The following is a 55,436-nucleotide window of genomic DNA, read 5'->3' as shown; positions in this document are numbered from 1 at the left end:
CAAGGAGACTGTTCCGGTCGGCGCAGTGGTGCCGACCGACGCCAACCATATGCATTTCGGCAAGGCCCAGACGTTCGCAGAAATCAAACTTGCTCCGGGCCAGCACACCCTGCAGCTGGAGCTGGGCGACAAGAACCACATGGCGTTCGACCCGCCGATCGTTTCGGAGAAGATCACCATCACGGTGAAATGACGGTTCTGCGGGCATGAAAAAGGGAGCTCCGAGGAGCTCCCTTTTTTGTTGCTCAGCGACCGGTCAGAACAGCACGCGGCTGCGGATGGTGCCGTTGACGTGCTGCAGCTTCTCTTGCGCCAGCTCCGAGTACTCGGCGTCGACGTCGATCACCACGTAGCCGACCTTCTCGTTGGTCTGCAGGAACTGACCCGAGATGTTGATGCCGTTTTCGGCGAAGACCTTGTTGATCTCGCTCATCACGCCCGGGACGTTCTCGTGGATGTGCAGCAGACGGTGCTTGCCCGGGTGGGCCGGCAGGGCCACTTCCGGGAAGTTCACGGACGATACCGACGTACCGTTGTCGCTGTACTTGACCAGCTTCTCCGCCACTTCCAGGCCGATGTTGGCTTGCGCCTCGGCCGTGGAGCCGCCGATGTGCGGGGTCAGGATCACGTTGTCCAGGCCGCGCAGCGGGCTTTCGAACTCTTCGTCGTTGGAGCGCGGCTCCACCGGGAACACGTCGATGGCGGCGCCGATCAGGTGCTTGTCCTTGATCGCGGCGGCCAGGTGGTCCAGCTCGACCACGGTGCCGCGGGCGGCGTTGATCAGGATGCCGCCCTTCTTGATGGCGCGGATTTCCTTCTCGCCGATCATCCACTGGGTGGCGGCGGTTTCAGGCACGTGCAGGGTGACGATGTCGGACATGCCCAGCAGCTCGTGCAGGTTGCCGACCTGGACGGCGTTGCCCAGCGGCAGCTTGGTCACGGTGTCGTAGAAGTACACCTGCATGCCCAGGCCTTCGGCCAGGACCGACAGCTGGGTGCCGATGGAGCCGTAGCCGACGATGCCCAGCTTCTTGCCGCGGATCTCGAAGGAGTTGGCCGCGGACTTGATCCAGCCGCCACGGTGGCAGGAAGCGTTTTTCTCGGGGATGCCGCGCAGCAGCAGGATCGCCTCGGCCAGCACCAGTTCCGCCACGGAGCGGGTGTTGGAGTACGGCGCGTTGAACACGGCGATGCCGCGCTCGCGGGCCGCTTCCAGGTCGACCTGGTTGGTGCCGATGCAGAAACAGCCCACCGCTACCAGCTTCTTCGCGTGATCGAAGATCTCTTCGGTCAGTTGGGTGCGCGAGCGGATGCCGATGAAGTGAGCGTCAGCGATCTTTTCCTTGAGCTGGTCTTCCGGCAGGGAGCCTGTGAGGTACTCGATGCTGGTGTAGCCCGCCGCCTTGAGGACGTCGACAGCCGATTGGTGGACGCCTTCGAGGAGAAGGAACTTGATCTTGCTCTTGTCGAGAGAAGTCTTGCTCATCTGCGTAAACCTGTATCCCGGAGAAAAATGGCAGGAAATGGTCAACAGATGCTGACCCGGACGGCAGGAAAGCCGTCGCCGCAGAACCGCCGTTGGGCACTGGCCTGCGGGGTCGGTATGCTAGCATAGCCACCCCGCTAATCACTCATTCCTGCGACGTGAAGCGTCTTCAGGATGACCATGAATTGTTCGAGAGTTCTGTCGATGACCAATCCTGCCCTGATTGATGAACTGAAGACCCTGGTCGAGCCCGGCAAAGTCCTCACCGACGCCGACTCCCTGAACGCATACGGCAAGGATTGGACCAAGCATTTCGCCCCGGCGCCGAGCGCCGTCGTGTTCCCCAAGACCATCGAACAGGTGCAGGCCGTCGTGCGCTGGGCCAATGCGCACAAGGTGGCGCTGGTGCCGTCGGGCGGGCGCACCGGGCTGTCCGCCGCCGCGGTGGCGGCCAACGGCGAGGTGGTCGTGTCGTTCGACTACATGAACCGCATCCTCGACATCAACCTCACCGACCGCACCGCCGTCTGCCAGCCGGGGGTGGTCACCGAGCAGCTGCAGAACGCCGCCGAAGAGCATGACCTGTACTACCCGGTGGACTTCGCCTCCGCCGGTTCCAGCCAGATCGGCGGCAACATCGGCACCAATGCCGGCGGGATCAAGGTCATTCGCTACGGCATGACCCGCAACTGGGTGGCGGGCATGAAAGTCGTCACCGGCAAGGGCGACGTGCTGGAACTGAATAAGGACCTGATCAAGAACGCCACCGGCTACGACCTGCGGCAGCTGTTCATCGGCGCCGAAGGCACCCTGGGCTTTGTGGTCGAGGCCACCATGCGCCTGGACCGGGCGCCGAAAAACCTGACCGCGATGGTGCTCGGCACCCCGGACTTCGACTCGATCATGCCGGTGCTGCACGCCTTCCAGGGCAAGCTCGACCTGACCGCGTTCGAGTTCTTCTCCGACAAGGCGCTGGCCAAGGTGCTGGGCCGCGGCGACGTGCCGGCGCCGTTCGAGACCGACTGCCCGTTCTACGCGCTGCTGGAGTTCGAGGCGACCACCGAAGAGGTGGCCAACCTGGCCCTGGAGACCTTCGAACACTGCGTGGAGCAGGGCTGGGTGCTCGACGGCGTGATGAGCCAGAGCGAAACCCAGCTGCAGAACCTGTGGAAGCTGCGCGAGTACATCTCCGAAACCATCTCCCACTGGACGCCGTACAAGAACGACATTTCGGTCACCGTGGCGAAAGTCCCGGCGTTCCTCCAGGAAATCGACGCGATCGTCGGCAAGCACTACCCGGATTTCGAGATCGTCTGGTTCGGCCACATCGGCGACGGCAACCTGCACCTGAACATCCTCAAGCCGGACAACCTGAGCAAGGACGAGTTTTTCGCCAAGTGCGCCACCGTCAACAAGTGGGTGTTCGAGACCGTCGAGAAGTACAACGGCTCGATCTCCGCCGAACACGGCGTGGGCATGACCAAACGCGATTACTTGACCTACAGCCGCTCGCCGGCGGAAATCGAGTACATGAAAGCGGTCAAGGCGGTGTTCGACCCGAACGGCATCATGAACCCGGGCAAGATCTTCGCGGTTTGAGCGCAACCCTTGTGAATCAATGAAGGCAGGAGTCGGTAAATGAGCTATCAGCACCAATACGTCGACGGTACGCGGATTCACTTCCCGTTGGGGAAAGTGGTGTGCATCGGCCGCAACTACGCCGAACACGCCAAGGAACTGGACAACCCGGTGCCCACCGAGCCGTTGCTGTTCATCAAGCCCGGCAGTTGCGTGGTGCCGCTGGAGGGCGGGTTCAAGATTCCGACCGAGCGCGGTTCGGTGCACTACGAGGCCGAGATCGCCGTGCTGATCGGCAAGCCGCTGTCCACCCGGCCGAGCCGCGAGGAAGTGCTGGACGCCATCTCCGGCTTCGCCCCGGCGCTGGACCTGACCCTGCGCGACAAGCAGGCCGAGCTCAAGTCCAAGGGCCTGCCGTGGGAAATCGCCAAGTCCTTCGACGGTGCGGCGGTGATCGCCCCGTTCGTGGCCGCCGGCACCTTCGCCGACCTGACCGACATCGGCATCCGCCTGACCATCAACGGTGAAGTTCGCCAGGACGGCAACAGCAGCGCGATGCTCAACCCGATCGTGCCGATGATCCAGCACATGGCAGGCTGCTTCTCGCTGCAGGCCGGCGACGTGATCCTCACCGGCACGCCGGTGGGCGTCGGGCCGCTGAACGTCGGCGACGACATCGTGCTGGAGTTGCCGGGCGCCAGCCGCTTCACCAGCAGCGTGCGCTGATCCGTCATTGCCGCTGACGCCATCGCCGGCAGGCAGGCTCCCACAGGGTCTTGGAGCCTGTCAGGTATCTTGCGGATATCGGGGGGGGGGCCTCTGTGGGAGCCAGCCTGCTGGCGATTCGCTGGATCAGCCACCGCAAGGGATGGATCGGTGCAGCGGCCCCCACAGGCAAGGCGATCCCGCCATTTGCCGTTTTTTTCACATCCTGTACGGATAATTCCGGTCATTCTGGCGTCTGAGCCGGCCCCTTTGTGCTATTACCCATAGCCTGAATTTTCGGAACGCGTCCTCTGATGTCATCTCAATCGCTGCCCAAGCTCAAATCCGCCCGCCGCCCGCGGTTCGTCATGCGTGGGTATTCCTGGCTGCTGCTGGTGGGCGCCGTCGCTTATGGCCTGGCGTACGCCATGCACTGGGACGACCGGGGCCTGCTGTGGGTGCAGGAGCGTTTCGAGAGCGCCGCCGAGCAGAAGGAAAGCATCTGGCTGCCCGACTACCGCGCGGTGATCGACGCCAAGCTGTTGCCGGGGATGGAAAAGGACGAGGCGTCGGATCTCTCCTACGACCCGCAGACCAAAACCCTGTTTTCGGTGATGGGCAAGAACCCTTTCCTGGTCGAGCTGACCCTGCAGGGCGATGTGCTGCGCAAGATGCCGCTGGTGGGCTGGAGCAATCCGGAAGGCGTCACCGTGATGGAGAACGGCCTGCTGGCCATCGTCGACGAACGCGACCACCTGCTGTCGATCGTCAAGGTCGACGCCGCCACCCGCGAACTCAAGCGCGACGACTATCCGAAGTACGACCTGGGCCCGTCCAAGGATCAGAACAAGGCGTTCGAGGCCATCACCTGGGACAAGCGCAACCAACGCCTGCTGCTGGGCGAGGAGCGTCCGCCGGCGTTGTTCACCTGGAGCAGCGACGGCAGCCAGGCCCTCAAGGGTGACAAGCAGAAGCTGCCGAGCGACGAGCTGGACCTGCGCAACCTCTCGGCCCTGGCCGTCGACCCGCGCACCGGCCACACCCTGGTGCTGTCCGCCGATTCGCACCTGCTGCTGGAGCTGGACGAAAAGGGCGAGCAGGTCAGCTTCATGACCCTGCTCGGCGGCTTCAACGGCCTGAAGAAAACCATCCCCCGCGCCGAAGGCGTGACCATGGACGAGGCGGGTACGCTGTACATCGTCAGCGAGCCGAACCTGTTCTATCGCTTCGAAAAGCAGAAGTGACCCCGGCGCCCCAGGCGCGCGGTTGTCCTCACGGGCCGGCGGCCATTAAGCTTCAGTTCAGACGGGCGTGATATTCCATCCGCCCGTTTTGATTCCGAGCCCGTCCGCATGCGCCGATTCGCCCGTCCCAAACCCCTGTTCATTCTGCTGTCCGCGGTGGCCTTGATCGCGTTGATCGCCGTCGGCCAGTACCTGCGCCTGTTCGAACGGGCCTGGTTCAACCTGCATGCGCTGTGGCAGCCACACAGCGCCGAGGCCATCGGCCTTGACCGCTACCGGGTGGACGTCGAGGCGAAAACCATCGACGGGCTGGACGACGATGTGTCGGCCCTGACCTACGATCCGGTGCGCAACAGCCTGTTCACCGTCACCAACAAGAACGCCGAGCTGATCGAACTGTCGCTGGACGGCCGGATCCTGCGCCGGGTGGCGCTGATCGGCTTCGGCGATCCGGAGGCGGTGGAGTTCATCAGCGCCGACACCTACGTCATCACCGACGAGCGCCAGCAGCGGCTGATCAAGATCCACCTCGAGCAGGACACCACGTTCCTCGATGCGGCCGATGCGGAGCAGATGACCCTCGGCGTGCACATGAGCGGCAACAAGGGGTTCGAAGGCCTGGCCTACGATTCGGTGGGCAAGCGCCTGTTCGTGGCCAAGGAGCGGGACCCGATGCTGATCTATGAAGTGCACGGCTTTCCCCACTTCAATCCGGAGAAGTCCTACGCCGTGCACGTGATCAACAACCCCAAGCGCGACGCCGGGATGTTCGTGCGGGACCTGTCGAGCCTGCAGTACGACGAGCGCAGCGGCCATCTGCTGGCGCTGTCCGACGAGTCGCGGCTGATTCTGGAACTGGATGTGGACGGGCGCCCGTTGAGCACGATGTCGCTGAGCGGGGGCCGGCAGGGCCTGAAGAAGACCGTGCCGCAGGCCGAAGGCATTGCGATGGACGATGACGGGACGCTGTACCTGGTGAGCGAGCCGAACCTGTTCTACGTCTTCAAGAAGCCTGCGCAAAACTGATTCGCACCCAAAAACACTGTGGGAGCGAGCCTGCTCGCGATGAGGGAGTTTCAGTCACTGAACAGGTCGACTGACACACCGCTATCGCTGGCAAGCCAGCTCCCACAGGTTTTTCATCTGCCCAGAAGAATGTGGGCAGTTTCGGGTTACTCAGCCTTCAGGGTTTTCACGCCTTCGCTGGTGCCCAACAGCAGCAGGTCCGCCGGACGCGCCGCGAACAGGCCGTTGGTGACCACGCCGACGATGGCGTTGATCTGCGCTTCCAGTTCCACCGGGTTGGTGATCTGCAGGTTGTGCACATCGAGGATGATGTTGCCGTTGTCGGTCAGCACGCCTTCGCGGTAGACCGGGTCGCCGCCGAGCTTCACCAGTTGGCGGGCGACGTGGCTGCGGGCCATCGGGATGACTTCCACCGGCAGCGGGAACGCGCCGAGCACCGGCACCAGCTTGCTGGCGTCGGCGATGCAGATGAAGGTTTGCGCCACGGCGGCGACGATCTTCTCGCGGGTCAGGGCCGCGCCGCCGCCCTTGATCAGGTTCAGGTGGGCATCGCTTTCGTCGGCGCCGTCGACGTAGAACTCCAGGTTGCTCACGGTGTTGAGCTCGTACACCGGGATCCCGTGGCCCTTCAGGCGCGCGGCGGTGGCTTCGGAGCTGGCGACCGCGCCGTCGAACGCGCCCTTGTGCAGGGCCAGGGCGTCGATGAAGCAGTTGGCGGTGGAGCCGGTGCCGACCCCGACGATGCTCTTGTCGTCGAGTTTAGGAAGGATGAAGTCGACGGCGGCCTGGGCCACGGCCTGTTTGAGTTGATCCTGGGTCATGCGGGCTCCGGAAGCGGGCAAGGTAAGAACGGAAAGGCCGGCATTATAGCCCCAAGCCGGGGTAAAACCTCGGGATTCGTGTGGTCGTGCGGCCAAAAGCCGGGTTAGACTCCTTGGCCCTGCCCAACCCGCCCAGTGATGCCTTCCGATGCTCGAACAGTACGTCAAAAAGATCCTCACCTCGCGCGTTTACGACGTTGCCGTAGAAACCCCGCTGCAGAACGCCCGCCAGCTCTCCGAGCGGCTGGGCAACGACATCTGGCTCAAGCGCGAAGACTTGCAGCCGGTGTTCTCGTTCAAGATCCGCGGGGCCTACAACAAGCTGACCCAGCTGACCGACGAAGAGCGCGCCCGCGGCGTGGTCACCGCCTCGGCGGGCAACCATGCCCAGGGCCTGGCCCTGGCGGCCAAGGTGCTGGGGGTGAAGGCCACCATCGTGATGCCCAAGACCACCCCGGAGATCAAGGTCGAAGGCGTGCGCTCACGGGGCGGCAAGGTGGTGCTGCACGGCGACTCGTTCCCGGAGGCGCTGGCCTATTCGCTGAAGCTGGTCGATGAGAAGGGCTACGTCTACATCCACCCTTACGATGATCCGCACACCATCGCCGGGCAGGGCACCGTGGCGATGGAGATCCTGCGCCAGCACCCGCAGCCGCTGGACGCGATCTTCGTGCCGGTCGGCGGCGGCGGGCTGATCGCCGGCATCGCGGCGTACGTGAAGTACCTGCGCCCGGACATCAAGGTCATCGGCGTCGAGCCCGACGACTCCAACTGCCTGCAGGCGGCGATGGCGGCGGGCGAGCGCGTGGTGCTGCCGACGGTGGGCATCTTCGCCGACGGCGTGGCGGTGGCCCAGATCGGCCAGCACACCTTCGACATCTGCAAGGACTACGTCGATGAGGTGATCACCGTCAGCACCGACGAAATCTGCGCGGCGATCAAGGACATCTACGACGATACCCGCTCGATCACCGAACCTGCCGGCGCCCTGGGCGTGGCCGGGATCAAGAAGTACGTCGAGCAGCGCGGCGTGGCCGGCAAGACCTTCGTCGCCATCGACTCCGGCGCCAACGTCAACTTCGACCGCTTGCGCCACGTGGCCGAGCGCGCCGAACTGGGCGAGGGCCGCGAAGCGATCATCGCCGTGACCATCCCGGAGAAGGCCGGCAGCTTCAAGGCGTTCTGCGAGGCCATCGGCAAGCGCCAGATCACCGAATTCAACTACCGCTACAGCACCGGCAGCGAAGCGCACATCTTCGTCGGCGTGCAGACCCACCCGGACAGCGACCCGCGCAGCGCGCTGCTGGCGAGCCTGACCGAACAGGGCTTCCCGGTGATCGACCTGACCGACAACGAACTGGCCAAGCTGCACATCCGCCACATGGTCGGCGGGCGCGCGGCGCAGGTGGTCGACGAGGTGGTGCTGCGCTTCGAGTTCCCGGAGCGTCCGGGGGCGCTGTTCAACTTCCTCAACAAACTGGGCGGGCGCTGGAACATCTCGATGTTCCACTACCGCAACCACGGCGCGGCGGACGGCCGGGTGGTGGCGGGCCTGCAGGTGCCGCACGAGGAGCGCCACCTGGTGCCGGCGGCGCTGGAGGCGATCGGCTACCCGTACTGGGACGAGAGCGACAACCCGGCCTATCAGCTGTTTCTCGGCTGAGCGGCTACGCTGATGGGCAGGCCATAAGGAAACCGGATCATGGAAACGTTGACTGCACTCAAGGTGGCGCACACGGCGGCGACGGCCGTGTTGTTGCTCGGCGCGCTGGGCCTGGGCGCCTGGGTGTTCCTGGCGCGGCGCAAGGGTGACGCTACCGCGGGCAGCCGCACGCTGCAGCGGCCGCGGGTGTTCGTCTGGCTGCTGATGGCGCTGGCGCTGCTGAGCATGCCGTTCACCGGCTGGTGGATGGTGCATCTGGTGGGCTGGCCGCTGGGGCAGACCTGGCTGCTGGCCTCCAGCGTGCTCTACACCGTGGCGGCGCTGGCGTGGTTCTGGCTGCTGGTGCGGCTGAACCGGCTGCGCAAGGCGCCGGGCGGGGTGGGGCGGTTCAGCCTGGCCTTGGCGCTGTTCGGCCTGGTCTGCTTCGTGGCGATTGCCGGGTTGATGGGGGCCAAGCCTGTTTAGGGCCTTCAACCGAGTCGTCCCCATCGCCAGCAGGCTGGCTCCCACAGTTTTCAGATGCCACATTCGGGTTCACTGAAGGTTCCTGTGGGCGCTGGCTCGCCAGCGATGGCGGCATCAGCCGCGCAGGCTGAGCACAGGCCAGCCCCGCTTCTGGGCCTCGGCCAACAGGTTCGGATCCGGATCCACCGCCACCGGGTTCGCCACCTGCTCCAGCAGCGGCAGGTCATTCATCGAGTCGCTGTAGAAGTAACTGCCTTCCAACGAATGCCCGGTCTCTTCCAGCCAGCGGTTCAGCCGCGTCACCTTGCCTTCACGGAAGCACGGCACGTCGGTGCTGCGCCCGGTGTAGCGGCCGTCCTGCATCTCGCACTCGGTGGCGATCAGGGTCTCGACGCCCAGGCGCACGGCAATCGGCGCGGTCACGAAACGGTTGGTGGCGGTGATGATCACCAGTTTGTCGCCGGCGTCGCGGTGCCGCTTCAGCAGTTCCAGCGCCTTGGGCAGCATGATCGGCTCGATGCAGTCGCGCATGTAGTCGCTGTGCCATTGGTCGAGCACGGCCATTTCGGTGCGGCCGAGGATCTCCAGGCAGAAGTTCAGGTACGCGGCGTTGTCCAGCTGGCCGGCCAGGTAATCCTGGTAGAACTCGTCGTTGCGCGCCTTGTAGGCGACCGGGTCGAGGAAGCCGCGTTCGCACAGGTAGTCGCCCCAGGCGTGATCGCTGTCGCCGCCCAGAAGGGTGTTGTCCAAATCGAAGAGTGCCAGGCGCATTGCAGTTACCCGCTGAAAAGTCAGTGAAAAGGGGACAAGAATACGGTCTTTTCACAAGAGTGCACATAAGCTGGGAACCTTCGTTGCCGCCTTCACGACCTTTGTGGAACAATGCGGCGACATGCGTTTGCGAGGTTGTTGCCGTGATCGACCCCGATGGTTTCCGCCCCAATGTCGGGATCATTCTGACGAATGACGCCGGCCAGGTGCTATGGGCCCGCCGTATCAATCAGGACGCCTGGCAGTTTCCGCAAGGGGGGATCAACCCCGACGAGACGCCGGAAGACGCCTTGTACCGCGAGCTGAACGAAGAAGTGGGCCTGGAGCGCGAAGATGTTGAAATTCTCGCCTGTACCCGGGGCTGGTTGCGCTATCGTTTGCCGCAACGCCTGGTGCGGACCCACAGCCAGCCGCTGTGCATCGGCCAGAAGCAGAAGTGGTTTCTCCTGCGCCTGATCTCCAACGAGCAGCGGGTGCGGATGGATTTGACCGGTAAACCGGAGTTCGATGGCTGGCGCTGGGTCAGCTATTGGTATCCGTTGGGCCAGGTGGTGACATTCAAGCGCGAGGTGTACCGGCGCGCCCTCAAAGAGCTTGCCCCGCGCCTGCTGGCGCGCGACTGACGACGGAGTTCGACCCCGAGCCATGCTCAATACGCTGCGCAAGATCGTCCAGGAAGTTAACTCCGCCAAGGATCTCAAGGCGGCGTTGGGGATTATTGTGTTGCGCGTCAAAGAGGCCATGGGCAGCCAGGTCTGCTCGGTCTACCTGCTCGACCCCGAGACCAACCGCTTCGTGCTGATGGCCACCGAGGGCTTGAACAAGCGCTCGATCGGCAAGGTCAGCATGGCGCCCAACGAAGGTCTGGTCGGCCTGGTCGGCACGCGTGAAGAACCCCTGAACCTCGAAAACGCCGCGGACCACCCGCGCTACCGCTACTTCGCCGAGACCGGCGAGGAGCGCTACGCCTCGTTCCTCGGGGCGCCGATCATCCACCACCGCCGCGTCGTCGGCGTGTTGGTCATCCAGCAGAAAGAACGCCGCCAGTTCGACGAAGGCGAAGAAGCCTTCCTCGTGACCATGAGCGCCCAGCTCGCGGGCGTGATCGCCCACGCCGAGGCCACCGGCTCGATCCGCGGCCTGGGCCGTCAGGGCAAGGGCATCCAGGAAGCCAAGTTCGTCGGCGTGCCGGGGTCGCCGGGTGCGGCGGTCGGCACCGCGGTGGTCATGCTGCCGCCGGCGGACCTGGACGTGGTGCCGGACAAGGCCGTCGCCGACATCGATGCCGAGCTTGCGCTGTTCAAGAACGCCCTCGAAGGCGTGCGCGCCGACATGCGCGCCCTGTCGGCCAAGCTGGCGACCCAGCTGCGCCCCGAAGAGCGGGCGCTGTTCGACGTCTACCTGATGATGCTCGACGATGCCTCGCTGGGCAGCGAAGTCACCACCGTGATCAAGACCGGCCAATGGGCCCAGGGCGCCCTGCGCCAGGTGGTCACCGATCACGTCAACCGTTTCGAACTGATGGACGACGCCTACCTGCGGGAGCGGGCCTCGGACGTCAAGGACCTGGGCCGCCGCCTGCTCGCCTACCTGCAGGAAGAGCGCCAGCAGAACCTGGTCTACCCGGAAAAGACCATCCTGGTCAGCGAAGAACTGACGCCGGCCATGCTCGGCGAGGTGCCGGAAGGCACGCTGGTCGGCCTGGTCTCGGTGCTCGGTTCGGGCAACTCCCACGTCGCGATCCTGGCCCGGGCCATGGGCATCCCGACGGTGATGGGCCTGGTCGACCTGCCGTACGCCAAGGTCGACGGCATCGAAATGATCGTCGACGGCCACCGCGGCGAGGTCTACACCAACCCCGGCGAAGTGCTGCGCAAGCAGTTCGCCGAAGTGGTGGAAGAAGAGAAGCAGTTGGCCCTGGGCCTGGACGCGCTGCGCGACCTGCCGTGCGTGACCCTCGACGGGCACCGCATGCCGCTTTGGGTCAACACCGGCCTGCTGGCGGACGTGGCCCGCGCCCAGAAGCGTGGCGCCGAAGGCGTCGGCCTGTACCGCACCGAAGTGCCGTTCATGATCAACCAGCGCTTCCCGAGCGAAAAGGAACAGCTGGCGATCTACCGCGAGCAGCTCGCCGCGTTCCATCCGCAGCCGGTGACCATGCGTACCCTGGACATCGGCGGCGACAAGGCGCTGTCGTACTTCCCGATCAAGGAGGACAACCCGTTCCTGGGCTGGCGCGGCATCCGCGTCACCCTCGACCACCCGGAGATCTTCCTGGTGCAGACCCGCGCGATGCTCAAGGCCAGCGAAGGCCTGAACAACCTGCGGATCCTGCTGCCGATGATCTCCGGCATCCACGAGCTGGAAGAGGCGCTGCACCTGATCCACCGGGCCTGGGGCGAGGTGCGCGACGAGGGTACCGACGTGCCGATGCCGCCGGTGGGGGTGATGATCGAGATTCCGGCGGCGGTGTACCAGACCAAGGAACTGGCGCGGATGGTGGACTTCCTGTCCGTCGGCTCCAACGACCTGACCCAGTACCTGCTGGCCGTGGACCGCAACAACCCACGGGTGGCCGACCTCTACGACTACCTGCACCCGGCGGTGCTGCAGGCCTTGCAGATCGTGGTGCGCGACGCCCACGCCGAAGGCAAGCCGGTGAGCATCTGCGGCGAAATGGCCGGCGACCCGGCGGCCGCGGTGCTGCTGATGGCGATGGGCTTCGACAGCCTGTCGATGAACGCCACCAACCTGCCGAAGGTGAAGTGGATGCTGCGTCAGATCAACCTGAGCAAGTCCAAGGACCTGCTGGCGGAGCTGATGACCATCGACAACCCGCAGGTCATCCACAGCTCGCTGCAGCTGGCCCTGAAGAACCTGGGGCTGTCGCGGATGATCAACCCGGCGCCGGTCAAGACCGCCTGAGGGCATGTGGCGAGGGAGCGAGCGCCTTCGCCACGTCAGAGGCTCAGGTCCACCTCCCCGAGATGCCCGCCGAACGGGCCGAAGCTGCGCTCCACGATCCGGCGCGTGCCGTCCGCCTGCACGATCAGCGCCGTGCTCGCCCGCGTCCCGTAGCTCTGGCTGGCGATGAACACGCTCGACAGCAGCGACTCGGTCGTCCGTCCCACGCCGGTGTCCGGCAACTCCGCCTCCGGCGCCGGCTGCGCGTCGGCCAGCAGCGCCAGCAACCGTTCGGGCTGCGGATCGTCCAGCGCCGCGCTCAGGGCCGCCTTGGCCTTGAGCAGTTTCGGCCAGGGCGTGTCCAGCCCGGCGTTGGACAGTCCGTAGACCCCTGGCGGCAGCATCACCGGCTCCGTGTCGCGGGCGTTGAAGTGCCACAGTTCGTGGGCGTTGCCCAGCAGCAGGTTGAACCCGGCGTACTGCGCCGAGCGTTCGACGACATCGGCCAGATAGTCGTCGATCGACAGCTCCCCGGTCAGGAACCCGGCCACCAGCCCGCCCCGTGAGCGCTGCGCCGGCGGCTGGCCGGGGTCGCGGATGTTGGTCAGCGCCGCGAACCGGCCGTGGGCGCCCAGGCCCAGCCAGGTGCCGCCGGCCTCAAGGTCTCGCCCGGCGTGGACATGAGGCGCCTCCGGCCAGGGGGCCAGCGGCAGGCTGGGCCGGGCGTAGAACTCGTCGCGGTTGGCCGCGACGATCAGCGGCTGGGCATGATCCGGCCGCCAGGCGAAAACGATCAGGCACATAAGGTTGTCCTTGTGCGTTTTTTGCTCACTTTACGCAGTCATCGTCCGCGCATCCATCGCAAGTGGAGCCCGAGGCCATGCATCCGTTACCATGCCGCTCCGGTTTTAGGGACGCGTCGGGGGAGGCGGTCATGGAATTTCTGCTCTATCTGGCGTTGGGCGCCTGCGCAGGCGTGCTGGCTGGGCTGTTCGGGGTCGGCGGCGGGATCATCATCGTCCCGGTGCTGGTGTTCAGTTTCACCTTGCAAGGCTTCGATCCGTCGATCCTGACGCACCTGGCGGTGGGCACGTCGCTGGCGACGATCATCTTCACCTCGGTCAACGCCGTGCGCGAGCACCACCGCCGGGGCGCGGTGCGCTGGCCGATCTTCGTCTGGATGACGGTCGGCATCCTGGTCGGCGCCGGCCTGGGCGCGCTGACTGCCGAAGCGATCTCGGGGCCTCACCTGCAAAAGATCATCGGCGTGTTCGCCCTGGTGATCGCCGCGCAACTGGCCCTGGAGGCCAAGCCCAAGGCCAGCCGCACGGTGCCGGGCAAGCTCGGCCTGACCGTGGCCGGCAGCGTGATCGGCTGGGCCTCGGCGATCTTCGGCATCGGCGGCGGCTCGCTGACCGTGCCGTTCCTGACCTGGCGCAGCGTGCCGATGCAGCAGGCGGTGGCGACATCGTCGGCCTGCGGTTTGCCGATCGCGGTGGCCAGTGCGATAAGTTTCATGATTCTGGGCTGGCACGATCCGCTGCTGCCGGCCCATAGTCTCGGTTTCGTGTACCTGCCGGCGCTGTTGGGGATCGCCCTGACCAGCATGGTCTTCGCCCGCCTCGGCGCGCGCCTGGCCCACAAACTGTCGCCGAAGTTGCTCAAACGCCTGTTCGCCGCTTTGCTGTTCTGCGTGGGCCTGAACTTTCTGTTGTGAGCCGGCGCAATCCTGACTTAATCCTGAGGTGGCAGCGTCCCCCGGGAATGTTGAAGACCTGAACTCTAACGAGGAGTCGCAATGCTGCCTTACCCGCAGATCGACCCGGTGGCGGTTGCCATCGGTCCGTTGAAAATCCACTGGTACGGGCTGATGTACCTGATCGGCATCGGCGGCGCGTGGCTGCTGGCGTCGCGCCGGCTCAACCGTTTCGACCCGACCTGGACGAAGGAGAAGCTCTCCGACCTGGTGTTCTGGCTGTCCATGGGCGTGATCGTCGGCGGGCGCCTGGGCTACGTGCTGTTCTATGACCTGAGCGCCTACCTCGCCAACCCGACGCTGATCTTCGAGGTGTGGAAGGGCGGCATGTCGTTCCACGGCGGCTTCATCGGCGTGATGCTGGCGGCGCTGTGGTTCGGCAAGCGCAACAACAAGTCGTTCTTCCAGCTGATGGACTTCGTCGCGCCGATGGTGCCGATCGGCCTGGGCGCCGGGCGCATCGGCAACTTCATCAACGCCGAGCTGTGGGGCAAGCCGACCGACGTGCCGTGGGCGATGATCTTCCCGCCGTTCAGCGATCCGGCGCAGTTGCCGCGTCACCCGTCGCAGCTTTACCAGTTCGCCCTCGAAGGCGTGGCGCTGTTCCTGATCCTCTGGCTGTTCTCGCGCAAGCCGCGTCCGACCATGGCCGTCTCCGGCATGTTCGCGCTGTTCTACGGGATCTTCCGGTTCATCGTCGAGTTCGTCCGCGTGCCGGACGCGCAACTGGGCTACTTGGCCTGGAACTGGCTGACCATGGGCCAGGTGCTGTGCGTGCCGATGATCGTCGGCGGGCTGTTCCTGATCTGGCTGGCCTACCGTCGCGCGCCGGCGGCGCCGGTCGCTCCGACGGCTTAACATACGGACCCCGGCGCCGGACGCCGGGGCTCAAAGGAAACAGGTAACCCATGAAGCAATATCTTGATCTGGTGTCCCACGTCATCAACAACGGCACCAAACAGGCCAACCGTACCGGCGTGAACACCATCAGCTTTCCGGGCGCCATGCTGCGCTTCGACCTGCAGGAAGGCTTTCCGGCGATCACCACCCGCAAGATGGCCTTCAAGTCGGCCATCGGCGAGATGTGCGGTTTTCTGCGCGGGGTGAACAACGCCGCCGAGTTCCGGGCGCTGGGCTGCAAGGTCTGGGACCAGAACGCCAACGAGAACGCCCAGTGGCTGGCCAACCCGTTCCGTCAGGGCGAGGACGACCTGGGCGAGATCTACGGCGTGCAGTGGCGCAAATGGCCGGCGTACAAGCAGATCCCGCTGAGCAACGCCGCCGCCATCGAGCAGACCCTGAGCCAGGGCTACCGGCAGATCGCCGAGGGCGAAGAGGACGGCCAGGCCTACGTGGTGCTGTACAAGGCCATCGACCAGGTGCGCCAGTGCGTCGACACGATCATCAAGGATCCGGGCAGCCGGCGCATCCTGTTCCACGGCTGGAACTGCGCCCAGCTCGACGAGATGGCCCTGCCGCCGTGCCACCTGCTGTACCAGTTCCACCCGAACGTCGAGACCAAGGAAATTTCCCTGACCCTCTACATCCGTTCCAACGACCTGGGCCTGGGCACACCGTTCAACCTCACCGAAGGCGCCGCGCTGCTGAGCCTGATCGGCCGCCTGACCGGCTACACGCCGCGCTGGTTCACCTATTTCATCGGCGATGCGCACGTCTACGAGAACCACCTGGACATGCTCAACGAACAGCTCAAGCGCGAGCCGTTCGCCATGCCGAAACTGAAGATCTCCGACCGCGTGCCGGAATTCGCCAAGACCGGCGTGTACCAGCCGGAGTGGCTGGAACTGGTCGAGCCAAGCGACTTTTCCCTGGAAGGCTACGAGCACCACGCGCCGATGACCGCGCCGATGGCGGTCTGAGGCCCGGCTCCGCAGAGCCTGGGCTGACGCCATCGCCAGCAGGCTGGCTCCCACAAGGAGTTCGGTTGGATGCTGGGGTGGCGTTCACTGCAAGACAATGTGGGAGCGAGCCTGCTCGCGATGACGGTGTGTCAGCCAAGGATGGATCGGCTGACAGACCGCTATCGCTGGCAAGCCAGCTCCCACAGGGATATTCGGTGATCTTAATGGCCGTGGCTGCGGCCCACATGGGAGTGTTCCACTTCCGTCGCCGTAACCCCGCCGCTCACTTCCAGCCGTTGCAGGATCCCGCACTGATCCGCCTCCGGCCCTTCGCCGCAGCGTTGGCGCAGGTCGAGCAGTTGCGCCTGCAAGGCCAGCAGGCCGTCGATCCGCGCCTTCACGTGCTGGATGTGCTCGTCGATCAAGGCGTTCACGCTTTCGCACTGGTCCTGCGGGCTGTCGCGCAGGGTGAGCAAGGCGCGGATCTCTTCGAGGGTCATGTCGAGGGTGCGGCAGTTGCGGATGAAGGTCAGCCGCTCGGCGTGGGCCTGGGTGTAGACCCGGTAGTTGCCGTCGCTGCGGGCCGGTTCCGGCAGCAGGTTTTCGCGTTCGTAGTAGCGGATGGTCTCCACGGCGCAGTCGGTGAGTTTCGCCAGTTCTCCGATCTTCATGACGGCAATCTCCAAAAGGGTGCTTGACCCTATAGTGGCTACAGGGTCTTTACTTGGCAACAGGCACCTTCATGGACGCGACCGATGAGCGATTCCCTGCACACCCACAGCCACAAACCTGGCGACGAACACGATCACAAGCATGATCACGATCATGGCCACAGCCCGAAACTGCAGCCTGTGCATAAACACGATCACGGCGGCGACGCCTGCTGCGGATCGAAGGTTTTCACGCCTGCGCCTGTTCATTCGAATGAAGATTCCTGCTGCGGATCGAAAGCCGCCATGCCTTCGCTGATTCAATTGAGCGAGGCGCCGAGCGCCGGCGCCCGGCTGAGCAGTTTCCGCATCGAGGCGATGGACTGCCCGACCGAGCAGACCCTGATCCAGAACAAGCTCGGCAAGCTGGCCGGCATTCAGCAACTGGAGTTCAACCTGATCAACCGCGTCCTCGGCGTGACCCACACGCTGGCGGACACCGCGCCGATCACCGAGGCGATCAAGTCCCTGGGCATGCAGGCCGAACCGCTGGAGGCCGGCGTCGAGACGCCCGCCCCGGCGCCGGTGAAAAAGCACTGGTGGCCGCTGGCGCTGTCCGGCGTCGGTGCGCTGGCGGCGGAGGTCATCCATTTCACCAACGCCGCGCCGACCTGGGTGGTGGCGATCGTCGCGCTGGTGTCGATCCTCAGCGGGGGCCTTGGCACCTACAAAAAGGGCTGGATCGCCCTGAAGAACCGCAACCTCAACATCAACGCCCTGATGAGCATCGCCGTGACCGGCGCCGTGCTGATCGGCCAGTGGCCGGAAGCGGCGATGGTGATGTTCCTGTTCACCGTGGCCGAGCTGATCGAGGCCCGTTCGCTGGATCGGGCGCGCAACGCCATCAGCGGCCTGATGCAGATGACGCCGGAGCAAGCCACTGTCTTGCAGGCTGACGGCAACTGGGCCGAACGTGAGGTCAAAGGCATCGAACTCGGGGCCCGGGTGCGGGTCAAGCCCGGTGAGCGCATCGCCCTCGACGGTGAAGTCGTGAGCGGCAGCTCGACCATCGACCAGGCGCCGATCACCGGGGAAAGCCTGCCGGTGGAGAAGACCGTCGGCGACAAGGTGTTCGCCGGCACCATCAACCAGGCCGGTTCCCTTGAGTACACCGTGACTGCGGCGGCCAACAACTCGACCCTGGCGCGGATCATCAACGCCGTCGAACAGGCCCAGGGCGCGCGGGCGCCGACCCAGCGCTTCGTCGACCAGTTCTCGAAGATCTACACCCCGGCGGTGTTCATCCTCGCGCTGGCCGTGGCGGTGATCCCGCCGCTGTTCATGGGCGCGGCGTGGTTCGACTGGATCTACCGCGCACTGGTGCTGCTGGTGGTGGCGTGCCCGTGCGCCCTGGTGATCTCCACCCCGGTGACCATCGTCAGCGGCCTGGCGGCCGCGGCGCGCAAGGGCATCCTGGTCAAGGGCGGCGTGTACCTGGAGGGCGGCTTCAAGCTCGACTACCTGGCCCTGGACAAGACCGGCACCATCACCCATGGCAAACCGGTGCAGACCGATTACCTGTCGCTCGACCCGACCGCCGAAGCGCTGGCCCCGGCCATCGCCGCGGCACTGGCAGGGCGTTCCGACCACCCGGTGTCGCTGGCCATCGCGAACGCCGCTGTGGATAAGAACCTGATCCTGCCGCTTGTGGATAACTTCACCGCCCTGGCCGGTCGCGGGGTGAAGGGCGAGGTGGACGGCCAGACCTACCACCTGGGCAACCACCGCCTGGTGGAAGAGTTGGGCCTGTGCTCGCCGCAGCTGGAAGAAAAGCTGTTCGCGCTGGAGAAGCAGGGCAAGTCCGTGGTGCTGCTGCTCGACCGCTCGGGCCCGCTGGCGCTGTTCGCCGTGGCCGATACGGTCAAGGACACCAGCCGCGAAGCCATTCGCCAATTGCACGATTTGGGCGTGAAAACCCTGATGCTCACCGGCGACAACGTCCACACCGCCCAGGCGATCGCGGCGCAGGTCGGCATCGACCAGGCCAAGGGCGACCTGCTGCCCACCGACAAGCTGCAAGCCATCGAAGACCTGTATGCCCAGGGCCACCGGGTCGGTATGGTCGGCGACGGCATCAACGACGCCCCGGCGCTGGCCCGGGCCGAAATCGGCTTCGCCATGGCGGCGGCCGGCACCGACACCGCCATCGAAACCGCCGATGTCGCCCTGATGGACGACGATCTTCGCAAGATCCCGGCATTCATCAGCCTGTCGCGCAACACAGCGACAATCCTCAAGCAGAACATCGCGTTGGCGCTGGTGATCAAAGCGATCTTTCTTGGGGTAACCTTCGCCGGGGTCGCCACCATGTGGATGGCGGTGTTCGCCGACATGGGCGTCAGCCTGCTGGTGGTGTTCAACGGTTTGCGCCTGCTGCGCAAGTAAGAGAGAGGGGCGGTTGTGCTGAGTGCCGAGCTGAAGGCGTTTTACATGGTGGCCCGGTTGGGCAGCATCACGCTGGCGGCAAAGAAGCTGGGCCTGAGCCAACCGACCGTGACCACCCAGATCCGCCATCTGGAGAGCCAATACTCGGTGGAGCTGTTTTACCGCGGCGGCCGGCGCCTGAGCGTCAGCGACGAGGGCGCGCGGCTGCTGCCGATGGTCAAGGCGCTGCTGCAGCAGGAAGCCGACATCGAGTTCTTCCTGCGCAACAGTGGTCAGGTGCAGGGCACGCTGCGCATCGCCGCCACCGCGCCGTATTACATCCTCGACCTGGTGAAGGCGTTCCGCGAGCGTCTGCCTCAGGTGGAGGTGTCGGTGGAGATCGGCAACTCCCAGCAGGTGCTCGAAGCGCTGGAGGATTACCGGGTGGACGTCGCGGCCTCGTCGCAGTTGCTGGAGGACGCGCGGCTGATCCGCCGGGTGCTCGGCAGCGACCCGCTGGTGCTGGCGGTGCATCGCGACCATCCGCTGGCGGCGCATGACCATGTGACGCTGAGCGCGCTGGCCGGGCATACCCTGCTGATGCGCGAGTCCGGCTCGACCACCCGGCGCCTGACCGAAGAGCTGCTGGCCGGCGCCGGCGTGAGCTTCGGCCCGCTGCTGGAGATCGGCAGCCGCGAATCGATCCGCGAGGCGGTGCTGCGCAACATCGGCATCAGCATCATCGCCCGCCAGGAAGTGCCCCACGATCCGCAGCTGCGGGTGCTGACCCTGGAGAACGCGCCGCAGATCCCCGAGTATCTCTACTGCCTGAAGGAACGCAAGAATGCGCGCTTGCCGGCGGCGTTTCTGGGTTTGGCACAAGAGATGTCCCCAGCCTGAGGCTTTTCGGTGCCTGTGCCGGCCTCATCGCCAGCAGGCTGGCTCCTACATTGAAATGCGTTCCCCTGTAGGAGCCAGCCTGCTGGCGATGGCGCCGGGCCGGACAACCCAAATCCATGAATACCACTATCGGCCGTTTTTGCCCGGCTGCCATATGACGGACGCATTACAACCCTAGGATGGCCCCCATCTGCTCGATGAGGCCTGTCCATGAACCCTGCAACCGTCCTGACCACTCCCGGCGCACCGATGAAAGTGCGCAACGTGCAAAAGCGCTTCGGCGCGTTCACGGCGCTGGACAACGTCTCCCTCGACGTGGCCGCCGGCGAGCTGGTGTGCCTGCTCGGCCCGTCGGGCTGCGGCAAGACCACCTTGCTGCGCTGCATCGCCGGCCTGGAGAAGCAGGACAGCGGAGAGCTGTACCTCGGCGAGCGCGACGTGTCCCACCTCGCGCCCCAGGCCCGGGACTACGGCATCCTGTTCCAGTCCTACGCACTGTTCCCCAACCTGACCGTCGAAGCGAACATTGCCTACGGCCTGGCCGGCAGCGGCCGCGACGAAGTGCGCCGCCGGGTCGGTCAGATGCTGGAGCTGGTGGGCCTGGTCGGCAGCGAGAAAAAGTACCCCGGCCAACTGTCCGGCGGTCAGCAGCAACGGGTCGCCCTGGCCCGGGCATTGGCGCCGTCGCCGTCGCTGCTGCTGCTCGACGAGCCGATGTCGGCCCTCGACGCCCGGGTGCGCGAGCACCTGTGCACCGAACTGCGCCAACTGCAGCGGAGCCTCGGCATCACCACCCTGATGGTCACCCACAACCAGGACGAAGCCATGCTGATGGCCGACCGCATCGCCGTGATGCACAACGGCAAGGTCGAGCAGTACGCCACGCCCCAGGAGATCTACGACCGCCCGGCCACGCCGTTCGTCGCCGAATTCGTCGGCCAGGGCAACTGGCTGCCGTTCCAGCGCAGCAGCGACAGCCACGCGCGGGTCGGCGGGATGAACCTGCGCCTGGCCGACGGCAGCGTCCACAGTCCTTCCGGCCGCCTGTTCTGCCGTCCGGAAGCGATCAGCGTCAATCCGCTGGTGCACGAGGAAAACCTGTTCCCGGCCAAGGTGCGTGAGATCACCTTCCTCGGCAACCGCTGCCGCATGAGCTTCGAACTCGACCAGTTGCCGGGCCATGCGCTGCTCGCCGAACTGGCCCCGGAAGCCATGCCGCGCCTGGGCGCACAGCAGATCATGGTGGCCCTGCCGCCGCGCAGCCTGCAGGTGTTCGCCTGATGAGCGCGAACATGGCGCTGCCGCTACCGCACAAGCAGGCGCGGCAGGTGTCCGGGGCCGAGGTCGGCGACCGGATCTTCGTGCTCGGCGGCAAGCTCCTGTTGCTGGTGCTGCTCGGGGTGGCGGTGCTGCTGCCGCTGTTGGCGATCTTCTGGCGCGGCTTCAGCAGCGAAGCCGGGCAGGGCGGCGGCTGGCTCGCCGCGAAAGAACTGGTGAGCAGCGACAATTTCCACTGGCTGCTCGGCAACAGCCTGAAGGTTTCCCTCAGCGTCGCGGCCATCGTCGTACCGCTGGCCTACCTATTTGCCTACGCCTTGCAGCGCACGTTGATTCCCGGCAAAGGCCTCTGGCGCGGGATTTCGTTGCTGCCGCTGATGGCGCCATCGATGCTGCCGGGGATTGCGCTGGTCTATCTGTTCGGCAATCAGGGCCTGCTGCGCGGCCTGCTGTCGGACAACATTTACGGTTTCTGGGGGATTGTTCTGGGTGAGGTGATCTACACCTTCCCACACGCTTTGATGATCTTGCTGTCAGCCCTGTCGCTGGCGGATGCGCGACTGTTCGACGCTGCGTCGAGCATGGGCGCCAGTCCTGCAAAAGCCTTCCGCAGCATCACTTGGCCCGCGACCCGTCAGGCCGTGTTCGCCGCGTTCTGTCTGGTGTTCACCCTGACCATCACCGATTTCGGTGTGCCGGTGGTGGTCGGTGGCGACTATCAGGTGCTGGCGCTGGAAGCCTACAAAGCGGTGGTCGGCCAGCAGCAATTCGGCCGCGGCGCGTTGATCGGCATGGTGCTGCTGCTGCCGGCGCTGTTCAGTTTCGGCGTCGATGCCTGGTTGCGTCGCCGTCATGGCGACGCCATGAGCGGTCGCGCCCAGGTGTTCAAACCGGCACCGTCTAAGAAGCGCGATGTCTTTTATCTCAGCGTTGTCCTGCTGATCAGCGCAGCGTTGCTGCTGGTGTTCGGCATGGCCGTGTTCTCGTCGCTGGTGAAGTTCTGGCCGTACAACCTGTCGCTGTCGCTCAACCATTACCGGTTCGACGAGACCGCCGGCGGCGGCTGGCTGGCCTACGGCAACAGCCTGAAGATGGCGCTGGGCTCGGCGCTGATCGGCAGCGCGCTGATCTTCACCGGCGCCTACCTGATGGAAAAGACCCGCAGCCAGCGCGGGCTGAATCTGACGCTGAGGATGCTCAGTTTCGTACCGATGGCGGTGCCGGGGCTGGTGCTCGGTCTGGGTTACGTTTTCTTCTTCAACCTGACCGGCAACCCGCTGCACGTGCTGTACGGAACCATGACCCTGCTGATCGTCTGCACCATTGCTCACTATTTGACCACTGCGCAGATGACTGCCACCACCGCGCTGCGCCAGCTCGACGCCGAGTTCGAAGCCGCCGCGCTGTCGCTGAAAGCGCCGCTGTACCGCCATTACCTGCGGGTGACCGTGCCGATCTGCCTGCCGGCGCTGCTGGACATCGTGCGCTACCTGTTCGTGTCGGCGATGACCACCGTGTCCGCCGCGATCTTCCTTTACAGCCCCGACACCATCCTTGCGGCGGTGGCGGTGCTGAACATGGACGACGCCGGCAACGTCGGCGGCGCAGCGGCGATGTCGACCCTGATTCTGTTCACCTCGGCAGGCGTGTCCTTGCTGCTGGCGTGGGCTTCGCGCGGCTTGCTGCGCCGTTCCCAGGCCTGGCGGCAGACCCCGCCCGGCCATTGATTTTCGTCCCATCCCCTCAACTCAAGACAGGAAAAGATCATGTTCAAGCCTATGGCCCTGGCCGCCGCGCTCGCCACTTTCAGCCTGAATGCCTTCGCGGCGAAAACCGAGTTGACGGTGTACACCGCCCTCGAAGCCGAACAGCTCAAGACCTACAAGGAAGCCTTCGAGAAGGCCAACCCGGATGTCGAGATCAAGTGGGTGCGCGACTCCACCGGGATCATCACCGCCAAGCTGCTGGCCGAGAAGGAGCGCCCGCAGGCCGACGCGGTCTGGGGCCTGGCGGCGTCGAGCCTGGCGATCCTCGACCAGCAGGGCATGCTGCAAAGCTATGCGCCGAAGGACCTGGGCAAGATCGGCGGCAACTACCGCGATGCCGCCAATCCGCCAGCCTGGGTGGGCATGGACGTGTGGGCGGCGACCATTTGCTTCAACACCGTCGAGGCCCAAAAGCAGGGCCTGAGCAAGCCGGTGAGCTGGCAGGACCTGACCAAGCCTGAGTACAAGGGCAAGATCGTGATGCCGAACCCGGCCTCGTCCGGCACCGGTTTCCTCGATGTCAGCGCCTGGCTGCAGACCTTCGGCGAGAAGCAGGGCTGGGCCTACATGGACGGCCTGCACCAGAACATCGGCCAGTACGTCCATTCCGGCTCCAAGCCGTGCAAGCTGGCGGCGGCGGGGGAATTCCCGATCGGCATTTCCTTCGAATACCCGGCCGTTCAGCTCAAGCGTCAGGGCGCGCCGCTGGACATCATCCTGCCGAAGGAAGGCCTGGGCTGGGAGATCGAGGCCACCGCCGTGATCAAGGGCACCGCCCATGAAGAGGCGGCCAAGAAGCTCGCCGACTTCTCCGCAAGCCCGGCGGCCATGGAGCTGTACAAGGAAAACTTCGCCGTGCTCGCCCAGCCGGGCATCGCCAAGCCGCAGACCGAACTGCCGGCGGACTACGAGCAGCGCCTGATCAAGAACGACTTCGCCTGGGCCTCGAAGAACCGCGACGAGATCCTGACCGAGTGGCGCAAGCGCTATGACGGCAAGTCCGAGAAAGTCGCCGCCAAGTAAGATTTTCATCGACTGACAGGGCCCCATCGCTGGCTTGCCAGCGATGGCGGTCTCTCATTCAGAGCACCTCTCAATGACACAACACAAAGACTTGCTGATCATCGGCGCCGGCATCCTGGGCCTGTCCCACGCCTATGCCGCCGCCCGGCGCGGCCTCAAGGTCAGCGTCTTCGAGCGTACCGCCACGCCCCTCGGGGCGTCGGTGCGCAATTTCGGCCAGGCGCTGGTCACCGGCCAGCCGCCGGGGCCGATGCTGGAGCTGGCCAAGGCCAGCCGCGAGATCTGGGGCCGGTGGGCGCAGCTCGCCGGCCTGCAACTCAAGCGCAACGGCTCGTACCTGTTCGCCCGCACCGAGGCGGAAGAACAGTTGCTGGAAGCCTTTTGCGCCGGCCGCGCCGTCGAGCACGGCTACCGCGTGGAGCTGCTGCGCGGTGCCGCCCTGCATGACCTGTACGGCGGCCGGTTCAGCCATCACCGCGCCGCGCTGTACGGCCTGGACGACCAGCAGCTGTACTCGCGCGAAGCGATCCCGGCGCTGATCGACTGGCTGCGCCGCGAGCTGGGCGTCGAGTTCCACTTCTCGACCCTGGTGCGCGACGTCGAACCGGGGCGCCTGCACAGCACCGCCGGCACGTTCACGGCCGGGCAGATCATCGTCTGCTCCGGCCACGATTATCAGACCCTGCTGGCCGAGCCCATCGCCGCCCTCGACCCGCAGGTCTGCCGCCTGCAGATGCTGCGCGCCCGGCCCCAGGCCAGCCTCGACCTGCAGCACGCGCTGCTCACCGGCCTCAGTTGCGTGCACTACGGCGCCTTCGCCGACCTGCCGGAAGCGGCGGCGGTGCAGGCGCAGATCCTGCGCGAGACGCCGCACCTGCACGACAACGGCATTCACCTGCTGATCAGCCCCACGCCCCAAGGCGAACTGATCATCGGCGATTCGCACCATTACGGCAGGGATCCGTCGCCGTTCAACGCCGAACAGGTGGACGACTGGATGATCGGCCTGGCCGAGCACACCCTCGGCTGCAAGGTACAGGTGGTCGAGCGCTGGCAGGGCGTCTACGGCGCCCGCGGGCCGGGGCCGTTTTCGTTCCTGCGGCCGGCGCCGGGGCTCGGCGTGGCGCTGATGCACACCGGCGTGGGCATGAGCGTCGGCCCGGCCATGGCCGAGCGCAATGTCGCGCAACTGCTGGAGGAGGTCTGATGGGCCGCCACGAACAGGTGATCGCCGAGGTGTTCGGGCTGTACGAACGCTTCGGTGCCAGCGACTACATCGGCGAGCCGGTGTCGCAGATCGAGCACATGTCCCAGGCGGCGCAGCTGGCCATGGCCGAAGGCTTTGACGACGAAGTGGTGCTGGCGGCGTTCTTCCACGACATCGGCCACCTGTGCGCCGAGGGCGCGCAGAGCATGGGCGGCTACGGCGCGGTCAGCCACGAACGCCTCGGCGCCGATTACCTGCGCGAGGCGGGGTTCAGTGAGCGTGTCGCGCGGCTGGTGGAGTATCACGTGCAGGCCAAGCGCTATCTGACGCTCAGGGAGACGGGCTATCACCAACGCCTGAGCGAAGCCAGCCGACGCACCTTGGCGTATCAGGGCGGGGTGATGACGGAGGCCGAAGCTGAGGCGTTCGAGCGCGATCCGTTGTGCGCCGTCAGCCTGCGGATGCGCCAGTGGGATGAGCTGGCGAAGGAGACGGCGGTGCCGGTGGTGGATCTGCAGGTGCTGAAGGAGAAGGCGGTGCGGGTGTTGGCGGGCTGAACCGCTGAACCGCTGAACCGCTGAACCGCAGGGCCGCAGGGCCGCAGGGCCGCCATCGCCAGCAGGTTTTCCTGCACACCAGAACCCATGTGGGAGCGAGCCTGCTCGCGATGACGGCAGTCCATCCCCCTTCGGTGCGCCGGACGAACCGCCATCGCCAGCAGGCTGGCTCCTACAGATCGGTGGCCAGTGAGTCGATCTGCCCCTGTCGTTCGGCCTGATTGAGCTTGGGGTGCGGATTGAGCGATGACCACTGCGGATGCGCCCGCGCCTTGATCAGGGCCTCGGGCAGTTTGCCTTGGCGCCAGGTCTCGTCCTGGGAGGCGGCGACCTGAACGGCATCCATCGCCGCATGGCCCCGGGCGTTCAGGGCCAGCAGCAACTGGCGCTGACGCAACGCCAGCAGGCGCAGCACGTTGTCGTCGACCGTCAGCTCGCGCTGCCCTTTGAGCTTGCCCAGCAAGCGGTTGCCGTAGCTGCGGGCGGTCTGCAGGGCGCCGCCGGCAATCGCGCCGGCCAGGGCGGCGGCGCCGAGGGTGATGCCACCGACCGCCAGATCCACGCCGGCACCGACGGCGGCGCCGGCCGCCATCCCGCCGCCGACCCGCACGCCCAACTGCTTGAGGGTTTCCGGGTTGAACAGGTCATCGCCCCAGCGCCCGTCCAGCAGCGGCAGGTCGCTGGCGGCGGCATCCTGCACGCGGAAGGCATAGAGCTTGAGCAGCGCCTCGACGCAGCGCTGTTCGCGCTGGCGCACGGCCTGGCGCAGTTCGCTGATGGCTTGCTGTTCCTGTGCGGCTTCGCTGGCCACGCTGCGCCGGCAGGCGGCGCAGTCGATCAACAGCTCGGCGATCAGGCGCGCGGCACTCTGTTGGCGGGCGAGGCGTTGGGCCTGCTGGTCGGCGATCAGGCGCTCCAGTTGCGGCCGGGCATTCTCCAGCAGCAGCGCCAGGCTTTCGTACAGCCGCCGTTCGCCGTCCTCCGGCGGGGCGACGCTGTCGAAGCGCACCAGCGCATGCAGGCCAAGACGCGCCAACGCTTCGCGCCATTGCGGCTCGCGGTGGTCGGCGCTGCTGACGAAATTCAGCACCGGCAGCAGCGGTTTGCCGCAGCCGGCCAGCACCTCCAGCTCGTCCCGGTATTTGGCCAGCACCGGTTCGCGGGCATCGATCACGTACAGCCCGGCGTCGGAGGCGAGCAGTTGCCGCAACACCTTGGCCTCTTGCTCGAAACGTTGGCGCGCCTCGCTGCCGTCTAGGAACCGCGCCAGCCGCGCCGGGCCGTCGAGGCGTTCGCCGGGGCGTTCCAGCCGTTCGAGAAAATCCAACAGGGCGATGGCGTCTTCCAGGCCCGGGGTGTCGTAGAGGTCGAGCAACGGTTCGCCCTCCACCGACAGCCGTGCGCCCTCGACGTGCCGGGTGGTGCTGGGGCGGTGCGAGACTTCGCCGAAGCCGACGTCGCGGGTCAGGGTGCGCAGCAGCGACGTCTTGCCGACGTTGGTGTGGCCGACCACGGCCAGTTTCAGCGGGGCCTTCCAGGCTTCAGTCATGACCGTGCTCCAGCCAGCCCATCGGGGCGCAATCGGCGAACGGCAGCTCCAGCTGCTCCAGCGCCACGTGCCAGTCGCCGAGGCGTTCGGCGTCCAGCGCCTGGCCTTGAGGTGCCTGCAACAGCCAGACGCGGGTGGCGGCGGCATTGCGCGCCAGTTCGGCGATCAGCGCCAGGCTGCCGCGGTCCGGCGAGCGCCGGGGATCGCAGGCAATGGCCAGACGTGCGGGCGGGAAGCGGGTCAGCTGTTCAAGCAGGCGGTGCCTGGATTCGCGGCTGTCGAGGATGCCGGCGTCGCTGACGCCTTTGGGCAATGCCGGCGGCCACGGGCGCTGGTCGTCCAGCTCGATCGCCACCAGCAGCGCCCCTTCGCTGACCTCTGCGCCGACGGCGCTTTCGACCCGGTGCAGGTGCTCCGGCGCCGCGTCGTTGATGCCTAAGCGTTCGCTGCTGGGCATCAGGCGTTCACGCAGCTGGGCGTAGCCGGGCAGGTTCAGGTCCAGGTGCAGGCGGGCGCGTCCGCGGTTCCAGCGCCAGCGGCACAGCAGCATCAGGATCAGCCGCGGCAGCACGCCGTAGATCAGCACCGCGCCGACCAGCCAGATGGCCCAGGCCTGGCGCACCAGCGCCCGGTTGTAGTCGCTGTCCAGGCCGACGCGGATCATGTCCACCCGTGGCGCGCTCCAGCCCAGGGCATGGGGGACGGCGGTCAGGGCATCGGTCAGCGCCGCGAAGAAGTCGGCGCCCAGCAGGGTGCTTTCCCAGATGAAGTCGTATTGCCGGGTCGCCATCAGCAGCACCAGCATTGTCAGGGCGCTGAGCATGATCAGCAGCCAGAGCCCGTTGACCAGCGTGCCGATGGCCCAGCGGTTGAGCCGGTGCCGTTGCAGGAGCAGCATCAGCGCCGGCGGCAGTTGGGCGGCCTTGGCGTCCCGGGCGAGTTTCTCGCTGAGCCACATCCACAGGCGGCCCAGCGCCGCGCTGTGCTCCCCGGCAAACACCAGGCCGACCGCCCAGCTCAGCAGCAGAATCAGGTTCAGCCCGAGCAACGTGCCCAAGGCCCAGAAAATGTTGACCGGCCCGAGGCCGTTGCCCAGCGCGGAAAACGCCATGCCCGCCCCGGTGATGCAGGCCAGCGCCGCCATCAGCAGCACCGCCAGGCGTGCGCCTTGCAGCCAGTGCTTGAGCGCGGCGGTCAGCCCGTCGCGCTCGGCCAACCACAGCGCCCGGCGCTGGATGCGTCCCGGCAGGTCGCCGCCGGCCGCGCGGGCCAGGCGATTGGCTTCCAGATCGTCCAGGGAACCTGCGTGTTCTTCGCGCAGGCGCATGGTTTCGGTGAGCCAGAGGTTTTGCAGTGGAGTCAGTTCAGTCACGCGGCATCCCGTTGCTTGATTGAGCCGTGAGCATAACCGCTGCGGCGCTTATCGGGGCAAGCGCGGCTCTGCTATCCTCGCCGGCATGACTAAATCACTCCCCCTCAGCCTGATCGCAGCCCTCGGCGAAAACCGTGTGATCGGCATCGACAACAGCATGCCCTGGCACCTGCCGGGGGACTTCAAATACTTCAAGGCCACGACGCTCGGCAAGCCAATCATCATGGGCCGCAAGACCTGGGATTCGTTGGGTCGTCCGTTGCCGGGCCGTCTGAACATCGTGGTCAGCCGTCAGGCCGGTCTGGCGCTGGAAGGCGCGGAAGTCTATCCGTCGCTGGAGGCCGCCGTGGCGCGTGCCGAAGCGTGGGCGAAAGAGCAGGGCGTCGACGAGTTGATGCTGATCGGCGGTGCGCAGTTGTATGCGCAGGGGCTGGCGCAGGCGGATCGTTTGTACCTGACCCGCGTGGCACTGAGCCCGGAAGGGGATGCGTGGTTTCCGGAGTTCGATCTGAACCAGTGGAAACTGGTGTCGAACGTGCCGAATCCGGCTGAAGGCGACAAGCCGGCCTACCACTTCGAAGTCTGGGAAAAAGCCTGAATCTGTGGCGAGGGAGCACGCTCCCTCGCCACAACGTCAATCAAGCCTGAGCAAGCTCCGCATGCTCATCGGCCTCCAGCAGCGCCTTGTCGGTCTGCTGCATCACTTGGCTGGTGATCGCCCCGGCGGTGATCGAACCGCTCACGTTCAATGCCGTGCGGCCCATGTCGATCAGCGGCTCGACCGAAATCAGCAACGCCACCAATGACACCGGCAAGCCCATGGCCGGCAGCACGATCAGCGCCGCGAACGTCGCGCCGCCGCCCACACCCGCCACACCGGCCGAGCTCAGGGTCACGATGGCCACCAGCGTGGCGATCCACAGCGGATCCAGCGGGTTGATGCCCACGGTCGGCGCCACCATTACCGCCAGCATGGCCGGATAGAGGCCGGCGCAGCCGTTCTGGCCGATGGTCGCGCCGAACGAGGCGGCGAAGCTGGCCACCGACTGCGGGATGCCCAGACGGCTGGTCTGCGCCTCGATGCTCAGCGGGATGGTCGCCGCGCTGGAGCGGCTGGTGAAGGCGAACGTCAGCACCGGCCAGATCTTGCGGAAGAAGCGCAGCGGGTTGATCCCGGCCGCCGACACCAGCACGCCGTGCACGACGAACATCAGGCCCAGGCCCAGGTACGACACGACCACGAAGCTGCCCAGCTTGATGATGTCCTGCAGGTTGGAGCCGGCCACCACCTTGGTCATCAGCGCCAGCACGCCGTACGGGGTCAGCTTCATCACCAGGCGCACCAGGCGCGTCACCCAGGCTTGCAGGGTGTCGATGGCGTTGATCACTTTCTGGCCTTTGTCGGCGTCATCCTTGAGCAGCTGCAGCGCAGCCATGCCCAGGAACGCGGCGAAGATCACCACGCTGATGATCGAGGTCGGCTTGGCCCGCGCCAGGTCGGCGAACGGGTTCTGCGGGACGAACGACAGCAGCAGCTGCGGCACGTTGAGGTCGGCGACCTTGCCGGCGTAGTCGGTCTGGATGGTTTGCAGGCGGGCCATTTCCTGGGTGCCGGCCACCAGGCCTTCGGCGGTGAGGCCGAACAGGTTGGTCAGGCCGATGCCGATCAGCGCGGCGATCGCGGTGGTGAACAGCAGCGTGCCGAGGGTCAGGAAGCTGATCTTGCCCAGCGACGAGGCGTTGTGCAGACGGGCCACGGCGCTGAGGATCGAGGCGAACACCAGCGGGATCACGATCATTTGCAGCAGTTGCACGTAACCGTTGCCCACCAGGTCGAACCAGCCGATCGAGGCTTTGAGCACCGGGTCGCCGGCACCGTAGACGGTGTGCAGCGCCACGCCGAAGCCCACGCCGAGCGCCAGCGCGAGCAGGACTTTTTTCGCCAGGCTCCAGGAGCTATGGCGGGTTTGCGCCAGGCCGAAGAGCAGGGCGAGGAACACCAGCAGATTGAGGATCAGCGGCAGATTCATGAGGACTCCCGAAAAGACGTTGCCAGCAGCCTTCCGGGGCCGCTGCGAACCGGAAAGCCTAACAGCTTGATTTGCAATGAATTAATACCGAAATCGCAGGGTGTCCGTCGTTTTTGGAATAAGCGCATGTCGCATCCACGATGCAACTGGCGCAAAAAAGACGCACGCGGTCGCTGACAGACGGGAACTGTCACACTGATTTGTTAGCGTCGATTCCTTTCAACCGGGGAGAAACGCTGATGAAATTCGCACCGACATTTCTGGCTGCCGCACTCTGCCTTGGCCTCGCTGGCCAGGCGCTCGCCACCGACTTGAAGCACTGGCCCGCGGATCAGGCCAAGGCACTGGACGCGATGATCGCGGCCAACGCCAACAAGGGTAACTACGCGGTGTTCGACATGGACAACACCAGTTACCGCTACGACCTTGAAGAATCGCTGCTGCCGTTCATGGAAAACAAGGGCCTGATCACCCGGGACAAGCTCGACCCCTCCCTGAAGCTGATGCCGTTCAAGGACACCGCCGACCATAAGGAAAGCCTGTTCAGCTACTACTACCGCCTCTGCGAAGTCGACGACATGGTCTGCTACCCGTGGGTGGCGCAAGTGTTCTCCGGCTTCACCCTCAAGGAGCTCAAGGGCTACGTCGACGAAATGATGGCCTCGGGCAAGCCGGTGCCGGCCACCTATTACGAAGGCGACGTGGTCAAGAAGCTGGACGTCAACCCGCCGAAGCTCTTCACCGGCCAGCAAGAGCTGTACAACAAGCTGATGGAGAACGGCATCGAGGTCTATGTGATGACCGCCGCTTCGGAGGAACTGGTGCGCATGGTCGCGGCGGATCCGAAGTACGGCTACAACGTCAAGCCGCAGAACGTCATCGGCGTGTCGCTGCTGCTCAAGGACCCCAAGACCGGCGAGCTGACCACCGCCCGCAAGCAGATCACCGCCGGCAAGTATGACGAGAAGGCCAACCTCGGCCTGGAACTGACCCCGTACCTGTGGACCCCGGCCACCTGGATGGCCGGCAAGCACGCGGCGATCCTGACCTACATCGACGAGTGGAAGAAGCCGGTGCTGGTGGGCGGCGACACCCCGACCAGCGACGGCTACATGCTGTTCCACGATGTCGACGTGGCCAAGGGCGGCATCCACCTGTGGGTCAACCGCAAGGACAAGTACATGACCCAGCTCAACGGCATGATGGCCAAGCACGCCGCGGCCCAGGCCAAGGAAGGCTTGCCGGTGACGGCGGACAAGAACTGGGTGATCGTCAAGCCGGAAGAGATCCAGTAAGCCGCGGTCCTGGGCGGTTCCTGGGGGCGCTACGGTCTTGAGCCTGTGGCGCCTCGACGGGCGCCATCGCCAGCAGGCTGGCTCCCACAGGGATCCCGGCTGAATGCGGAATCTGCGGCCACCGCCATCCAATGTGGGAGCCAGCCTGCTGGCGATGGCGTCAGCCCAGGCAAAAAAATGCCCCGCACATGGCGGGGCATTTTTATGCGCGACGGTTAAGCATTACAGCCCGTCGAGCATCGCCTTGTTGCGCACCGCACCCTTGTCGGCGCTGGTGGCGAGCAGGGCGTAGGCCTTCAGGGCGGTGGTCACCTTGCGCGGACGCTGTTCGGCCGGCTTCCAGCCTTTCTTGTCCTGCTCGACCCGGCGCGCGGCCAGTTCTTCATCGCTGATCAACAGGTTGATCGAACGGTTCGGGATGTCGATCAGCACCTTGTCGCCGTCCTGCACCAGGCCGATGGCGCCGCCCGCCGCCGCTTCCGGCGAAGCGTGGCCGATGGACAGGCCCGAGGTGCCGCCGGAGAAGCGGCCGTCGGTGAGCAGGGCGCAGGCTTTGCCCAGGCCCTTGGACTTCAGGTAGGAGGTCGGGTAGAGCATTTCCTGCATGCCCGGGCCGCCTTTCGGGCCTTCGTAGCGGATGATGACGATGTCGCCTTCCTTCACTTCGTCGGCGAGGATGCCGCGCACGGCGCTGTCCTGGCTTTCGAAGATCTTCGCGTTGCCTTCGAAGACCAGGATCGACTCGTCGACGCCGGCGGTCTTCACCACGCAGCCGTCCAGCGCGATGTTGCCGTACAGCACGGCCAGGCCGCCTTCTTTGGAGTAGGCGTGCTCGACGCTGCGGATGCAGCCGTTCTCGCGGTCGTCGTCCAGGGACGGCCAGCGGGTGGACTGGCTGAACGCGGTCTGGGTCGGAATGCCGGCAGGGCCTGCCTTGAAGAAATGGTGCACGGCCTCGTCGTTCGTCTGGGTGATGTCCCACTTGGCGATGGCTTCTTCCATGCTGCGGCTGTGCACGGTCGGCAGGTCGGTGTGCAGCAGGCCGCCGCGGGCCAGCGAACCGAGGATGCTGAAGATGCCGCCGGCGCGGTGCACGTCTTCCATGTGGTACTTCTGGATGTTCGGCGCGACCTTGCACAGCTGCGGCACCTTGCGCGACAGGCGATCGATGTCGCGCAGGTCGAAGGCGATCTCGGCTTCCTGGGCGGCGGCCAGCAGGTGCAGGATGGTGTTGGTCGAACCGCCCATGGCGATGTCGAGCATCATGGCGTTCTCGAACGCCTTGAAGTTGGCGATGTTGCGCGGCAGCACCGACTCGTCGTTCTCGCCGTAGTAGCGCTTGCACAGCTCGACGATGGTGCGGCCGGCCTCGAGGAACAGCTGTTCGCGGTCGCTGTGGGTGGCCAGGGTCGAACCGTTGCCCGGCAACGCCAGGCCCAGGGCCTCGGTCAGGCAGTTCATCGAGTTGGCGGTGAACATGCCGGAGCACGAGCCGCAGGTCGGGCAGGCGCTGCGCTCGTACTCGGCGACCTTCTCGTCAGAGGCGCTGGAGTCGGCGGCGATCACCATGGCGTCGACGAGGTCGAGGCCGTGGCTGGCCAGTTTGGTCTTGCCGGCTTCCATCGGGCCGCCGGAGACGAAGATCACCGGGATGTTCAGGCGCAGGGCGGCCATCAGCATGCCGGGGGTGATCTTGTCGCAGTTGGAGATGCAGACGATGGCGTCGGCGCAGTGGGCGTTGACCATGTATTCGACGGAGTCGGCGATGATCTCGCGGCTCGGCAGCGAATAGAGCATGCCGTCGTGGCCCATGGCGATGCCGTCGTCCACGGCGATGGTGTTGAATTCCTTGGCGACGCCACCGGCCCGTTCGATTTCGCGGGCGACCAGTTGGCCCAGGTCCTTGAGGTGGACGTGGCCCGGCACGAACTGGGTGAAGGAGTTGGCGACGGCGATGATCGGCTTCTTGAAGTCGTCATCCTTCATCCCGGTGGCGCGCCACAGTGCGCGGGCGCCGGCCATGTTGCGGCCGTGGGTGGAAGTCTTTGAACGGTAATCAGGCATTGGAGCACTCCGGGCGGCTAATCAGGTACTAAAGGGGAGTGAGCTTCTGTTGACGTCCGGAACACCCGAAAATGGCCGTGTGTCCTGATGCTGCCGATGACTTTGCGGGATCGCCGCTTGCCTCAGCCTGAGCTCATAAACCCGCCGGGGATGAATGGCGATGAATCCCGCGATTCTACACCGCTGGCGTCTGGAGGGAATGGCGCAAAACGCTGTTCGGCCGCCGAGGGCGCCTGCGGGATGACGGCCGGCGGTTTCAGTCGCGGCCCGGCTGCACGACGGCGCCGTGACGAAGGCCTTCGGCCCGGCGGTTGATGCGGGCGTTCAGCCCCAGCGCCACGCCGCCGAGGATCAGGAAGCAGCCGCCGAGGGTGGGTTGCAGGTCGGCCGGGCTCAGGCTGATCAAGGCGCTGATCGCCCCGCCGCAGATGAAGACCAGGGTGCTGCCGGCCGAGGCCGAGGTGCCCGCGTGCTCGGGATAAAGGTCCATGGCCCGGGAGGTAGCCGCTGGCCGGACGATGGTGGTGCCGGCGGTGCAGATCAGCATCGGCACCAGCACCGTCGCCGGGGTCAGCGCAAAGCCCGAAGGCAGGCACAGCAGGGCCAGGCCGGCCAGCAGGATCAGGCCCAGCCCTGCGGTGATCTGCCGGGCGGGCGTGATCCGTCGGCTCAGCACGGTGGCGACGATGCCCCCCAGCACATAGGCGGCGCCGTAGACCAGCAGGACAAGGGAGAACTCATAGGCGGACAGTTGCAGGCGGTCCATGAAGATCAGCGGCGAAATCACGATGAACGAGAAGTGGCAAGCGAAGGCGAAGGCCGATATCAGCCAGTAACCGACGAAGTCGAAATCGCCCAGCACCCGGCGGTAGGTCAGCAGGAAGTGCGCCGGGGCACCTGCGGCCGTCGGACGGCCCCCTGGCAGGAACAGCCCCGCCTTGAGCAGCACCACCGAGGCCAGCGCCGCGAATGCCCAGAAGCTGGCGCGCCAGCCGAAGGCGGATTGCAGCAGGGTGCCGGCCAACGGTGACACCGAGATGAAAAGACCACCTGCGGTGACCATCAGGATCCGCAACCGGTCACGTTCCTCCCCGTCGAACAGGTCCTGCACCAGGGCCTGGGACAGCACGAAGCAACCGCAGCCCGCCGCCTGCACCACCCGGAACGCCAGGAACAGCGCGTAGTCGCGGGACAGCAGGCAACCGACGGCGCCGAGGATCGAGACCGCGATGCCGGCCAGCAGCAGGCACTTGCGCCCGATCACGTCCGACAGCGGGCCGATCAGCAACTGGGAAAAGGCGATGCCCACGGCGAACACGCTGATCGACAGCGCGATGTCCGTGGGCGTGCGCCGGAAATGCTCGGCCAGGGCCGGAAACGACGGCAGCAGGACATCCAGCGGAAACACGCCGAGCAGCACCATCGCCAGCAACAGGCCCACGGCCCCGCGACGTTGGCGGGCGGTCGCCGCCGGAGTTCCTTCATTCATCGATCAGTCCTGCCTTGGCGAAGAGTCTGCGGTTTTGGGGCAACGCGAAGAATCCGGCCTTTGTCAGCGCCGCGAGGGTGGCGACGGCGCCTGCGCGGGCGCGGCGCCGGTTGGCCTGGGCGGTGGCCGCCTCGGCGACGATGTCCGTGGCGGTTTCTTCCTCGATCCCGGCGCTGCGCAGGCTCTGGAGCAGCCAGGCCTCGTCGACCTCGAAGAAGATCCCGATGACCTCCAGCAGCGTTCTTGCCGTGAACGTCCTTTTGCGGGTGTTCATGGTCAGCCAGAGGTAATGGAACACCTCGGCGAAGTAGCGGCTGTGACGGGCCTCGTCGCCCAGATGGTCGCGCAGCATGTCGTCGACGCAGGACACCAGGCTGTCACGGCAGACGTCGAGCAGCTCGCGGGCGATGAGGGTCTCCGAGACGAAGCCGAGCAGGAACCACGCCAGCGGCCGGCTGTGCTGCGGTGTGCGTTCGATCAGGGCGTTGAGCCGGGTGATCCGCCGGGGCATGGCCGGACGCTGGGTGAAGCCATAGTGCGCGGCGATCTGTTCGGCCAAGCGGTTGGAGAACAGCGCGTGATACCCCTCGTCCGTGTAGAGCTGGAGCGCGGCGGTCTTCATGCGCGGGGGCACGTAGGCGGGGATCTCGCCATGGACGATGGTTTCCACCGCTCGGTTGACGATGCGGTGTTCGAGCAGGGTGGTGTAGTCGAGAAAGTGCACCAGGTGGTTGGCGGTCAGGCGGTGGATGACCTCGCGCCCGGCTGCTTCGATGGCCGGATGGGCCAGGTACGGCAGGAAGCCTGGGGGAAACCAGTGGCGGGACTCCAGTTGCCGCGCAAGGTCCGCTGGCAACGGGTAGTCATGGCGGCTGACCCGCACCGACGCGCGGGTGTCCCATTCTCCCAGCGTGAAGCGCAGCGCCCAGGACACCGGCGGTTCGGCCGGGACATCGAGCAGTCGAGTCATGGATTCACCGCCCGTGGGTCCAGCAGGTCCCTCAGTTCCCGGCACATGGCCTGGCCATCGCTGTTGCCGCAGCCGACGAAGAACAAGGGCTGTTCAGGGCTGCCTTCGAGGTTGAGCAGGGTTTCGACCGGGCCGTCGGCGAACGCACCGGTCAGCCAGGTGTTGAGGCCCAATGCCGTGGCCACCAGTTGAAAGGTCTGGGACAGATGGCCGGCCTCGACGAATGCCATCCGGTAAGCCCGTGAGTGGGGGTATTTCCACCAGAGCCGGTCGAACCGGGCGGTGATGAACAGGCCCAGCGGCAGATCGTTGATGAAGTGCTGGCCGCACAGCAGGTTGCCCAGTGCCGAGTCGGGCAGCGGGTTCGTCAGGCTCAAGGTGTGCTGCGCCGGATGGTAGGCATAGACGCCGGGCGCCAGGCCGCTGACGTTCTGAACCAGCAAGAGGCCTTCGCAGGCGTTGAGCCCGCCGCCGGACGGGCTGCTGCGCCGTGCCGTCATGCCCGGGGCGGCGCTGTCGTCGCAGATGCGTTCGCGCAGGTGGCCGAGCGTCAGGTACAGCAGGGTGCTCAGGTCGGTGAGCGCCACGGGGGCCTGGGTGAAGGAGCGGCAGGTCTTCCGGTCAAGCAGCGTGGTGTGCAGATCGGCGCCCGCCAACCGGGACGGTTCGGGCAGGGCGATGTGCGCCAGGGTGTCCGGCGGTGTCCGGGTGTCGCCGGGCGCTGGCGTGGCCAGCACGTCGTTGCAATGTTCCAGGTATTGCCTGGACCATTCTTGAATGTTCTGTGGGGGGTGTTCGAAAGGGATGTTTTGGGTGCCGATGTGGTAGATCCTGGAAAGTTCGTCCCATCCCCATTCCGGTGTGTCGGTTTTTGAAGCAGTTAATATTCCGGCTGCCAGAAGTTGTGTGTCTATGATGTTGCTGTCGTCGAAGTTGTTCGGGTTTTCTATAAGTTGCGCGAGGCGAGTCGAATAACGGATATCGAGTTCGTGTTGCGTGTGGTCTTTATAGTTCCAGACAATTTGTGCGGGCGGCTTCGGCAATATGAAAACATGAGGGTTGATGTGCATGAGGCGATTCACTCTGTGCTGTGAGCCTTTGAAGACGCCGGAGTGCCGGCACCCTCCGGCGTCTTCATTTACTTAGCGGGCTTTAGGGGCGACCAGAAAAGCCAGGTTTGCGATTTTGTTGGTTTCCAGAGTGATTGCTTTCATTTGATGAACTCCTTGTTCATTGGTAATTGAAGTCACCTCGTGGTGACAGCTCAATCATAGTTTGTAATGGATTGTTGGCAAGCGGATATTCAGTAGGAATGTTCCAGTAATTTTGTCGGAGCGCTTACCGGTCGAGTTTGGACTTGTAAGTTGTTTCTTGTTGGGTGTTTCTTTTAATGAAATATCCTGCACGTCTGTAGGAAAGAACATGTAGGAAGGAACATGTGGGAAGTTCGATGAGGCAGGGCGGGACGCAGGCCAAAAGCAAAACGGGGAGCCCATGGGCTCCCCGTTTTGCTGTCCGGCCGCGTATCAGCTGTTGGGCAGCAGGCGGCAGGTGATGCTCTTGATGTAGCGGGTTTCCGGGATGGCCGGGTGCACCGGATGATCCGGGCCCTGGGCGCCGCGCTCCAGCAGTTGGATGTTGCGGTCCAGGTGGCGGGCGCTGGTCAGCAGGATGTTCTGCAGGTCGTCTTCCGGCAGGTGCATCGAGCACGACGCGCTGACGAGGATGCCGTCCTTGGTCAGCAGGCGCATGGCCTGCTCGTTCAGGCGGCGGTAGGCGCCTTCGCCGTTCTTCAGGTCTTTCTTGCGTTTGATGAACGCCGGCGGGTCGGCGACGATGACGTCGAAACGCTCTTCGCTGGCCTTGAGTTCCTTCAGGGCTTCGAAGACGTCGCCTTCGATGCAGGTCATCTTGTCGGCGAAGCCGTTCAGCGCGGCGTTGCGCTCCACGCCGTCGAGGGCGAAGCCCGAGGCGTCGACGCAGAACACTTCGCTGGCGCCGAACGCGCCGGCCTGCACGCCCCAGCCGCCGATGTAGCTGTACAGGTCCAGCACGCGCTTGCCTTTGACGTACGGCGCCAGGCGCGCGCGGTTCATGCGGTGGTCGTAGAACCAGCCGGTCTTCTGGCCGCCGATGACCGGGGCTTCGAACTTCACGCCGTTCTCTTCCAGCGGCACCCACTCCGGCACCACGCCGAACACGGTTTCGACGTAGCGCTCCAGGCCCTCGGCATCGCGGGCGGCCGAGTCGTTCTTGAACAGGATGCCGCTCGGCTTGAGCACCTGGGTCAGCGCGGCGATCACGTCGGCCTTGTGGGCTTCCATGGTGGCCGAGGCGAGCTGCACCACGAGGATGTCGCCGAAACGGTCGACCACCAGGCCCGGCAGCAGGTCGGAGTCGCCGTAGACCAGGCGGTAGAACGGCTTGTCGAATAGGCGCTCGCGCAGGGACAGGGCCACGTTCAGGCGGTGCACCAGCAGCGACTTGTCCAGCGCCAGCTTGGCGTCCCGGGACAGCAGGCGGGCGCAGATCAGGTTGTTCGGGCTCATCGCCACGATGCCCAGCGCCTTGCCGCCGGCGGCTTCGAGCAGGGCCTGGTCGCCGGCCTTGAAGCCGTGCAGCGGGGTGGCGGCCACGTCGATTTCGTTGCTGTAGACCCACAGGTGGCCGGCGCGCAGGCGACGGTCGGCGTTGGCTTTGAGGCGCAAGCTAGGCAGGGACATGACGTCGCTCCGGAAAAAAAGAGCGGGAGTATACCGTGTTGCGCGCGGCGCGGGCCGCAGGAGCGATGAATCACCCGCCGCAGGCGAACCGGCCACACATTTTGCGTACGCCGCCAGGCGCAATCGACGGGGTGGTCTTCAATGAAAGATTTGGCCGATCTGCCCTGCGATGTGTCGTTCGTCGGTTTTTAGGGGTTAGAATCGCCGCCTGTCCCAGAGTGTGTACTTATGTCCCAAGAGCTGACCACCGAACAGATTCAACAGTCCCTGCAGGGCATCAGCGTGCCCGCGCAACCGCAGATCATGGTGGATCTGCAAATGGAGCAGTACATGCCCGACCCGGACCTGGAGACCATCGCCAAGCTGATCTCCCAGGATCCCGGCATGTCCGGCTCGCTGCTGAAGATCGTCAATTCGCCGTACTACGGCCTGAGCAACAAGATCACCTCGATCAAGCGCGCGGTGAACCTGTTGGGCAGCCGTTCGATCATCAACCTGATCAACGCGCAGTCGATCAAGGGCGAGATGAACGACGACACCATCGTCACCCTCAACCGTTTCTGGGACACGGCCCAGGACGTGGCGATGACCTGCCTGACCCTGGCCAAGCGCGTCGGCACCGAAGCGTGCGACGAGGCCTATGCGCTGGGCCTGTTCCATGACTGCGGCGTGCCGCTGATGCTGCAGCGCTTCCCCGACTACATGTCGACGCTCGAAGAGGCCTACGCCAGCGCCAGCGCCGAATGCCGGGTGGTGGACACCGAAAACCGCGTGTACAACACCAACCATTCGGTGGTCGGCTACTACACCGCCAAGTCCTGGCGCCTGCCGGAGCACGTCAGCAACGCCATCGCCAACCACCACAACGCGCTGGCGATCTTCAGCGACGAGTCTTCGCGCAACAACCAGATGAAAAACCTGCTGGCGATCCTCAAGATGGCCGAGCACATCTGCGCCTCCTACCGGGTGCTGGGCAACCAGGCCGAAGACCATGAGTGGAACTGCGTAGGTCCTTTGGTGCTCGACTACGTCGGCCTGTCCGAGTATGACTTCGAGACCCTCAAGCAGACGATCCGCGAACTCGGCGCCCATTGATTCGAGAACGACATGCCTGAATTGCCGGAAGTCGAGACCACCCGCCGGGGCATCGCCCCGCACCTGGAGGGCCAGCGGGTCAGCCGGGTGATCGTGCGCGAGCGCCGTCTGCGCTGGCCGATCCCCGAAGAGCTCGATGTGCGGCTGTCCGGCCAGCGCATCGTGCAGGTCGACCGGCGGGCCAAGTACCTGCTGATCAACGCCGAGGTCGGCACGCTGATCAGCCATCTGGGCATGTCGGGCAACCTGCGGCTGGTGGAGGCGGGGTTGCCGGCGGGCCGGCATGAGCATGTCGACATCGAACTCGAATCGGGCCTGGCCCTGCGCTACACCGATCCGCGCCGGTTCGGCGCCATGCTCTGGAGCACCGATCCGCTGCATCACGAGCTGCTGATCCGCCTGGGGCCTGAGCCGTTGACCGACCTGTTCGACGGCGAGCGGCTGTTCCAGCTGTCGCGGGGGCGGTCGATGGCGGTCAAGCCGTTCATCATGGACAACGCGGTGGTGGTGGGCGTGGGCAACATTTACGCGACCGAAGCGCTGTTCGCCGCCGGCATCGATCCGCGCCGCGAAGCCGGGGGCATTTCCCGGGCGCGCTACCTGAAGCTGGCCATCGAGATCAAACGCATCCTCGCCGCCGCCATCGAGCGCGGCGGCACCACGCTGCGCGACTTCATCGGCGGCGATGGCCAGCCGGGGTATTTCCAGCAGGAGCTGTTCGTCTACGGCCGCGGCGGCGAGCACTGCAAGGTGTGCGGCACCGGGCTGCGGGAAATCAAGCTCGGCCAGCGCGCAAGCGTCTGGTGCCCGCGCTGCCAGACCTGAGGCAAAACGGCTGAAAAGCTCCTACGGTCTATAGTGAGGTGTCTCACTGTTCAGCCCGAAGGATCGTGCCATGAAATCCCTTCCTGCCCTGCTCATCGCACTGTCGCTGTGTGCCAGCCTGCCCGCCCGGGCGACGGAGGGCGGTAGCGGCGATCCGCGCTACGCCCTCCAGAACCCGCCGGCCTACGCCATGATCGGCGACCTGCTGATCGCCCGGCCGTTGCTGACGGTGGCGACGGTGATCGGGGCGGGGGTGTTTGTCGTGTCGTTGCCGTTCACGGCCTTGGGCGGCGGGATCGGCGATGCCGGAGAGGCACTGGTGGTGGCGCCGGCGAAAGCGGCGTTCGCGCGGTGCCTGGGGTGCACGGGGGAGGGGTTCGAACAGCGCGAGTGAACTGTTCCGGGTGGTCGGTGACGCTATCGCCAGCAGGCTGGCTCTCACATGGGATCTGCGCCCTGTGGGAGCCAGCCTGCTGGCGATGAGGCCCGAGGGAATCCGGATCAGGCCTTGCCGGTGATCCGGCGGTACTTGGCCATCAGCTGCTCTTCGGTTTCCGGATGGGCTTCGTCCAGCGGGATGCAGTCCACCGGGCAGACCTGCTGGCACTGCGGCTCGTCGTAGTGGCCCACGCACTGGGTGCACAGGTTCGGGTCGATCACGTAGATCTCTTCGCCTTGGGAAATGGCCTCGTTCGGGCACTCGGGTTCGCAGACGTCGCAGTTGATGCAATCGTCGGTGATGATCAGGGACATGCTAACTCCAGCCGGGGCGGCAGGCCCGGGCGCTATCTATCAGTGCGCGCAATTGTGCCGCATTGGCGCCTGCAGTGCACGCAGGCGCCGTTTGAACGGTCGTCACTTCTTGAAGCGCAGGGTCAGGGCCTCGGCCACGGCCGGGTGGACGAACTTGCTGATGTCGCCGCCCAGGGCCGCGATCTCGCGCACCAGGGTCGAGGAAATGAACGAATAGCGCTCGGACGGGGTGAGGAACAGGCTTTCCACGTCCGGGGCCAGTTGGCGGTTCATGTTGGCCAGCTGGAATTCGTACTCGAAGTCCGAGACCGCCCGCAGGCCGCGCAGGAATACGTTGGCGTTCTGCTCTTTGGCGAAGTGCGCCAGCAGCGTCGAGAAACCGACCACTTCCACGTTCGGCAGGTGCTTGGTGACCTCGCGGGCCAGCTCGACCCGTTGCTCCAGCGGGAACAGCGGGTTTTTCTTCGGGCTGGCGGCCACGGCGATGACCACATGGTCGAACAGGCGCGAGGCGCGTTCGACCAGGTCGCCATGGCCCTTGGTGATAGGGTCGAAGGTTCCTGGGTACAACACTCGGTTCATCGCGTCGTCCTGGCGGGAATCCGTTGGGGAGTCGGATGGTATCGCAGCCGTCCCGGTCGGCCAAGTCGCCTGTTGGGTAAGAAAGCACTATAGACGTCGGGGAAACGGCGCCCTTTCATGGGTTCTTCAGCCGTTCGGCCAGGGCCGTCGCCAGTTGCGCGGTCAGGCCGTACACCGACAGCTGCGGGTTGGCGCCGATGCTGGTGGGGAACAGCGAACCGTCGTGGATCGACAGGTTGCCCAGCTGGTGATGCCGGCCGAGGCTGTCGGCGACGGCGGTCTTCGGGTCTTCGCCCATCGCGCAGCCGCCCATGACATGGGCGCTGCCCAGGCGCGTGCGGTACAGCGCAAGGTCCAGGCCGTCGATCATTGCGCGGGCCTCGGCCAGGCTGTCCACGTAGCGCGCATCGGCGTGCATCGGCATCACGGCCTTGGCGCCGCCGGCGAACTGGATCTCGGCCATGCTGTGGAACGCCCGGCGCAGGCCTTCCCAGGTGTGGGGCGAAACCGGGTAGTCGAGCACCGGCGAGCCGTCGCCGCGCAGCTCGACCGTGCCGCCGGGGCTGTCCGGGTGGAAGCCGTCGCGCAGCAGGGCGAGCATCGCGTGGGTCTTCGGCAGGTCGGCCATGTGCTGCGCGTTGTCCCGGCCGAAGCCGCCGAGCAGGGTCGCGGCCAGCGCCGGGTGCAGCGGCGGCACTTCGAGCTTGTAGCCCATGGGGCCGGTGGTGCCGTCCTTCCACTGGAAATGGTCGGAGTAGATCGACTGCGGCGCGCCGTAGAACGGGTTGATCACCTCGTCGAAGCGCCCGGCGGACATGTTCACCAGGTGCAGGAACGTGCGCTGGCCCAGGCGCCCGTGCGGATCCGGCGCCTGCGAGCGCATCAGCAGCGCCGGGCTGTTGATGCCGCCGCCGGCCAGCACGTAGTGCCGCGCCTTGACCGTGACCGTGCGCCCGGTCGGCGCCACGCAGCGTTCGTCCATCGCCACGCATTGCAGGCCGGTGACCTTGTCGCCGCTCATCAGCAGTTTTTCCGCCCGGGCCAGGTACAGCAGTTCTGCCCCCTTTTCCAGGGACGCGGGAATGGTCGTGACCATCATCGACTGCTTGGCGTTGGTCGGGCAGCCCATGCCGCAGTAGCCCAGGTTCCAGCAGCCGCGCACGTTGCGCGGGATCACGTGCCAGCTGTAGCCGAGCGCCTCGCAGCCCTTGCGGATCACGTCATTGTTGGCGTTGGGCGGCACCAGCCACGGGGCGATGCCGAGGCGCTGCTCCATTTTCTCGAACCACGGCGCCATCTCGGCGGGGCTGTGGCCCTTGACGTTGTGCTCCTTGGCCCAGTGCTCCAGGGTCGGCTCCGGGGTGCGGAAGCTCGACGTCCAGTTGACCAGCGTGGTGCCGCCCACCGCCCGGCCCTGAAGGATGGTGATCGCGCCGTCCTTGCTCAGGCGGCCGATGCCTTCCTGGTAGAGGCTGCTGTAGGCCTGGTCCTCCAGCAGCTTGAAGTCGCTGCTGGTCTTGAGCGGCCCCTCTTCGATCAGCAGTACCTTGAGGCCGGCGGCGCTGAGGATTTCCGCAGTGGTGCCGCCGCCGGCGCCGCTGCCGATGATCGCCACGTCGGCTTCCAGCGTCAGGTCGTCGGTCAGCTGCGCGCCGTTGTGGGTCTTCCAGCCGCGGGCGAGGCCTTCGCGGAACGGGTCGGGTACGGGCATGTTCAGGCTCTCTTATTGTTGACTGCCGGACGGCAGGGTTCGACGATGGCGACGCGGTTCAGACAGAGGGCGGGCCGGGATAGCCGCAATGGGCCCAGGACTCGGCGCGCTTGTACCAGGCCATCATCACCATCTGCAGCAAGGAGCTGTGGCCCATGCGCAGCAGGCTCAGCGAGCTGTTCCGCCAGCGTTCGAGGAAGTGCTGGACGGCATCCGGTTCGGCGTTTTCCCAACTGCCCCAGATCCCGGTCAGCGGGCCCCGGGTCACGGCCATGCCCAGCACGTCGAACAGTTGCCGGCTGAGCTTGAGCATTTCCGGCGAGAGATGGTCGAGGCCGTGGTCGAGTGACTGTAGGGTGCCCTCGACGGCGGCGGCCATTTTGTCGGCGGCTACGGCGCCGTCGAGCATCACCGGGATCAGGGCGCGCAAGAACGGCAGGTCGTTGCTGCGCAGCGCGGCATAGCCGCTGGCCGGCACGCTGGACGAACAGCCGCTGAGGCTGGCGCCCAGGCCGGCGGTGGCGAGGAACGCCGTGGCGCCGAGGCTGAACTTCAGCAGGCCGCGGCGCGACAGCGCAGGTGTTTCGGTCAGGCTTGGGTGCATTGTTGTTATTACCCGGCGGTGACGGTGGTCAGCGAATGAACAGTTTCTGGATCAGTTTCTGGATCGCTGTGCCGTAGGGCGGGTAGATCAGCTTCGCGGCGTTGAAGCGCTGCTTGACCAGCACGCCCTTGGCCTTGCTGAACGTCAGGAACCCCTCGTGCCCATGGTAGTGGCCCATGCCGGACGGGCCGATGCCGCCGAACGGCATGTCGTCCTGGGCCACATGCAGCAGCGTGTCGTTGAGGCAGACGCCGCCGGAGTGGGTCTCGTGCAGCACGCGTTCCTGTTCGCGCTTGTCGTAGCCGAAGTAGTAAAGGGCCAGAGGACGGGGTCGCCGGTTGATGTAGGAGAATGCCTGTTCCACATCCCGGTACGGCACGATCGGCAGCAGCGGGCCGAAGATCTCGTCCTGCATCACGGTCATGTCGTCGCTGACGTTCAGCAGCAGGCTGTGGGGCATGCGCCGGCCCTGGCCCTGCTCGAACAGCGGAATCAGCAGCGCGCCCTTGCCGGTGGCGTCGCTGAGGTAGCCGTTGAGCCGAGCCAACTGGCGCTCGTTGATGATCGCGGTGTAGTCCGGGTTGTCGGCCAGGGTCGGGTAGAACCGGTGCGCGACCTGGCGGTAGGCTTCGACGAAGGCGCCGACCCGGTCTTCCGGCACCAGCACGTAGTCCGGAGCGACGCAGGTCTGGCCGGCGTTGATCATCTTGCCGAAGGCGATGCGTTCGGCGGCGTCCTTGAGCGGCACGTCACGGGACACGATGGCCGGGGACTTGCCGCCCAGCTCCAGGGTCACCGGCGTGAGGTTTTCCGCCGCCGCGCGCATCACGTGCTTGCCGATGCTGGTGGCGCCGGTGAACAGCAGGTGGTCGAAACGCAGTTTCGAGAACGCGACGCCGACGTCCGACTCGCCGAGCACCACGCACACCAGGTCTTCGGGGAAGATCCGCGCCAGCAGGGCCTTGAGCAGCAGGCCGGTGGCCGGGGTCGATTCGCTGAGCTTGAGCATCACCCGGTTGCCCGCCGCGAGCGCGCCGGTCAGCGGGCCGATGGCCAGGAACAGCGGGTAGTTCCACGGCACGATCACGCCGACCACGCCCAGCGGCTGGTACACGACCTTGGCCGAGGCCGGCTGGAAGGCGAGGCCGACCTTGCGCCGCGACGGTTTCATCCAGCCCTTGAGGTGACGGCTGGCGTAGTGGATGCCGTGCAGGCTGGGCATCAGCTCGGCGATCAGGGTTTCGTCGGCGCTGCGGTGGCTGAAGTCGGAGCTGATCGCGTCGACCAACGCCTGCCGTTCATCGCTGAGCAGGTCGCGCAGGGCCTTGAGCCATTGCTGGCGCTGGGCGGCGGGTGGCATCGGGTTGGCGGCGTAGGCGGCCCGTTGCGCGTCGAACAGCCGGTTGAGCTCTTCCAGCGGCTGTTGCAGCGATTGCAGGTAGGCGATATCGGCAGTCATTGTCGGCTCCGGTTTTGTTGTCGTGAGGAACTTTTTAGAGTCTATGCTCTAGAAAGTCAATTCACTTCCTGGCGCGGCAAGGTTTTATCCCGTTCCGGATAGGTCGTAAGATGCCCCTCAACGCACTCTGAATTAAAGCTCAAGCCATGGCCCCACGGATCAAAACCAGCGAGCGCATCGTGCAGAACAGCCTTGAGCTGTTCAATCAGCAGGGCGAGCGCAGCATCAGCACCAACCACATCGCCGCCCACATGGAGATCTCTCCGGGCAACCTGTACTACCACTTCCCCAACAAGCAGGCGATCATCGCCGTGCTGTTCAGTGAGTACGAAACCCTGGTGGACAGCTTCCTGCGCCCGCCCCAGGGGCGCCCGGCCACGGTCGAGGACAAGCGCTACTACCTCAAGGAGCTGCTGTCGGCGATGTGGCGCTACCGGTTCCTGCACCGCGACCTGGAACACTTGCTCGACAGCGATCCCGACCTGGCGGCGCGCTACCGGCGCTTTTCCCAGCGCTGCGTGATCCAGGGCACGGCCATCTACGAGGGGTTCGTCGCCGCCGGGATCCTGAAGATGGACCGGGTGCAGATCGAATCCCTGACCCTCAATGCCTGGATCATCCTCACCTCTTGGGTGCGGTTCCTGTGCACCACCCGCGAGAACGCCAAGCACCTGAGCGAACAGGCCGTCAAACGCGGCGTGTACCAGGTGCTGGTGCTGGAGGCTGGGTTCGTCACCGAGCAGGCGCGCGACGAAGTCAACGCCCTGTTCGACGAGTTCTACGTGCCGCTGGCCCAGGCCCTCGAAGAAACGCCGTAACCCCTTCTTTTGAACAAGGAGTCGTCCGCTATGCCGATTGCGCAACTGATCAGCCCTCAAGCGCTGGATGCCCGCAAGGATCAGCCGGGACTGGTGATCCTCGATTGCCGCTTTGCCCTGGAGGATCCGGACTACGGCCAGCGCAGCTACGCCGAGGGGCACATCGCCGGGGCGCATTTCGCCGACCTTGAGCGCGACCTCAGCGGCCCGGTGGTCAAGGGCGTGACCGGTCGCCATCCGCTGCCGGAGCCGGCGGCGCTGGTGGAGCGCCTGCAAGCGTTCGGCATCGATGCCGGCAGTGACGTCGTGCTCTACGACGACGGCCCCGGCGCCTACGCGGCGCGGGCCTGGTGGCTGCTGGCGTGGCTGGGCAAGCGCGACGGCGTGTTCATCCTCGACGGCGGGCTCAAGGCCTGGCACGCCGCCGGGTTGCCGCTGAGCCTGGATCCGCCGTCGACGTTCCGCGGCAGCTTCAGCGGCCAGCCGGACCTGCGCTTGCTGCTAAGCGCCGCGCAACTGCAGCAGCGCCTGGGCCAGAGCGGCCTGACCCTGCTCGACGCCCGGGCCCTGCCGCGCTTCAAGGGCGAGGTGGAGCCGATCGATCCGGTCGCCGGCCACATCCCCGGCGCGCAATGCGCGGCGTTCACCGACAATCTGGGCAGCGACGGCAGGTTCCTGCCGGCCGACCGGCTCAAGCAGCGCTTCGCGGCGCTGCTCGGCGACCGCTCACCGGGCGAACTGGTGGCCTACTGCGGCTCCGGGGTGACGGCGTGCCATAACCTGTTCGCCTTGTGCCTGGCCGGCTATCCGTTGGCCGAGCTGTATGCCGGTTCCTGGAGCGAATGGATCAACGACCCGGCCCGGGGCATCGCCACCGGCGAGTGACCGGCGGCGCCTTGACTGGCGCCATCGCCAGCAGGCTGGCTCCAACAGAGGATTGCGGTTGAATGCAACTCCTTGTTCGCCGCAGACCCTGTGGGAGCCAGCCTGCTGGCGATGGCGTCCGGTCAGGCAGCACTGCACTGACTGACATACCGCTCAAGGCGAGGCGGCAAGGTGCGTTTCAGCGCGCCAGCGAATGCCGTGCGCTGCGGTACGCCGCCGGCCCCACGCCATAGACCTGCTTGAACTGCCGGCTCAGATGGCTCTGGTCGGCAAAGCCCAGTTGCGCGGCGACCTCCACCGGCAAGCAGCCGCCTTGCAGCAAGCCCCGGGCGCGGGCGATCCGTTGCTGCATCAGCCAGGTGTGGGGCGGCATGCCGGTGGCGCGGCGGAACACCCGGGCGAAGTGGAAGGGCGACAGGTTCACCGCCGCCGCCAACTCCTCCAGTGAAGGCGGCGCCGCCAGTTGCGCGTGCAGCAGCTCCTTGGCGCGGACCACCGCCCGATGTTCCTTGCCCGGATTGCCTGCGACCGGCACTGCCGCATGTCGTTGCAAGAGCTGCAGCATCAGCTCGCGCCATGCCGTTTGCTGCTGCAGCGCAGTGGCCGGGCTTTCCAGCAGGCGATGCAACTGGCAGAAACCGGCGACCAGGTCCGGGTCGCGGTACAGCGTCGCCCCGAAGGCCGGCAGCGGCGCGGTCGGCAGTTCGAGCTCTTCCAGCAGTGACAGGATCTTGCCGGTGTCGGGATAGAACGCCCGGTACAGCCAGCCGTCGTCGGTGCCCTTGTGGCCGGTGTGCAGCTCGTCCGGGTTGATCAGCACCAGGGTGCCGCTGCCCGCCAGGTGTTCGGCGCCGCGGTAGCGGTAGCGCTGGGCGCCGGCCATGATCATGCCGATCACGTAGCCGTCGTGGACATGGGGCGCGAAGCGCTGGTCGATGTAGCGCGCCGACAGCAGCTCGATCCCGGCCAGCGGCTCGGTCTGCCAGAAACGGATCGATTCGCCCGGGCCGCTCATGCCGTCAACCGCGCCCGGCCGCGGTCAGCCACTGCGGGATGCGCCGTTCCAGGTAATAGCCGGGCTGGCGCAGCGTGCCGTCGACGAAACCGACATGGCCGCCCCGGGCCTGCAGTTCGAAACGGGTCGAGGCGGACAGCTCGGCGGCCTGCGGCAGACTGTGGGGGAACACGAAGGGGTCGTCCGCCGCCTGGATGATCAGGGTCGGGGTGCGGATCTCGCCGAGGAAGTAACGGCTGGAGGCGCGGCGGTAGTAGTCCTCGGCGTCGGCAAAACCGTTCAGCGGCGCGGTCACCCGGCCGTCGAAGTCCCAGAAGGTGCGCATGTTCTCCAGCGAGCCTAAGGCCGCCAGCGTCGCCAGGCCGTCTTCGCGGCCGTCGTGCTGGAACCGGCGCTGCTTGTTCTTGATGTAGGCGACCATCTCGCGCATGAAGTGCGCCTGGTAGACCTTGGAGAAGCCTTGGCCGATGCGGTCGGCGCACTGGTCGAGGCGAAACGGCACCGACACCGCCACCGCACCGAGCACGCCGCTGGCGCTGCCGGTCTCCCCCAGGTGCTTGAGCAGGACGTTGCCGCCCAGGGAGTAGCCGACCGCATACAGAGGCGCCAAGGGCCGCTTGGCCTTCAGGTGGCGGATGGCTTCGGCCAGGTCTTCGCTGGCGCCGGAATGGTAGCTGCGCGCCAACAGGTTCGGCTCGCCCGAGCAGCCCCGCCAGTTCAGCGCGACGCTGGCCCAGCCCTGCGCGGCGAGGGCCGCCTGGATCCCGGCGACGTACGGCGAGTTGGACGAGCCGGTCAGCCCGTGCAGCACCAGCACCAGCGGCGCCTCGGCGCTGTGGGGGCCGTGCCAGTCGAGGTCGAGGAAGTCGCCGTCGTCGAGCCACAGCCGTTCGCGCTGGCGGTCAAGGTGCACGGTCTTGCGCCACAGCGGCCCCCACAGTGTCTGCAGGTGCGGATTGCCGAGGCCGAAGGCGGGGGTGAACGGTTCAGGTGAGGCGGACACGACGATTCTCGATGCGGCGTTGGGGCAAACCCTGTTGTGGCGACGGAGCAAGCACCCTCGCCACAGGGTGTTCAGTGCGTTGTCAGCCGGCGACCGGGGCCATGCGCTGCCACAGCGCGTAATGCACCTGCCCGGACTTCTGTTCGCGGTGCAGGCGCCAGTTGCCCGGCAGGCCGAGGGTCGACGGCGCGCTTTCGCTTTCAGTGTAGATCCACGCATCGGCGGCCAGCCACTGCCGTTCCTCCAGCAGGGCGCACACCGCCGGCAGCAGGTTCTGGTTGAACGGCGGGTCGAGGAACACCAGGTCGAACGCGCGGGCCGGCTGGGTCTCCAGGTAGCGCAGCGCGTCGGCGGTCTGCACCTGGCCGGTGGTGCAGCGCAGGGTGCCCAGGTGCTCCTTGAGGCTGGACACCGCGACATGGCTGGCGTCCAGCGCCTGGCCCATGGCCGCGCCACGGGACAGGGCCTCAAGGAACAGCGCGCCGCTGCCGGCGAACGGGTCGAGCACCTTGGCCCCCGGCACGTACGGCATGAGCCAGTTGAACAGGGTCTCGCGCACCCGGTCCGGCGTCGGGCGCAGGCCTTCGACGTCGGGGAAGCTCAGTTTGCGGCTGCGCCATTCGCCGCCGATGATGCGCAGCTGGTTCACGCCGTTGTGTTGGCGCTGGGGGGATTTCTTCTGCTGGGCCATTAATGCTCCGGAACCCCGAGCGGCTGCTCGGCGGGTTTGTCAGATGGGGCCGGTAACGGCTTTTGCGGCACGGTCGGGCCAGCGCTGACGATGACCAGCTTGTCCGTGCTCAGGTGTTTGTTCATCGCATCCTTGACCTGCTCGACCGTCAGGCTCTGGGACTGGCGCATGAAATCGTCCAGGTAGCTCAGCGGCAGGTTGTAGAAGCCCATGGCGCCGAGCTGGCCGACGATGTCGGCGTTGCTGGCGGTGGACAGCGGGAAGCTGCCGGCCAGTTCGCGCTTGGCGTCGTCGAGCTCTTTTTGGGTCGGGCCGCTCTTGAGGTAGTCGGCCAGCACGTCCTGCACCAGTTTAAGGGTGCCCTCGCTCATCTCGGCGCGGGTCTGCAGGTTGATCATGAACGGGCCCCGGGCCTGCATCGGGCTGAACGCCGAGTACACGCCGTAGGTCAGGCCGCGCTTCTCGCGCACTTCGCTCATCAGCCGGGTGCCGAAACCGCCGCCGCCCAGGATCTGGTTGCCCATCGACAGCGCCGCGTAGTCCGGGTCGTCACGGTCGATGCCCAGCTGCGCGAGCATCAGGTTGGTCTGCTTGGACGGGAACTCGATGTGGCCGACGCTGGCCTTGGGCTCCTGCGGCGGGGCGATCTTCGCCAGCGCCGGGCCCTTGGGCAGGGCGGCGGACACCTGGTTGGCGATGGCCTCGGCCTCGCTGCGCGACAGGTCGCCCACCAGGGCGATCACTGCGTTGCCGGCGGCGTAGGCCTTGGCGTGGAAGTCGCGCAGCTGCGCCAGGGTGATCTTCGGCACGCTCTGGGCATCGCCGTCGCTGGCGTGGGCATACGGATGATCGCCGTACAGGCGCTTCATCAGTTCCAGGCTGGCGAGCTTGCCGGGGCTTTGCTTCTGGTATTCGAAGCCGGCGAGCAGCTGGTTCTTGATGCGGGCGAAGGAGTCGGCGGGGAAGGTCGGCTTGCCCACCACGTCGCAGAACAGCTTGAGCGCCGGCTCGCGCTTGTCCGCCGCGCTCAGGCTGCGCAGCGAGGCGATGGCCATGTCCTTGTAGGCGCCGTTGCCGAAGTCCGCGCCCAGGCCTTCAAAGCCCTGGGCGATGGCGCTGACGTCCTTGCCGGCCACGCCTTCGTTGAGCATGGCGTTGGTCAGCACGGCCAGGCCCGGCGCGTTGCCGTCCTGGCTGCTGCCGGCGGAGAAGATCAGGCGCATGTCGAACATCGGCAGCTCGCGGGCCTCGACGAACAGCACCCGGGCGCCTTCGGCGGTGTGCCAGGTCTGCACGTCGAGCTTGCGGCTGGCCGGGGCCTTGCCGTCCAGTTCGGCCAGCGACTGGAGTTTCTGGCTGGACTTGGCGTTGTCCAGCGCTTCGCTGGCGCCGGACTTGTCGCCGGGGGCGAAGTACAGCGCGCTGGCGCCGATCAGCGCCGCGGCGAGCAGGCCGAGCATCAGGCGTGGGGTTTTGCGCTCACTCATGAGTCGTCTCCAGGGGCAGGACATGGGCGACGCTGAGACGTTCGCGGGTGAAATACAGTTTGGCGGCGTTCTGGATGTCTTGCGGGGTGACGCTTTCCAGGTCGGCGAGTTCGGTGTCCATCAGTTTCCACGACAGGCCGACGGTCTCCAGCTGGCCGATGGCGCTGGCTTGGCTGGTGATCGAGTCGCGCTCGAACACCAGGCCGGCGATCACTTGGGCGCGCACCCGCTCCAGTTCTTCGGCGGACGGCGCGGTGGTCTTCAACTGTTCCAGCAGTTTCCACAGGCCGGCCTCGGCCTGGGCCATGGTCTTTTTCTTCTGGGTGTTGGGCGTGGCGGACAGGGTGAACAGGCTGTCGCCGCGGGTGTAGGCGTCGTAGTTCGACGCGCCGCCGGACACCAGCTCTTCGCCGCGCTCCAGCTGGGTCGGGATGCGCCCGCTGTAGCCGCCGTCGAGCAGGGCCGAGATCAGGCGCAGGGCATTGACCGAGCGCTTGTCGTCGGCGGTGGAGAGGCTCGGCACGTTGAAGGCGAGCATCAGGCTGGGCAGTTGCGTCTGCACATGCAGGGTGATCTGGCGTTCGCCGGGTTCGGCCAGCTCCAGCGGCTTCTTCGCCGGCGGCACATCACGCTTGGGGATCGGGCCGAAGTAGCGCTGGGCGAGGGTCTTCACCTCGTCCGGGGTGACGTCGCCGACCACCACCAGGGTGGCGTTGTTCGGCACGTACCAGGATTCGTACCAGTGGCGCAGCTCCTGGACCGTCATCCGGTCGAGGTCGGCCATCCAGCCGATGGTCGGCGTGTGGTAGCCGCTGGCCGGGTAGGCCATGGCCTTGAAGCGTTCGAAGGCCTTGGACATCGGCTTGTCGTCGGTGCGCAGGCGGCGCTCCTCCTTGATGACCTCGATCTCCTTGGCGAACTCCTCCGGCGGCAGGCGCAGGCTGGCCATGCGGTCGGCTTCCAGCTCGAAGGCCACGCCCAGGCGGTCGCGGGCCAGCACCTGGTAGTACGCGGTGAAGTCGTCGCTGGTGAAGGCGTTCTCTTCGGCACCCAGGTCGCGCAGGATCAGCGAGGCTTCGCCGGGGCCGATTTTCTCGCTGCCCTTGAACATCATGTGTTCGAGGGCGTGGGACAGGCCGGTCTGGCCCGGAGTCTCGTAGCTGGAGCCGACCTTGTACCAGACCTGCGACACCACCACGGGGGCGCGGTGGTCTTCGCGCACGACGACCTTCAGGCCGTTGTCGAGGGTGAATTCATGGGTCGGTTGCGGGTCGGCCGCCAGGGCCGACAAGGGCAGGCAGACGGTGCCGAGCAGCAGGCCGGCGGCGCGGCGGGCGAGAGCGTTCATTGATTTTCAAACCTGTTGTGCTGCCCGCTTGGCCTTAGCCTAGGCGGGCGAGGAGGTGCTAGGATACTGATCCGTTTTACCGGCGGCCACGCCTATCGGGTCCGCAGACTTGTTCGGGCTGTATGGGTTCGCGGCAAAAGGCTTTGGTTTCTCAGCTAAACTTTGCCTTTTCGCCGATTTTGCCGGTTTAGTCCTTCGTTAAGACGATTCTTTTGAGGTGCCGCGGGCGCCTCGACAACAGGTTGCGCGTGAACAAGCTGGATCAAACACAGTCTGTTCTGCATCGAATATTCAATTGCCGGGGCGCCTGATGGCGCGTCGCTACCGTGAGATAGCCGTCCTCCATGTTTGGTTCCAACGACGACAAGAAGAACCCAGCTGCCGCTGGCGAGAAGAAAAGCCTGTTCGGATGGCTGCGCAAGAAGCCGGCGGCCGAACAGCCGGCGGCCGCGCCTGAGCCGGCCCCGGCACCCGTAGCGCCAGAGACGCCGGTTGTCCCGCCGGTCGCCGAGCCCCTATCGCAGCCAGTGCCGCAGCCGTCGGCCCAAGCCGCGCCTGAACCTGCTGCTGCCCCTGAGCTGCCGTTGGCCCCGGCCAAAGAGCCCTGGCTGACCCTGCCCGTGGCGGAAGAGCCGGTGGCGCTGGTCGAAGAGACCGTGGCCCACGTGACGCCGCCGATCCCAGCGGCGCCTGCCGCTTTCGCCCCAGAGCCGGTGGCGGCGCCGGTCGTTCCTGAGGTGCCGGTGGTGGCCGAGCCGGCCGCTCCCGTCGTTCCTCCCGCAACCCCTTACGTAGCCCCTCCCGTAGCGCCTCACGTAGCCGCGCCGGTTGCGCCGGCCGTCGAAACGCCCGAGCCTGCACCTGCACCTGCACCTGCACCTGCACCTGCACCTGCACCTGCACCTGCACCGGTTGCCGTGGCGCCGGTCGCTGTCGCGGCCGTCGAAGCGCCGGCCGAACCGCCGCGCACCGAAGAAGCCAAGGCCGGTTTCTTCGCCCGCCTCAAGCAAGGCCTGTCCAAGACCAGCGCCAGCATCGGCGAGGGCATGGCCAGCCTGTTCCTCGGCAAGAAAGCCATCGATGACGACCTGCTCGACGAGATCGAGACCCGCCTGCTGACCGCCGACGTCGGCGTCGAGGCCACCTCGGTGATCATTCAGCGCCTGACCCAGAAGGTCGCCCGCAAGGAGCTGGCCGACGCCGACGCGTTGTACAAATCCCTGCAGGCCGAACTGGCCGCGATGCTCAAACCGGTCGAGCAGCCGCTGAAGATCGCCTCGCAGGCCAAACCGTACGTGATCCTCGTGGTCGGCGTGAACGGCGCCGGCAAGACCACCACCATCGGCAAGCTGGCCAAGAAGCTGCAGCTGGAAGGCAAGAAGGTCATGCTGGCCGCCGGCGACACCTTCCGTGCCGCAGCGGTGGAGCAGCTGCAGGTCTGGGGCGAGCGCAACCGGATCCCGGTGATCGCCCAGCACACCGGCGCCGACTCGGCCTCGGTGATCTTCGACGCCGTGCAGGCCGCCAAGGCCCGGGGCATCGACGTGCTGATCGCCGACACGGCCGGTCGCCTGCACACCAA

General features: G+C 66.0%; 50 protein-coding genes (2 of these 50 cut by a window edge). 27 read left to right on the top strand and 23 right to left on the bottom strand.

Features of this window, described 5'->3' with window-relative positions:
- Positions 1-193 carry the 3' portion of a DUF4399 domain-containing protein gene (locus CAG33_RS04165; RefSeq protein WP_085580979.1) on the top strand. It extends 233 nt beyond the left edge of the window, so only the last 193 of its 426 coding nucleotides appear in the window; the start codon falls outside the window, past its left edge; its stop codon occupies positions 191-193.
- Positions 194-256: 63 nt separating this feature from the next.
- On the opposite strand, the gene serA is transcribed toward CAG33_RS04165, so the two are convergent.
- Complete coding sequence (gene serA, locus CAG33_RS04160) at positions 257-1,486, bottom strand: phosphoglycerate dehydrogenase (RefSeq protein ID WP_085580977.1); 1,230 nt, start codon at positions 1,484-1,486, stop codon at positions 257-259.
- Positions 1,487-1,690: 204 nt separating this feature from the next.
- On the opposite strand from serA, the gene CAG33_RS04150 reads away from it, so the two are divergent.
- The 4 genes from CAG33_RS04150 (at position 1,691) to CAG33_RS04135 (ending at position 6,039) form a co-directional block, all read left to right on the top strand.
- Complete coding sequence (locus tag CAG33_RS04150) at positions 1,691-3,085, top strand: FAD-binding oxidoreductase (RefSeq protein ID WP_085637078.1); 1,395 nt, start codon at positions 1,691-1,693, stop codon at positions 3,083-3,085.
- Positions 3,086-3,124: 39 nt separating this feature from the next.
- On the top strand, positions 3,125-3,790 hold the full coding sequence (locus CAG33_RS04145; protein ID WP_085580972.1) for a fumarylacetoacetate hydrolase family protein: 666 nt from the start codon (positions 3,125-3,127) through the stop codon (positions 3,788-3,790).
- 293 nt (positions 3,791-4,083) lie between these two features.
- Positions 4,084-5,013, top strand: a complete 930-nt coding sequence (locus CAG33_RS04140) for an SdiA-regulated domain-containing protein (RefSeq protein ID WP_085580970.1) — start codon at positions 4,084-4,086, stop codon at positions 5,011-5,013.
- 108 nt (positions 5,014-5,121) lie between these two features.
- The gene (locus tag CAG33_RS04135) at positions 5,122-6,039 is read left to right on the top strand and encodes an SdiA-regulated domain-containing protein (RefSeq protein ID WP_085580967.1); all 918 of its coding nucleotides are present in this window, start codon (positions 5,122-5,124) and stop codon (positions 6,037-6,039) included.
- Between the two features lie 146 nt (positions 6,040-6,185).
- Here CAG33_RS04135 and rpiA read toward each other — a convergent pair whose 3' ends face one another.
- Complete coding sequence (rpiA, locus tag CAG33_RS04130) at positions 6,186-6,860, bottom strand: ribose-5-phosphate isomerase RpiA (protein WP_085580965.1); 675 nt, start codon at positions 6,858-6,860, stop codon at positions 6,186-6,188.
- 148 nt (positions 6,861-7,008) lie between these two features.
- On the opposite strand from rpiA, the gene ilvA reads away from it, so the two are divergent.
- Both ilvA and CAG33_RS04120 read left to right on the top strand, forming a co-directional pair.
- Positions 7,009-8,523: a threonine ammonia-lyase, biosynthetic gene (gene ilvA / locus CAG33_RS04125; protein WP_085580963.1), complete on the top strand. Its 1,515-nt coding sequence runs from the start codon at positions 7,009-7,011 to the stop codon at positions 8,521-8,523.
- Positions 8,524-8,562: 39 nt separating this feature from the next.
- Positions 8,563-8,988 (top strand): DUF2269 family protein, encoded by a 426-nt coding sequence (locus CAG33_RS04120; protein ID WP_085580961.1) that lies wholly within the window; start codon positions 8,563-8,565, stop codon positions 8,986-8,988.
- Positions 8,989-9,102: 114 nt separating this feature from the next.
- Here CAG33_RS04120 and CAG33_RS04115 read toward each other — a convergent pair whose 3' ends face one another.
- Positions 9,103-9,759: an HAD family phosphatase gene (locus tag CAG33_RS04115; RefSeq protein WP_085580958.1), complete on the bottom strand. Its 657-nt coding sequence runs from the start codon at positions 9,757-9,759 to the stop codon at positions 9,103-9,105.
- Between the two features lie 143 nt (positions 9,760-9,902).
- Between CAG33_RS04115 and CAG33_RS04110 the strand changes: the two genes are divergently transcribed.
- Entirely contained in the window at positions 9,903-10,382 is a 480-nt protein-coding gene (locus CAG33_RS04110; RefSeq protein WP_085580957.1) for an RNA pyrophosphohydrolase, read from the top strand.
- 22 nt (positions 10,383-10,404) lie between these two features.
- Complete coding sequence (gene ptsP, locus CAG33_RS04105) at positions 10,405-12,684, top strand: phosphoenolpyruvate--protein phosphotransferase (protein WP_085580955.1); 2,280 nt, start codon at positions 10,405-10,407, stop codon at positions 12,682-12,684.
- A 35-nt stretch (positions 12,685-12,719) separates the two neighbouring features.
- Here ptsP and CAG33_RS04100 read toward each other — a convergent pair whose 3' ends face one another.
- Positions 12,720-13,466: an NRDE family protein gene (locus CAG33_RS04100; protein WP_085637075.1), complete on the bottom strand. Its 747-nt coding sequence runs from the start codon at positions 13,464-13,466 to the stop codon at positions 12,720-12,722.
- 131 nt (positions 13,467-13,597) lie between these two features.
- On the opposite strand from CAG33_RS04100, the gene CAG33_RS04095 reads away from it, so the two are divergent.
- The 3 genes from CAG33_RS04095 (at position 13,598) to CAG33_RS04085 (ending at position 16,299) form a co-directional block, all read left to right on the top strand.
- Positions 13,598-14,380, top strand: coding sequence for a sulfite exporter TauE/SafE family protein (locus tag CAG33_RS04095; protein ID WP_085580951.1), 783 nt, complete (start codon positions 13,598-13,600; stop codon positions 14,378-14,380).
- Positions 14,381-14,461: 81 nt separating this feature from the next.
- A complete protein-coding gene (lgt, locus tag CAG33_RS04090) occupies positions 14,462-15,277 on the top strand; it encodes a prolipoprotein diacylglyceryl transferase (protein WP_085580949.1) in 816 nt (271 codons plus the stop codon).
- Between the two features lie 50 nt (positions 15,278-15,327).
- The gene (locus CAG33_RS04085; protein ID WP_085580947.1) at positions 15,328-16,299 is read left to right on the top strand and encodes a thymidylate synthase; all 972 of its coding nucleotides are present in this window, start codon (positions 15,328-15,330) and stop codon (positions 16,297-16,299) included.
- Positions 16,300-16,502: 203 nt separating this feature from the next.
- Here the strand turns inward: CAG33_RS04085 and cadR are convergent, their stop codons facing one another.
- Positions 16,503-16,952, bottom strand: coding sequence for a Cd(II)/Pb(II)-responsive transcriptional regulator (gene cadR / locus CAG33_RS04080; RefSeq protein ID WP_085580945.1), 450 nt, complete (start codon positions 16,950-16,952; stop codon positions 16,503-16,505).
- An 84-nt stretch (positions 16,953-17,036) separates the two neighbouring features.
- On the opposite strand from cadR, the gene CAG33_RS04075 reads away from it, so the two are divergent.
- The 7 genes from CAG33_RS04075 (at position 17,037) to CAG33_RS04045 (ending at position 26,086) form a co-directional block, all read left to right on the top strand.
- On the top strand, positions 17,037-19,376 hold the full coding sequence (locus CAG33_RS04075; protein ID WP_085637070.1) for a heavy metal translocating P-type ATPase: 2,340 nt from the start codon (positions 17,037-17,039) through the stop codon (positions 19,374-19,376).
- 15 nt (positions 19,377-19,391) lie between these two features.
- Entirely contained in the window at positions 19,392-20,255 is an 864-nt protein-coding gene (locus CAG33_RS04070; RefSeq protein WP_085630094.1) for a LysR family transcriptional regulator, read from the top strand.
- 210 nt (positions 20,256-20,465) lie between these two features.
- Positions 20,466-21,536: a putative 2-aminoethylphosphonate ABC transporter ATP-binding protein gene (locus CAG33_RS04065; RefSeq protein WP_085580939.1), complete on the top strand. Its 1,071-nt coding sequence runs from the start codon at positions 20,466-20,468 to the stop codon at positions 21,534-21,536.
- Complete coding sequence (locus CAG33_RS04060) at positions 21,536-23,260, top strand: putative 2-aminoethylphosphonate ABC transporter permease subunit (RefSeq protein WP_085630092.1); 1,725 nt, start codon at positions 21,536-21,538, stop codon at positions 23,258-23,260. Before CAG33_RS04065 ends, CAG33_RS04060 begins: the two co-directional genes overlap by 1 nt.
- A 39-nt stretch (positions 23,261-23,299) precedes the next feature.
- A complete protein-coding gene (locus tag CAG33_RS04055; protein WP_085580935.1) occupies positions 23,300-24,322 on the top strand; it encodes a putative 2-aminoethylphosphonate ABC transporter substrate-binding protein in 1,023 nt (340 codons plus the stop codon).
- A gap of 73 nt (positions 24,323-24,395) precedes the next feature.
- Positions 24,396-25,529, top strand: a complete 1,134-nt coding sequence (locus CAG33_RS04050) for a TIGR03364 family FAD-dependent oxidoreductase (protein ID WP_085637067.1) — start codon at positions 24,396-24,398, stop codon at positions 25,527-25,529.
- Positions 25,529-26,086, top strand: a complete 558-nt coding sequence (locus tag CAG33_RS04045) for a phosphonate degradation HD-domain oxygenase (RefSeq protein ID WP_085637064.1) — start codon at positions 25,529-25,531, stop codon at positions 26,084-26,086. Before CAG33_RS04050 ends, CAG33_RS04045 begins: the two co-directional genes overlap by 1 nt.
- A 172-nt stretch (positions 26,087-26,258) precedes the next feature.
- Here the strand turns inward: CAG33_RS04045 and CAG33_RS04040 are convergent, their stop codons facing one another.
- Both CAG33_RS04040 and CAG33_RS04035 read right to left on the bottom strand, forming a co-directional pair.
- A complete protein-coding gene (locus CAG33_RS04040) occupies positions 26,259-27,635 on the bottom strand; it encodes a GTPase/DUF3482 domain-containing protein (RefSeq protein WP_085637061.1) in 1,377 nt (458 codons plus the stop codon).
- On the bottom strand, positions 27,628-29,007 hold the full coding sequence (locus CAG33_RS04035) for a DUF2868 domain-containing protein (protein WP_085637059.1): 1,380 nt from the start codon (positions 29,005-29,007) through the stop codon (positions 27,628-27,630). The genes CAG33_RS04040 and CAG33_RS04035 overlap by 8 nt, the downstream gene beginning before the upstream one ends.
- 85 nt (positions 29,008-29,092) lie before the next feature.
- Between CAG33_RS04035 and CAG33_RS04030 the strand changes: the two genes are divergently transcribed.
- Positions 29,093-29,605: a dihydrofolate reductase gene (locus CAG33_RS04030; protein WP_085637056.1), complete on the top strand. Its 513-nt coding sequence runs from the start codon at positions 29,093-29,095 to the stop codon at positions 29,603-29,605.
- A gap of 40 nt (positions 29,606-29,645) precedes the next feature.
- Here the strand turns inward: CAG33_RS04030 and CAG33_RS04025 are convergent, their stop codons facing one another.
- Positions 29,646-31,037, bottom strand: coding sequence for an L-cystine transporter (locus tag CAG33_RS04025; RefSeq protein WP_085637053.1), 1,392 nt, complete (start codon positions 31,035-31,037; stop codon positions 29,646-29,648).
- Between the two features lie 239 nt (positions 31,038-31,276).
- Here CAG33_RS04025 and CAG33_RS04020 point away from each other — a divergent pair, with 239 nt between their 5' ends.
- Complete coding sequence (locus tag CAG33_RS04020) at positions 31,277-32,332, top strand: phosphorylcholine phosphatase (RefSeq protein WP_085637050.1); 1,056 nt, start codon at positions 31,277-31,279, stop codon at positions 32,330-32,332.
- A gap of 222 nt (positions 32,333-32,554) precedes the next feature.
- Here CAG33_RS04020 and ilvD read toward each other — a convergent pair whose 3' ends face one another.
- The 5 genes from ilvD to CAG33_RS03995 all read right to left on the bottom strand — a co-directional run bounded on the left by ilvD (position 32,555) and on the right by CAG33_RS03995 (position 39,578).
- Positions 32,555-34,396 carry a dihydroxy-acid dehydratase gene (gene ilvD / locus CAG33_RS04015; protein ID WP_085580918.1) on the bottom strand — a complete coding sequence of 614 codons (1,842 nt, stop codon included), beginning with the start codon at positions 34,394-34,396 and terminating at the stop codon, positions 32,555-32,557.
- A 256-nt stretch (positions 34,397-34,652) separates the two neighbouring features.
- The gene (locus CAG33_RS04010; protein ID WP_085637047.1) at positions 34,653-35,885 is read right to left on the bottom strand and encodes an MFS transporter; all 1,233 of its coding nucleotides are present in this window, start codon (positions 35,883-35,885) and stop codon (positions 34,653-34,655) included.
- Positions 35,878-36,855, bottom strand: coding sequence for a diiron oxygenase (locus CAG33_RS04005; protein WP_085637044.1), 978 nt, complete (start codon positions 36,853-36,855; stop codon positions 35,878-35,880). The genes CAG33_RS04010 and CAG33_RS04005 overlap by 8 nt, the downstream gene beginning before the upstream one ends.
- Complete coding sequence (locus tag CAG33_RS04000; protein WP_085637041.1) at positions 36,852-37,925, bottom strand: SagB family peptide dehydrogenase; 1,074 nt, start codon at positions 37,923-37,925, stop codon at positions 36,852-36,854. The genes CAG33_RS04005 and CAG33_RS04000 overlap by 4 nt, the downstream gene beginning before the upstream one ends.
- 456 nt (positions 37,926-38,381) lie before the next feature.
- The gene (locus tag CAG33_RS03995; RefSeq protein WP_085580910.1) at positions 38,382-39,578 is read right to left on the bottom strand and encodes a class I SAM-dependent rRNA methyltransferase; all 1,197 of its coding nucleotides are present in this window, start codon (positions 39,576-39,578) and stop codon (positions 38,382-38,384) included.
- A gap of 282 nt (positions 39,579-39,860) precedes the next feature.
- Between CAG33_RS03995 and CAG33_RS03990 the strand changes: the two genes are divergently transcribed.
- From CAG33_RS03990 to CAG33_RS03980, 3 genes are all read left to right on the top strand, one after another.
- The gene (locus CAG33_RS03990; protein ID WP_170929954.1) at positions 39,861-40,673 is read left to right on the top strand and encodes an HDOD domain-containing protein; all 813 of its coding nucleotides are present in this window, start codon (positions 39,861-39,863) and stop codon (positions 40,671-40,673) included.
- A gap of 12 nt (positions 40,674-40,685) precedes the next feature.
- Positions 40,686-41,498 (top strand): bifunctional DNA-formamidopyrimidine glycosylase/DNA-(apurinic or apyrimidinic site) lyase, encoded by an 813-nt coding sequence (mutM, locus tag CAG33_RS03985; protein WP_085637038.1) that lies wholly within the window; start codon positions 40,686-40,688, stop codon positions 41,496-41,498.
- A gap of 70 nt (positions 41,499-41,568) precedes the next feature.
- The gene (locus CAG33_RS03980) at positions 41,569-41,892 is read left to right on the top strand and encodes a multidrug transporter (RefSeq protein WP_085637034.1); all 324 of its coding nucleotides are present in this window, start codon (positions 41,569-41,571) and stop codon (positions 41,890-41,892) included.
- Between the two features lie 107 nt (positions 41,893-41,999).
- Here the strand turns inward: CAG33_RS03980 and CAG33_RS03975 are convergent, their stop codons facing one another.
- From CAG33_RS03975 to CAG33_RS03955, 5 genes are all read right to left on the bottom strand, one after another.
- Complete coding sequence (locus CAG33_RS03975; RefSeq protein WP_009683359.1) at positions 42,000-42,251, bottom strand: YfhL family 4Fe-4S dicluster ferredoxin; 252 nt, start codon at positions 42,249-42,251, stop codon at positions 42,000-42,002.
- 102 nt (positions 42,252-42,353) lie between these two features.
- Positions 42,354-42,833: a pantetheine-phosphate adenylyltransferase gene (coaD, locus tag CAG33_RS03970; protein ID WP_085580902.1), complete on the bottom strand. Its 480-nt coding sequence runs from the start codon at positions 42,831-42,833 to the stop codon at positions 42,354-42,356.
- 115 nt (positions 42,834-42,948) lie between these two features.
- The gene (locus CAG33_RS03965) at positions 42,949-44,544 is read right to left on the bottom strand and encodes a GMC family oxidoreductase (protein WP_085630068.1); all 1,596 of its coding nucleotides are present in this window, start codon (positions 44,542-44,544) and stop codon (positions 42,949-42,951) included.
- Positions 44,545-44,602: 58 nt separating this feature from the next.
- On the bottom strand, positions 44,603-45,148 hold the full coding sequence (locus CAG33_RS03960; protein ID WP_085637031.1) for a twin-arginine translocation pathway signal protein: 546 nt from the start codon (positions 45,146-45,148) through the stop codon (positions 44,603-44,605).
- 28 nt (positions 45,149-45,176) lie between these two features.
- Positions 45,177-46,607, bottom strand: a complete 1,431-nt coding sequence (locus CAG33_RS03955; protein WP_085637028.1) for a coniferyl aldehyde dehydrogenase — start codon at positions 46,605-46,607, stop codon at positions 45,177-45,179.
- A 146-nt stretch (positions 46,608-46,753) separates the two neighbouring features.
- Between CAG33_RS03955 and CAG33_RS03950 the strand changes: the two genes are divergently transcribed.
- Together CAG33_RS03950 and CAG33_RS03945 are read left to right on the top strand one after the other, a co-directional pair.
- Positions 46,754-47,425 (top strand): TetR/AcrR family transcriptional regulator, encoded by a 672-nt coding sequence (locus CAG33_RS03950; protein ID WP_085580894.1) that lies wholly within the window; start codon positions 46,754-46,756, stop codon positions 47,423-47,425.
- Positions 47,426-47,455: 30 nt separating this feature from the next.
- On the top strand, positions 47,456-48,310 hold the full coding sequence (locus tag CAG33_RS03945) for a sulfurtransferase (RefSeq protein WP_085637025.1): 855 nt from the start codon (positions 47,456-47,458) through the stop codon (positions 48,308-48,310).
- A gap of 178 nt (positions 48,311-48,488) precedes the next feature.
- Here the strand turns inward: CAG33_RS03945 and CAG33_RS03940 are convergent, their stop codons facing one another.
- The 5 genes from CAG33_RS03940 to CAG33_RS03920 all read right to left on the bottom strand — a co-directional run bounded on the left by CAG33_RS03940 (position 48,489) and on the right by CAG33_RS03920 (position 53,854).
- Positions 48,489-49,325, bottom strand: coding sequence for an AraC family transcriptional regulator (locus CAG33_RS03940; RefSeq protein ID WP_085630062.1), 837 nt, complete (start codon positions 49,323-49,325; stop codon positions 48,489-48,491).
- Positions 49,326-49,329: 4 nt separating this feature from the next.
- Positions 49,330-50,328, bottom strand: a complete 999-nt coding sequence (locus tag CAG33_RS03935) for a hydrolase (protein ID WP_085580888.1) — start codon at positions 50,326-50,328, stop codon at positions 49,330-49,332.
- A gap of 82 nt (positions 50,329-50,410) precedes the next feature.
- Entirely contained in the window at positions 50,411-51,019 is a 609-nt protein-coding gene (rsmD, locus tag CAG33_RS03930; protein WP_085637022.1) for a 16S rRNA (guanine(966)-N(2))-methyltransferase RsmD, read from the bottom strand.
- Complete coding sequence (locus CAG33_RS03925; RefSeq protein ID WP_085580884.1) at positions 51,019-52,506, bottom strand: pitrilysin family protein; 1,488 nt, start codon at positions 52,504-52,506, stop codon at positions 51,019-51,021. The genes rsmD and CAG33_RS03925 overlap by 1 nt, the downstream gene beginning before the upstream one ends.
- Entirely contained in the window at positions 52,499-53,854 is a 1,356-nt protein-coding gene (locus CAG33_RS03920) for a pitrilysin family protein (RefSeq protein WP_085580882.1), read from the bottom strand. Before CAG33_RS03920 ends, CAG33_RS03925 begins: the two co-directional genes overlap by 8 nt.
- A 344-nt stretch (positions 53,855-54,198) precedes the next feature.
- Between CAG33_RS03920 and ftsY the strand changes: the two genes are divergently transcribed.
- A protein-coding gene (gene ftsY / locus CAG33_RS03915; RefSeq protein WP_085637019.1) for a signal recognition particle-docking protein FtsY crosses the window boundary here: on the top strand, positions 54,199-55,436 show its 5' portion. 331 nt of this gene lie beyond the right edge of the window; only the first 1,238 of its 1,569 coding nucleotides appear in the window; it begins with the start codon at positions 54,199-54,201; its stop codon lies beyond the right edge, outside the window.

It is taken from the genome of Pseudomonas sp. B3(2017) (assembly GCF_002113595.1).
In the GTDB taxonomy this organism is placed as follows: Bacteria; Pseudomonadota; Gammaproteobacteria; order Pseudomonadales; family Pseudomonadaceae; genus Aquipseudomonas; species Aquipseudomonas ekonensis.
The sequence above is the reverse complement of the archived record's forward strand: the minus strand, read 5'-3'. Positions and strand labels throughout refer to the sequence as shown.

What these genes read in the sequence shown, in the direction of transcription:
- CAG33_RS04045 (WP_085637064.1), top strand. Translation starts at nt 25,529, where the DNA reads ATGGGCCGCCACGAACAGGTGATCGCCGAGGTGTTCGGGCTGTACGAA.
- CAG33_RS03960 (WP_085637031.1), bottom strand. Translation starts at nt 45,148, where the DNA reads ATGCACCCAAGCCTGACCGAAACACCTGCGCTGTCGCGCCGCGGCCTG.
- CAG33_RS03925 (WP_085580884.1), bottom strand. Translation starts at nt 52,506, where the DNA reads ATGAGTGAGCGCAAAACCCCACGCCTGATGCTCGGCCTGCTCGCCGCG.
- ptsP (WP_085580955.1), top strand. Translation starts at nt 10,405, where the DNA reads ATGCTCAATACGCTGCGCAAGATCGTCCAGGAAGTTAACTCCGCCAAG.
- CAG33_RS04095 (WP_085580951.1), top strand. Translation starts at nt 13,598, where the DNA reads ATGGAATTTCTGCTCTATCTGGCGTTGGGCGCCTGCGCAGGCGTGCTG.
- rpiA (WP_085580965.1), bottom strand. Translation starts at nt 6,860, where the DNA reads ATGACCCAGGATCAACTCAAACAGGCCGTGGCCCAGGCCGCCGTCGAC.
- CAG33_RS04115 (WP_085580958.1), bottom strand. Translation starts at nt 9,759, where the DNA reads ATGCGCCTGGCACTCTTCGATTTGGACAACACCCTTCTGGGCGGCGAC.
- CAG33_RS03965 (WP_085630068.1), bottom strand. Translation starts at nt 44,544, where the DNA reads ATGCCCGTACCCGACCCGTTCCGCGAAGGCCTCGCCCGCGGCTGGAAG.
- CAG33_RS04145 (WP_085580972.1), top strand. Translation starts at nt 3,125, where the DNA reads ATGAGCTATCAGCACCAATACGTCGACGGTACGCGGATTCACTTCCCG.
- coaD (WP_085580902.1), bottom strand. Translation starts at nt 42,833, where the DNA reads ATGAACCGAGTGTTGTACCCAGGAACCTTCGACCCTATCACCAAGGGC.
- CAG33_RS04010 (WP_085637047.1), bottom strand. Translation starts at nt 35,885, where the DNA reads ATGAATGAAGGAACTCCGGCGGCGACCGCCCGCCAACGTCGCGGGGCC.
- CAG33_RS03975 (WP_009683359.1), bottom strand. Translation starts at nt 42,251, where the DNA reads ATGTCCCTGATCATCACCGACGATTGCATCAACTGCGACGTCTGCGAA.
- CAG33_RS04000 (WP_085637041.1), bottom strand. Translation starts at nt 37,925, where the DNA reads ATGCACATCAACCCTCATGTTTTCATATTGCCGAAGCCGCCCGCACAA.
- lgt (WP_085580949.1), top strand. Translation starts at nt 14,462, where the DNA reads ATGCTGCCTTACCCGCAGATCGACCCGGTGGCGGTTGCCATCGGTCCG.
- CAG33_RS04085 (WP_085580947.1), top strand. Translation starts at nt 15,328, where the DNA reads ATGAAGCAATATCTTGATCTGGTGTCCCACGTCATCAACAACGGCACC.
- CAG33_RS03945 (WP_085637025.1), top strand. Translation starts at nt 47,456, where the DNA reads ATGCCGATTGCGCAACTGATCAGCCCTCAAGCGCTGGATGCCCGCAAG.
- ilvD (WP_085580918.1), bottom strand. Translation starts at nt 34,396, where the DNA reads ATGCCTGATTACCGTTCAAAGACTTCCACCCACGGCCGCAACATGGCC.
- CAG33_RS04135 (WP_085580967.1), top strand. Translation starts at nt 5,122, where the DNA reads ATGCGCCGATTCGCCCGTCCCAAACCCCTGTTCATTCTGCTGTCCGCG.
- mutM (WP_085637038.1), top strand. Translation starts at nt 40,686, where the DNA reads ATGCCTGAATTGCCGGAAGTCGAGACCACCCGCCGGGGCATCGCCCCG.
- CAG33_RS04100 (WP_085637075.1), bottom strand. Translation starts at nt 13,466, where the DNA reads ATGTGCCTGATCGTTTTCGCCTGGCGGCCGGATCATGCCCAGCCGCTG.
- CAG33_RS03950 (WP_085580894.1), top strand. Translation starts at nt 46,754, where the DNA reads ATGGCCCCACGGATCAAAACCAGCGAGCGCATCGTGCAGAACAGCCTT.
- CAG33_RS04075 (WP_085637070.1), top strand. Translation starts at nt 17,037, where the DNA reads ATGAGCGATTCCCTGCACACCCACAGCCACAAACCTGGCGACGAACAC.
- CAG33_RS04050 (WP_085637067.1), top strand. Translation starts at nt 24,396, where the DNA reads ATGACACAACACAAAGACTTGCTGATCATCGGCGCCGGCATCCTGGGC.
- CAG33_RS04030 (WP_085637056.1), top strand. Translation starts at nt 29,093, where the DNA reads ATGACTAAATCACTCCCCCTCAGCCTGATCGCAGCCCTCGGCGAAAAC.
- CAG33_RS04065 (WP_085580939.1), top strand. Translation starts at nt 20,466, where the DNA reads ATGAACCCTGCAACCGTCCTGACCACTCCCGGCGCACCGATGAAAGTG.
- CAG33_RS03980 (WP_085637034.1), top strand. Translation starts at nt 41,569, where the DNA reads ATGAAATCCCTTCCTGCCCTGCTCATCGCACTGTCGCTGTGTGCCAGC.
- CAG33_RS04040 (WP_085637061.1), bottom strand. Translation starts at nt 27,635, where the DNA reads ATGACTGAAGCCTGGAAGGCCCCGCTGAAACTGGCCGTGGTCGGCCAC.
- CAG33_RS03920 (WP_085580882.1), bottom strand. Translation starts at nt 53,854, where the DNA reads ATGAACGCTCTCGCCCGCCGCGCCGCCGGCCTGCTGCTCGGCACCGTC.
- rsmD (WP_085637022.1), bottom strand. Translation starts at nt 51,019, where the DNA reads ATGGCCCAGCAGAAGAAATCCCCCCAGCGCCAACACAACGGCGTGAAC.
- ilvA (WP_085580963.1), top strand. Translation starts at nt 7,009, where the DNA reads ATGCTCGAACAGTACGTCAAAAAGATCCTCACCTCGCGCGTTTACGAC.
- CAG33_RS03995 (WP_085580910.1), bottom strand. Translation starts at nt 39,578, where the DNA reads ATGTCCCTGCCTAGCTTGCGCCTCAAAGCCAACGCCGACCGTCGCCTG.
- CAG33_RS04055 (WP_085580935.1), top strand. Translation starts at nt 23,300, where the DNA reads ATGTTCAAGCCTATGGCCCTGGCCGCCGCGCTCGCCACTTTCAGCCTG.
- serA (WP_085580977.1), bottom strand. Translation starts at nt 1,486, where the DNA reads ATGAGCAAGACTTCTCTCGACAAGAGCAAGATCAAGTTCCTTCTCCTC.
- CAG33_RS04060 (WP_085630092.1), top strand. Translation starts at nt 21,536, where the DNA reads ATGAGCGCGAACATGGCGCTGCCGCTACCGCACAAGCAGGCGCGGCAG.
- CAG33_RS04150 (WP_085637078.1), top strand. Translation starts at nt 1,691, where the DNA reads ATGACCAATCCTGCCCTGATTGATGAACTGAAGACCCTGGTCGAGCCC.
- CAG33_RS04140 (WP_085580970.1), top strand. Translation starts at nt 4,084, where the DNA reads ATGTCATCTCAATCGCTGCCCAAGCTCAAATCCGCCCGCCGCCCGCGG.
- CAG33_RS03940 (WP_085630062.1), bottom strand. Translation starts at nt 49,325, where the DNA reads ATGAGCGGCCCGGGCGAATCGATCCGTTTCTGGCAGACCGAGCCGCTG.
- CAG33_RS04020 (WP_085637050.1), top strand. Translation starts at nt 31,277, where the DNA reads ATGAAATTCGCACCGACATTTCTGGCTGCCGCACTCTGCCTTGGCCTC.
- CAG33_RS04005 (WP_085637044.1), bottom strand. Translation starts at nt 36,855, where the DNA reads ATGACTCGACTGCTCGATGTCCCGGCCGAACCGCCGGTGTCCTGGGCG.
- CAG33_RS04025 (WP_085637053.1), bottom strand. Translation starts at nt 31,037, where the DNA reads ATGAATCTGCCGCTGATCCTCAATCTGCTGGTGTTCCTCGCCCTGCTC.
- CAG33_RS03955 (WP_085637028.1), bottom strand. Translation starts at nt 46,607, where the DNA reads ATGACTGCCGATATCGCCTACCTGCAATCGCTGCAACAGCCGCTGGAA.
- CAG33_RS04120 (WP_085580961.1), top strand. Translation starts at nt 8,563, where the DNA reads ATGGAAACGTTGACTGCACTCAAGGTGGCGCACACGGCGGCGACGGCC.
- cadR (WP_085580945.1), bottom strand. Translation starts at nt 16,952, where the DNA reads ATGAAGATCGGAGAACTGGCGAAACTCACCGACTGCGCCGTGGAGACC.